Origin of the sequence: Flavobacterium sp. (assembly GCF_044341185.1) — a bacterium.
Taxonomy (GTDB): Bacteria; Bacteroidota; Bacteroidia; order Flavobacteriales; family Flavobacteriaceae; genus Flavobacterium.
In genome coordinates this window covers 1-54,449 of record NZ_JBIISE010000010.1, presented here as the reverse complement: position 1 = coordinate 54,449, position 54,449 = coordinate 1, and the positions used below count along the sequence as shown (strand labels likewise).

41 protein-coding genes are annotated in these 54,449 nt (G+C 31.0%); 20 read left to right on the top strand and 21 right to left on the bottom strand.

Annotated features, from left to right (window positions below; all coding sequences use genetic code 11):
• Positions 1–76: 76 nt before the first annotated feature.
• Together ACIQZ1_RS03720 and ACIQZ1_RS03715 are read left to right on the top strand one after the other, a co-directional pair.
• Positions 77–1,324: a porin gene (locus ACIQZ1_RS03720; RefSeq protein ID WP_396159192.1), complete on the top strand. Its 1,248-nt coding sequence runs from the start codon at positions 77–79 to the stop codon at positions 1,322–1,324.
• 143 nt (positions 1,325–1,467) lie between these two features.
• Positions 1,468–4,011 (top strand): zinc-dependent metalloprotease, encoded by a 2,544-nt coding sequence (locus tag ACIQZ1_RS03715; protein ID WP_396159190.1) that lies wholly within the window; start codon positions 1,468–1,470, stop codon positions 4,009–4,011.
• Positions 4,012–4,110: 99 nt separating this feature from the next.
• Here the strand turns inward: ACIQZ1_RS03715 and prfB are convergent.
• A protein-coding gene (gene prfB, locus ACIQZ1_RS03710; protein WP_396159188.1) for a peptide chain release factor 2 occupies positions 4,111–5,206 on the bottom strand; the annotation gives its coding sequence in 2 pieces (ribosomal slippage) (positions 4,111–5,142 and positions 5,144–5,206; 1,095 coding nt in all).
• Between the two features lie 46 nt (positions 5,207–5,252).
• On the opposite strand from prfB, the gene ACIQZ1_RS03705 reads away from it, so the two are divergent.
• Positions 5,253–6,278, top strand: a complete 1,026-nt coding sequence (locus ACIQZ1_RS03705; RefSeq protein WP_396159186.1) for a threonine aldolase family protein — start codon at positions 5,253–5,255, stop codon at positions 6,276–6,278.
• A 112-nt stretch (positions 6,279–6,390) separates the two neighbouring features.
• On the opposite strand, the gene ACIQZ1_RS03700 is transcribed toward ACIQZ1_RS03705, so the two are convergent.
• Genes ACIQZ1_RS03700 through ACIQZ1_RS03670 form a run of 7 tightly spaced genes read right to left on the bottom strand, consistent with a single transcriptional unit; the run spans position 6,391 to position 11,759 of the window.
• On the bottom strand, positions 6,391–7,113 hold the full coding sequence (locus ACIQZ1_RS03700; protein WP_396159184.1) for an acyl-[acyl-carrier-protein] thioesterase: 723 nt from the start codon (positions 7,111–7,113) through the stop codon (positions 6,391–6,393).
• Positions 7,114–7,115: 2 nt separating this feature from the next.
• Positions 7,116–7,709 (bottom strand): hypothetical protein, encoded by a 594-nt coding sequence (locus ACIQZ1_RS03695; protein ID WP_396159182.1) that lies wholly within the window; start codon positions 7,707–7,709, stop codon positions 7,116–7,118.
• Entirely contained in the window at positions 7,709–8,341 is a 633-nt protein-coding gene (locus tag ACIQZ1_RS03690; protein ID WP_396159180.1) for a hypothetical protein, read from the bottom strand. Before ACIQZ1_RS03690 ends, ACIQZ1_RS03695 begins: the two co-directional genes overlap by 1 nt.
• 43 nt (positions 8,342–8,384) lie before the next feature.
• Complete coding sequence (gene miaA / locus ACIQZ1_RS03685) at positions 8,385–9,308, bottom strand: tRNA (adenosine(37)-N6)-dimethylallyltransferase MiaA (RefSeq protein WP_396159178.1); 924 nt, start codon at positions 9,306–9,308, stop codon at positions 8,385–8,387.
• A gap of 15 nt (positions 9,309–9,323) precedes the next feature.
• Positions 9,324–9,641 carry a YbaB/EbfC family nucleoid-associated protein gene (locus ACIQZ1_RS03680; protein WP_396159176.1) on the bottom strand — a complete coding sequence of 106 codons (318 nt, stop codon included), beginning with the start codon at positions 9,639–9,641 and terminating at the stop codon, positions 9,324–9,326.
• 40 nt (positions 9,642–9,681) lie between these two features.
• Positions 9,682–10,800 carry a GTP cyclohydrolase gene (locus tag ACIQZ1_RS03675; RefSeq protein WP_396159174.1) on the bottom strand — a complete coding sequence of 373 codons (1,119 nt, stop codon included), beginning with the start codon at positions 10,798–10,800 and terminating at the stop codon, positions 9,682–9,684.
• On the bottom strand, positions 10,800–11,759 hold the full coding sequence (locus ACIQZ1_RS03670; protein ID WP_396159172.1) for a transporter: 960 nt from the start codon (positions 11,757–11,759) through the stop codon (positions 10,800–10,802). The genes ACIQZ1_RS03675 and ACIQZ1_RS03670 overlap by 1 nt, the downstream gene beginning before the upstream one ends.
• Positions 11,760–11,853: 94 nt before the next feature.
• Between ACIQZ1_RS03670 and ACIQZ1_RS03665 the strand changes: the two genes are divergently transcribed.
• From ACIQZ1_RS03665 to ACIQZ1_RS03650, 4 genes are all read left to right on the top strand, one after another.
• Entirely contained in the window at positions 11,854–12,111 is a 258-nt protein-coding gene (locus ACIQZ1_RS03665; RefSeq protein ID WP_353148097.1) for a DUF4834 domain-containing protein, read from the top strand.
• 60 nt (positions 12,112–12,171) lie between these two features.
• On the top strand, positions 12,172–14,607 hold the full coding sequence (locus tag ACIQZ1_RS03660; RefSeq protein ID WP_396159170.1) for a YfhO family protein: 2,436 nt from the start codon (positions 12,172–12,174) through the stop codon (positions 14,605–14,607).
• A gap of 37 nt (positions 14,608–14,644) precedes the next feature.
• Positions 14,645–15,946 carry a glycosyltransferase family 4 protein gene (locus ACIQZ1_RS03655; RefSeq protein ID WP_396159168.1) on the top strand — a complete coding sequence of 434 codons (1,302 nt, stop codon included), beginning with the start codon at positions 14,645–14,647 and terminating at the stop codon, positions 15,944–15,946.
• Between the two features lie 116 nt (positions 15,947–16,062).
• Positions 16,063–17,538: an oligosaccharide flippase family protein gene (locus ACIQZ1_RS03650; RefSeq protein WP_396159166.1), complete on the top strand. Its 1,476-nt coding sequence runs from the start codon at positions 16,063–16,065 to the stop codon at positions 17,536–17,538.
• A 50-nt stretch (positions 17,539–17,588) separates the two neighbouring features.
• On the opposite strand, the gene ACIQZ1_RS03645 is transcribed toward ACIQZ1_RS03650, so the two are convergent.
• Positions 17,589–18,266 (bottom strand): hypothetical protein, encoded by a 678-nt coding sequence (locus tag ACIQZ1_RS03645; RefSeq protein ID WP_396159164.1) that lies wholly within the window; start codon positions 18,264–18,266, stop codon positions 17,589–17,591.
• A gap of 265 nt (positions 18,267–18,531) precedes the next feature.
• Between ACIQZ1_RS03645 and ACIQZ1_RS03640 the strand changes: the two genes are divergently transcribed.
• From ACIQZ1_RS03640 to ACIQZ1_RS03630, 3 genes are all read left to right on the top strand, one after another.
• Positions 18,532–20,274 carry a M23 family metallopeptidase gene (locus ACIQZ1_RS03640; protein ID WP_396159162.1) on the top strand — a complete coding sequence of 581 codons (1,743 nt, stop codon included), beginning with the start codon at positions 18,532–18,534 and terminating at the stop codon, positions 20,272–20,274.
• Positions 20,275–20,276: 2 nt separating this feature from the next.
• On the top strand, positions 20,277–22,745 hold the full coding sequence (locus tag ACIQZ1_RS03635) for a TonB-dependent receptor plug domain-containing protein (protein ID WP_396159160.1): 2,469 nt from the start codon (positions 20,277–20,279) through the stop codon (positions 22,743–22,745).
• Between the two features lie 171 nt (positions 22,746–22,916).
• The gene (locus ACIQZ1_RS03630; RefSeq protein WP_396159158.1) at positions 22,917–23,612 is read left to right on the top strand and encodes a hypothetical protein; all 696 of its coding nucleotides are present in this window, start codon (positions 22,917–22,919) and stop codon (positions 23,610–23,612) included.
• Positions 23,613–23,614: 2 nt separating this feature from the next.
• On the opposite strand, the gene ACIQZ1_RS03625 is transcribed toward ACIQZ1_RS03630, so the two are convergent.
• From ACIQZ1_RS03625 to ACIQZ1_RS03605, 5 genes are read right to left on the bottom strand one after another with little or no spacing between them, the layout of a single operon-like run.
• Positions 23,615–25,444: an ABC transporter ATP-binding protein gene (locus tag ACIQZ1_RS03625; protein ID WP_396159156.1), complete on the bottom strand. Its 1,830-nt coding sequence runs from the start codon at positions 25,442–25,444 to the stop codon at positions 23,615–23,617.
• On the bottom strand, positions 25,444–27,171 hold the full coding sequence (locus ACIQZ1_RS03620; RefSeq protein WP_396159154.1) for a phospho-sugar mutase: 1,728 nt from the start codon (positions 27,169–27,171) through the stop codon (positions 25,444–25,446). Before ACIQZ1_RS03620 ends, ACIQZ1_RS03625 begins: the two co-directional genes overlap by 1 nt.
• A 57-nt stretch (positions 27,172–27,228) precedes the next feature.
• The gene (locus ACIQZ1_RS03615; RefSeq protein WP_396159152.1) at positions 27,229–28,170 is read right to left on the bottom strand and encodes a glycosyltransferase family 2 protein; all 942 of its coding nucleotides are present in this window, start codon (positions 28,168–28,170) and stop codon (positions 27,229–27,231) included.
• Positions 28,171–28,704: a DUF4199 domain-containing protein gene (locus tag ACIQZ1_RS03610; protein ID WP_396159150.1), complete on the bottom strand. Its 534-nt coding sequence runs from the start codon at positions 28,702–28,704 to the stop codon at positions 28,171–28,173. It lies immediately after the preceding gene.
• Between the two features lie 53 nt (positions 28,705–28,757).
• Positions 28,758–29,441, bottom strand: a complete 684-nt coding sequence (locus ACIQZ1_RS03605) for a cell division ATP-binding protein FtsE (protein ID WP_396159148.1) — start codon at positions 29,439–29,441, stop codon at positions 28,758–28,760.
• A gap of 149 nt (positions 29,442–29,590) precedes the next feature.
• On the opposite strand from ACIQZ1_RS03605, the gene ACIQZ1_RS03600 reads away from it, so the two are divergent.
• The 6 genes from ACIQZ1_RS03600 to ACIQZ1_RS03575 all read left to right on the top strand — a co-directional run bounded on the left by ACIQZ1_RS03600 (position 29,591) and on the right by ACIQZ1_RS03575 (position 39,365).
• Complete coding sequence (locus tag ACIQZ1_RS03600) at positions 29,591–32,602, top strand: tetratricopeptide repeat protein (RefSeq protein ID WP_396159146.1); 3,012 nt, start codon at positions 29,591–29,593, stop codon at positions 32,600–32,602.
• A 100-nt stretch (positions 32,603–32,702) separates the two neighbouring features.
• Complete coding sequence (locus ACIQZ1_RS03595; protein ID WP_396159145.1) at positions 32,703–34,451, top strand: TonB-dependent receptor; 1,749 nt, start codon at positions 32,703–32,705, stop codon at positions 34,449–34,451.
• A gap of 126 nt (positions 34,452–34,577) precedes the next feature.
• On the top strand, positions 34,578–35,636 hold the full coding sequence (locus ACIQZ1_RS03590) for a carboxypeptidase-like regulatory domain-containing protein (protein WP_396159143.1): 1,059 nt from the start codon (positions 34,578–34,580) through the stop codon (positions 35,634–35,636).
• A 38-nt stretch (positions 35,637–35,674) separates the two neighbouring features.
• Positions 35,675–36,127 carry a hypothetical protein gene (locus tag ACIQZ1_RS03585; protein WP_396159141.1) on the top strand — a complete coding sequence of 151 codons (453 nt, stop codon included), beginning with the start codon at positions 35,675–35,677 and terminating at the stop codon, positions 36,125–36,127.
• A 286-nt stretch (positions 36,128–36,413) separates the two neighbouring features.
• The gene (gyrB, locus tag ACIQZ1_RS03580) at positions 36,414–38,354 is read left to right on the top strand and encodes a DNA topoisomerase (ATP-hydrolyzing) subunit B (RefSeq protein ID WP_396159139.1); all 1,941 of its coding nucleotides are present in this window, start codon (positions 36,414–36,416) and stop codon (positions 38,352–38,354) included.
• Entirely contained in the window at positions 38,355–39,365 is a 1,011-nt protein-coding gene (locus tag ACIQZ1_RS03575; protein ID WP_396159137.1) for a DUF6588 family protein, read from the top strand.
• 69 nt (positions 39,366–39,434) lie between these two features.
• On the opposite strand, the gene ACIQZ1_RS03570 is transcribed toward ACIQZ1_RS03575, so the two are convergent.
• The 6 genes from ACIQZ1_RS03570 to ACIQZ1_RS03545 form a co-directional block, all read right to left on the bottom strand.
• Complete coding sequence (locus ACIQZ1_RS03570; RefSeq protein ID WP_353077452.1) at positions 39,435–40,157, bottom strand: TIGR00730 family Rossman fold protein; 723 nt, start codon at positions 40,155–40,157, stop codon at positions 39,435–39,437.
• Between the two features lie 32 nt (positions 40,158–40,189).
• Positions 40,190–43,021: an excinuclease ABC subunit UvrA gene (gene uvrA, locus ACIQZ1_RS03565; protein WP_396159135.1), complete on the bottom strand. Its 2,832-nt coding sequence runs from the start codon at positions 43,019–43,021 to the stop codon at positions 40,190–40,192.
• A 79-nt stretch (positions 43,022–43,100) separates the two neighbouring features.
• Positions 43,101–43,430 carry a DUF6787 family protein gene (locus tag ACIQZ1_RS03560; protein WP_396159133.1) on the bottom strand — a complete coding sequence of 110 codons (330 nt, stop codon included), beginning with the start codon at positions 43,428–43,430 and terminating at the stop codon, positions 43,101–43,103.
• Between the two features lie 89 nt (positions 43,431–43,519).
• Positions 43,520–44,476 carry a D-2-hydroxyacid dehydrogenase gene (locus ACIQZ1_RS03555; RefSeq protein ID WP_396159131.1) on the bottom strand — a complete coding sequence of 319 codons (957 nt, stop codon included), beginning with the start codon at positions 44,474–44,476 and terminating at the stop codon, positions 43,520–43,522.
• A 63-nt stretch (positions 44,477–44,539) separates the two neighbouring features.
• Positions 44,540–45,607, bottom strand: coding sequence for a 3-phosphoserine/phosphohydroxythreonine transaminase (gene serC, locus ACIQZ1_RS03550; RefSeq protein ID WP_396159129.1), 1,068 nt, complete (start codon positions 45,605–45,607; stop codon positions 44,540–44,542).
• Positions 45,608–45,842: 235 nt separating this feature from the next.
• Positions 45,843–46,901 carry an acyl-CoA reductase gene (locus tag ACIQZ1_RS03545; RefSeq protein WP_396159127.1) on the bottom strand — a complete coding sequence of 353 codons (1,059 nt, stop codon included), beginning with the start codon at positions 46,899–46,901 and terminating at the stop codon, positions 45,843–45,845.
• 107 nt (positions 46,902–47,008) lie between these two features.
• On the opposite strand from ACIQZ1_RS03545, the gene ACIQZ1_RS03540 reads away from it, so the two are divergent.
• The 4 genes from ACIQZ1_RS03540 to ACIQZ1_RS03525 all read left to right on the top strand — a co-directional run bounded on the left by ACIQZ1_RS03540 (position 47,009) and on the right by ACIQZ1_RS03525 (position 53,428).
• Entirely contained in the window at positions 47,009–47,359 is a 351-nt protein-coding gene (locus tag ACIQZ1_RS03540) for a 4Fe-4S dicluster domain-containing protein (protein ID WP_353077466.1), read from the top strand.
• Positions 47,360–47,452: 93 nt separating this feature from the next.
• Positions 47,453–48,547 carry a redox-regulated ATPase YchF gene (ychF, locus tag ACIQZ1_RS03535; RefSeq protein ID WP_396159125.1) on the top strand — a complete coding sequence of 365 codons (1,095 nt, stop codon included), beginning with the start codon at positions 47,453–47,455 and terminating at the stop codon, positions 48,545–48,547.
• Between the two features lie 217 nt (positions 48,548–48,764).
• Positions 48,765–50,627 (top strand): DNA topoisomerase IV subunit B, encoded by a 1,863-nt coding sequence (locus tag ACIQZ1_RS03530; protein WP_396159123.1) that lies wholly within the window; start codon positions 48,765–48,767, stop codon positions 50,625–50,627.
• A 59-nt stretch (positions 50,628–50,686) separates the two neighbouring features.
• Positions 50,687–53,428 carry a DNA gyrase/topoisomerase IV subunit A gene (locus ACIQZ1_RS03525; RefSeq protein ID WP_396159121.1) on the top strand — a complete coding sequence of 914 codons (2,742 nt, stop codon included), beginning with the start codon at positions 50,687–50,689 and terminating at the stop codon, positions 53,426–53,428.
• Positions 53,429–53,482: 54 nt separating this feature from the next.
• Here ACIQZ1_RS03525 and ACIQZ1_RS03520 read toward each other — a convergent pair whose 3' ends face one another.
• On the bottom strand, positions 53,483–54,340 hold the full coding sequence (locus tag ACIQZ1_RS03520) for a TerC family protein (RefSeq protein ID WP_396159119.1): 858 nt from the start codon (positions 54,338–54,340) through the stop codon (positions 53,483–53,485).
• Positions 54,341–54,449 lie beyond the last annotated feature (109 nt).

Here is a 54,449-nt window from a genome sequence, read left to right as displayed (position 1 = left end):
GTTAGGTTCTTAACATTAAATTTGCAATCTAAATACAATTAAACAACTAATTCTTAACATTGTAAAGCAAACACAAATGAAAAAATTATTCTACATTAATCTATTTGTTTTTTTTATTTCTATTACATCATTTTCTCAAAATTCAGTTGAAACGCAATTGAATAATAAAGATTTCGTTGAAATAAAAAAAGAGGAACCATCAAAGAAAAAATGGTTTGATTTAATTAATATTAGAGGTTATGCACAAGTTAGATATAATAAATTATTAGAAACAAATTCTAATTTAGGTTGTGAGCAATGTGATAAATCTTGGGGAGGAAATAATAGTTTTTTTATAAGACGTGGAAGGATTATTTTTTCAGGACAAATACATGATAATGTTTATATATATATTCAACCAGATTTTGCATCATCTGCAAGTACTACAAACCATATTTTTCAAATAAGAGATGCTTATTTTGATTTATCATTAGATAAAGATAGAGAATATCGTTTTAGAATTGGACAAAGTAAAGTTCCATTCGGTTTTGAAAACATGCAATCTTCACAAAATCGATTATCATTAGATAGAAATGATGGATTAAATAGTGCTGTTTCAAATGAAAGGGATTTGGGTGTGTTTTTCTATTGGGCAACCAAACAAAAAAGAGAGCTGTTTAAGAAATTAGTTGATGATGGTTTAAAAGGTAGTGGCGATTATGGTTTACTTGGAATAGGTATTTATAATGGACAAACAGCTAATTCAATTGAGAGAAACAACAATCAACATGTTGTAGCTAGATTTACCTATCCAATTGAGTTTGATAACGGACAAATTTTTGAAGCCGGTATTCAAGCGTACAATGGTAAATATGTTGTAAATACTTTAACTACTGGTACTGCAAAAGCAAAATTAGAAAATAACAATCCTGAATTTTTGGATCAAAGAGCAGCAGCTTCTTTTATTCTCTACCCACAACCTTTTGGGTTTCAAGCAGAGTATAACATTGGTCGTGGTCCAAGATATAACCCAGCTTCCAATACTATTGAAAATAGCCACCTTGAAGGAGGGTATGTATTGTTAAATGCAAAAACAAAAATTAAAAATAATATTGTATTTCCATTTTTGAAATATCATTATTATAATGGAGGTAAAAAGCACGAATTAGACGCAAGAAGTTATAAAGTAAATGATTTAGAGATTGGCATAGAATGGCAACCTTTTAAAAGTTTTGAATTAGTTGCAGATTATACAATCTCTTCTAGAAGGTATGAAGACGCTGTTTTATCGGATAACAAACAAACTGGAAGTTTATTGCGATTGCAAGCACAATTTAATTTTTAATAAAAAACGCCGATTTTCAAAATAGAGAATCGGCTTTTTTTTTGTTTCATCATTTGTTAAAATTAACATAAAATTTTTAGCATTAAAGTAACATAAATGTATATTTAGAGTCTTATAAAATAACTAACCAAAAAAATAGTATTATGATGAAAAAATCAATACAAATTTTATTTTGCTTTTTGCTTTTAAGCACCTTTGAAAGTGTCGCTCAAAAGAAAGACCAGAAAAGCAAAAATGCACCTGCAGCTCCACCAGCAGCAGACGCAAAAAAACCAGATGCAAAAAAAGAACCAAAACCTTACAAAAAAGTAATTGATTCTACAGCGGTTACTCAAAAAGGTTTAATTGACGTTCATAAAGTAGCGGACAAATATTTATTTGAAATTTCTGAATCATTAATCGGAAAAGAAATAATGACGATAACCCGATATTCTAAAACACCAGCTGGTGGTGGAATTTTTGGAGGTGAAGAAATTAATAGACAAGTGGTTCGTTTTGAAAAAGGAATGAACAACACCATTTTATTACGCTCTATTACTTATGTAATTATGACCCCAGATGAGGACAAACCAATTACTAAGTCAGTAAAAAATTCAAGTGCCGATCCAATCATCGGTATTTATGATGTTCTAGCGTATAAAAAAGACGAGTCAGGGAAAAATAATGTTGCTAGCGTTATTGATATGACTCCGGCTTTCGATTCTGATTTACAAACGTTTTCTTTGAATTCAATTAACAAGCAAATGTTAAGCATTCAGGCGTTTCAAAAAGACAAATCGTTTATTCAATTTGTAAAAAGTTTTCCAATCAATACAGAAATTAGAACTACCAAAACGTTTACAACTGTAGCGCCTCAAATTTCAAGAACGCCAATGCCTAAAATTGGTGTTGATTTTCCAGCCGCTCTTGATGCGGGTGTAGTTACTATGGAATTAAATACATCGTTTATTCTATTACCAGAAAACCCAATGCGTAAAAGAACATTCGATAAAAGAGTGGGGTATTTTGCCAATGGATACGATGTTTTTGAAGAAGATTCTCAAAAAGCAGATACAGATGTTTTTGCTGTAAGATGGCGTTTAGAACCAAAAAATGAAGAAGATGCTCAAAAACAAAAAAATGGCGAATTAATTGAACCAAAGAAACCAATTGTTTATTATTTAGATCCTGCAACACCAGATAAATGGAAACCATTCATCAAGCAAGGAATAGATGATTGGCAAGCTGCATTTGAATTTGCAGGTTGGAAAAATGCCATTCGTGGAGAATATTGGCCAGAAAATGATCCAACAATGAGTTTAGAGGATGCCCGTTTTTCTGTATTGAGATATTTTGCAGCCGAAATTCAAAATGCATACGGACCTAATGTACATGACCCAAGAACAGGTGAAATTATGGAAAGTCATATTGGTTGGTACCATAATATTATGAGTTTATTACGTGATTGGTATTTAATTCAAACAGCTGCGGTAGATCCAAATGCAAGACATAAAAAATTAGACGACAAATTAATGGGCGAATTAATTCGTTTTGTGGCAGCTCACGAAGTAGGTCACACACTTGGATTACGTCATAATATGGGAGCAAGTAATGCTACTCCAGTAGAAATGTTAAGAAATCCAGAGTTCCAAAAGAAAAACGGACATACTTCTTCTATTATGGATTATGCACGTTTTAATTATGTAGCACAACCAGAAGATAATGTAAAAGATTTGTTTCCAAGAATTGGAGATTATGACAAATGGGCAATTAAATGGGGTTATTCTTATTTTAAAGATGCTGCCGATGAAAAAGTGGAAAAAGCATTGTTAAATGAAATGACTAAAGACGCTTATAAAAACAGAAGACTATGGTTTGGTACGGAAACCAATCCTTACGATCCACGTTATCAAACAGAAGATTTAGGAGATAATTCTATGAAAGCGTCTGCTTATGGAATTAAAAATTTGAAAAGAATTTTACCTAATCTAACAGAATGGAGCAAAGAAAACGGCGAAGATTATTCAGAATTAGAAGGATTGTATAATTCGTTAGTTGGACAGTTTAGAAGATATATGGGGCACGTAACTAAAAACGTAGGTGGGGTGTATGAAAATCCAAAAACTTATGATATGGCAGGAAATGCATACGAAGTTACACCATCTGCTATTCAAAATGAAGCAGTTGCATTCTTAAACGAGCAATTGTTTAAAACACCAACTTGGTTATTAAATCAAGATATTATTTCTAAAATAAAAGGCGATGTTGGTGTGGATGCCATTAAAAGTATGCAAGATGCAACACTTTCAAGTTTATTATCAAATGATAGATTGGTTCGATTAATTGAAACTTCATCGTTAAACAAAGCTAATTATTCAGTTGATGAATTAATTTCAGATTTAAGAAGAGGTATTTTCTCAGAATTAAAATCGAATGCTGCTATTGATATGTACAGAAGAAATCTTCAAAAAGTATTTGTAAGTAGAGTTATTGATGTTGCCTTAGCTGATAAAACGGCTAATGGAAATTTTGATGGAAAAAGAATTAGTGTTTTAGATACCGATATTCCTTCTATTGCTAAAGGACAATTGGTGGAATTGAAAGCACAATTGAAAAAAGCAAGTGCTGTTTCAACAGATCGTTTAACTAAATTTCACTTAAATGATTTGGTTGCGCGTATTGAAAATGCTATGAAACCAAAGCAATAAATTTCGACCTGTTAAACTTTTAAACTCGACCTGTCGAGTTGTTTAATTCGACCTGTTAAGTTTTACAACTCGACAGGTCGAATTTTTTTATCTAATTTGTTAGTCTTCTTTTTGTCCCATCATCATTAAATAGGCTTTTAAAAACCCATCAATTTCACCGTTTAAGACGGCTTCAGAATCGGAAGTTTCAAATCCGGAACGCACATCTTTAATTAGTTTATACGGATGTAAAACGTAATTTCTAATTTGCGAACCCCATTCAATTTTCATCTTACCGGCTTCAATATCATCACGTTGTGCCAATTGTTTCTTCAACTCAATTTCGTATAATTGCGATTTTAACATTTGTAGCGCACGCGACCTGTTGTCGTGTTGCGAACGCGTTTCGGAACATTGAATCTGAATTCCAGAAGGTTTATGATATAATTGAACTTTGGTCTCTACTTTATTTACATTTTGCCCACCAGCACCACTAGAACGGGCTGTTGTAATTTCAATATCTGCAGGATTGATTTCAATTTCAATGGTATCATCAACCAAAGGATATACATACACCGAAGCAAATGATGTATGTCGCTTAGCATTACTATCAAAAGGTGAAATTCGTACCAAACGATGCACGCCATTTTCTCCTTTTAAATACCCGAAAGCAAAATCACCTTCAATTTCTAATGTTACGGTTTTTATACCGGCAGCATCGCCTTCTTGATAATTTAATTCTTTTACTTTATACCCTTGTTTTTCAGCCCACATTAAGTACATTCGCATCATCATGCTTGCCCAATCGCAACTTTCTGTTCCTCCAGCACCTGCGGTAATTTGAAGTATAGCACTTAAATTATCACCTTCTTCCGAAAGCATATTTCTAAATTCTAAATCTTCAATATGGGTAATTGTTTTTTCAAAAATAGCATCTAATTCTTCTTCCGAAACGGCGTCTTCTTTATAAAAATCATACGTCAGTTGTAATTCTTCAGCTAAATCTTCACAATGCGTATAGTCGTCTACCCATTTCTTCTTCGAACGCAAATTTCGTACTATAATTTCTGCCTGTTTGGCATTGTTCCAAAAGTCGGGAGCAAAGGTTTTTTCTTCTTCGTTAGATATTTCTACAAGCTTGGCATCAACGTCAAAGATACCTCCTTAACGCACCAAGGCGATTAATAATGTCTTTAATTTGTTCGGTATTTACCATTTTATTTGTAATTTTACAGAACAAAAATAGACTATTTATACGATTTATGGAAATTAATTTATTCAGCGATACGGTTACCAAACCCACTCCAGAAATGTTGCAATTTATGTTTAATGCAAAAGTGGGTGATGATGTTTTTAAACAAGATCCGACAGTTAATGAATTGGAAGCGTCTTTAGCTGATTTATTTGGTAAAGAAGCCGCTTTGTTTTTCCCTTCCGGAACGATGGCAAATCAAACTGCTATAAAATTACACACCAATCCGGGTGACGAATTAATTTGCGATAAATGGGGACACGTATTTTTATACGAAGCGGGTGGAGTAGCCTTTAATAGTGGTGTTTCGTGTAATTTAATTGATGGAAATCGAGGTATGATTACGGCGGAGCAAGTAGAAAAAGCAATAAACGATCCTGAGTTTTATCACGCACCAATGACTAAGTTAGTTTGTGTAGAAAACACAACAAATAAAGGCGGCGGCGCTTGTTATGATATAGAAGAATTAAAGAAAATAAAAGAAGTTTGCACGAAACATAATTTGAAATTTCATTTAGATGGCGCCCGACTTTGGAACGCTTTAGTAGCTAAAAAGCAACATCCAAAACTGTATGGCGAATTGTTTGATACCATCTCAGTATGTTTATCTAAAGGATTAGGCGCACCTGTTGGCTCGGTTTTGTTAGGCACAAAAGAAGATATGAAACGCGCGCTTCGAATTCGTAAAATATTTGGAGGCGGTATGCGTCAAGCAGGTTATTTAGCAGCAGCTGGGATGTATGCGTTACAAAATAACATTACTCGCTTAGAAGAAGACCATAAAAAAGCTAAAGAATTAGGAAGTGTTTTAGCAACGCTGCCTTTTATTTATAAAGTAGAACCTATTGAAACCAATATTGTTATTTTTAAACTAAAAAGTGATGTCAATGAAACGCAATTTATTGATAAACTTAAAGAGAAAAACATCAATATCAGCAATATGGGACAGGGTAAATTACGAATGGTTACTCATTTGGATTACAAACAAGTAATGCACGATTATGTGATGGAAACGTTGAGTAAAATTAGTTTTTGATTAAACACATAGGAACATAGTTTTATTCTAAAATCATTTGACTTAGGTTTACATAGCTATGTTTTCTTAATAATAAAACACTAAAAAACATCTATGTTCCTATGTGTTTATTTTATTTCTCAATTTCCAAAGCAAAACAATTTTTTCCCTTTTTTGTTATCAAGAACGAATGTGTAGTATGATGAATTTCAATCGCATCATCATAATTTAATTCTTGTAAGTAATTTAAGTTTAATGCTTTAATTGTATTATTTAATACCATTTCTACGTTTGCAACATCTAAACACCATTCTAAATATTTGACATTGTTGGCGTGATTTACAATATCAATATCCGATAAAAGAATTTTTCTTCCGTTTTTCTGTGTAAATACTTCTGGAATAGTTATTTTCTGAATGGGTTGTGCAATACTATCGGTATCATATTTTTCAAAATGCGTATGGGGTAACGCTAAATTATCTGGTCGTCTGGTAGTAGTATTTATTACCACCCAAAAAGTTTCGCAACCTATTAGTTTTTCTTCATTCAAATACATTTCTAAACAACGAATGGAGCGCGAATTTTCTAATGTTTTAATCCAAGTTTTTATGGTAATAACATCTTTCCATTTTGGTAATTTTGATATTTCAATTCGCATTCTACTTAACACCCAAGCTTGCTGATGTTGTTGCATGTCTAAATAGCTTATTCCACCCAAGTCGGCATGAATACCGGCAACTATTTGAAATAAATTACAAATTTCGGTATGTTTTAAAAATCCGTTAGAGTAGCAATGTTGAAAACCAATTTCAAAATTTTGTTTGTATATAGAAGTAAAGTTAGATGAAATCGGCATAATTAATTAAATTCAAATCCAAGAGTTAGTTGAATAGCATTTGAATTCCCAAAATATTTCTGGTCAGTATCATTTGCATTTAATCTATTAAAATATTTTATGAAGTTAATACCAAAATAGGCTGTATAGGTAGAATTAAAATTATAATCTAAATAGGATCCAATTTTAATTTCATTACCGTTTTGTTTTGCAATAGTTTTTCGTTCTTCATTTTTAAATTTAATATTTGCTGCTGCAAATTGTATAAATGGAACTATTGAAAATTTAGTGTTTAATGTTATATTTTGCGAAGCTTCTACAAAATAGCAATGTTTCTTCATGTATTCAAAATTACCAATTACATCTTTATTTTTTAAGTTGAATTGATTGTATTCATATCCAAATGATAAATTGGTTTGATAAACTTTAATAAATGTGAAATTAGAACTAAAACCTACGCCACCACTAAAATCTTTGGCAAAAAAATTATTTCCAAAATAAATGGGTGAGTTGATACCAAGTCTTAAACTAGGTTCTAAATTAATAATTTTAGTTTCTTTTTTAATTTGTGAAAAGGATGAAACTGAAAATAATACAAGTACAATTATTTTTTTCATTAGTAAGTTATAATATGATTTAATGTATTATTAGCAATACTCAAATTTTCAATAAAATTTTGTTTTGAATTATTATTTAAGTCTTTAATTGTATACTTTAATGTGAAATTTTGATTTTTCTTTAAAGAATAGTTAAAAGTTGGATAATATACTTCAGGTGTTGAAAAGTCAATAACGCTCTTGTATTTTAATGCGACAACTTCAATTTTATCAATAATTTTATTTGAATTTACTTGATTTGGAGTAATATTAAAGTCAGCTAAATCTTCTAATTTAAACATGGTGATTGTACCAAAATCAAAATTATTATTTTGAATTGTATCAGCGGTTATATTAATAATGTCATATGATAGATATGAAGAACTATTTATGTGTATTGCAAAAGTAGAAACTGGTTTAAACATTTTTAATTGCACCCTGCCATTTTCATCTGATTTTTTATTATACACATCATCATCGACATTATACACTACATATGAGTTAAAATCAGAGCTAATACTGGTTTCTATATTTGGTGTGGGTGTCGCGTTTTTATCTTCAAATTTAAAAGAAATATTTATTATGGTTTCTCCATCATAAGGAATTCCGCACGAAGACAACATAAAAACCAATAAGATTACTATTTTTTTCATTTAGTTTTTATTTCAAAATTAAGTAAAATCATATTTCGTTACATTATTCTTTTGTTAATTTTTCAATATACTTTGCAATAGTGTCTTTATTTGTAAGGTAATCAAACCAAACAGCATTTTCAGTACGCTTAAACCAAGTCATTTGACGTTTTGCAAATCGGCGTGTATTTTGTTTGATTTGTGCTGCAGCGAATTCAAGTGTGCATTTCCCTTCAAAATAATCAAATAATTCTCTGTATCCAACGGTTTGTAAGGCATTTCGATTCTTATGAGGAAGTAACTGCTTAACTTCTTCCACCAAACCTGCTTCAAACATTAGTTCGACACGTTGGTTAATTCGGTCGTACATAATTTCTCTATCCGATTCTAAACCAATGATAATAGGAGTGAAGTTACGTTTGCTGTTTCTTTTTCCAATAAAACCAGAATAGGGTAAACCGCTTCCAATACAAACCTCTACAAAACGTTTCATACGTTGCGGATTTTGTAAGGTTTGTGGATTTTCTTTTCCCAGTTTATTATAATAATTGGGATCTAATTCTTGTAATTTATGCTGTAAAAATTCAATACCTAATGCATCAAATTTAGAATTTATTTCTGTACGAACACCATCCTCAATATCTGGAAATTCATCAAAACCTTTTAAAACGGCATCTACATACAAACCAGAACCGCCCACCATAATTTGGATATTATTTTTTGCGAAAAGTTCATCTAATTTTTCAAGCGCTTCTATTTCAAAATCTCCTACGGAATAGTTGTCAAAAATCGATTTATTTTGAATAAAATGATGAGGTGCTGAAGCCAATTCATCTTCTGAAGGAACAGCAGTTCCAATATACATTTCTTTAAAAAATTGCCGACTATCGCACGAAATGATTTCGCAACCAAAATGTTGTGCCAAAGCAATACTCAAGGAAGTCTTTCCTATAGCTGTTGGTCCGATAATAGTAATGAGATAGTTCAATTTTTTAAAAATATTTTATCTAAACATATCCATTCCTGGAATACTTGGCATCCCTGACTGGGCTACAGCTGCCATTTCGGCTTCGTTTACATTAGTAGCTTTTGTAATGGCTTTATTTAAAACGGTAATCAAATAATCTTCTAACATTTCTTTATCTTGAAGTAATTCATCGGAAATTTTGAAGTTTTTAATTTCTCTGTTGGCTGTTAAAGTTACTTGTAATAAACCGTCGTTACTTTGTTCGTCCACTAAAACGCTGTTTAATCGGGTTTTAGTTTCTTCCATTTTTTGTTGGGTTTCTTTTAATTTACCCATCATTCCCATTAAGTCCATTTTGTATTTGTTTAAATTTTAATTTTAATTTCTTCTTTTATTACAATTCCTTTATAAACGTACAACGTTTCTTATGATATTTTGGATCAAAATTTTTCCATAAATTATGAATCGCGTGGTTGTCTTCTAATTCTGGAGTTCGCATACAATTTTCTACACCTATTTTCTTAAAACTGATGTGGTTTTCATTAAACAAAATTGCGGTAACGCCTTTACTTTGGTATTCGGGTAATACACCAATTAAATAAAACACAGCAGTTTTACATTTGTTTTTTGCTTTTAATAAATGTAAGAATCCTGTTGGAAATAGTTTTCCTTTTGATTTTTGTAGTGCTTCAGCAAAATCGGGCATTACTATACTAAATGCTACCATTTTACCTTCTTTGTCCATCACAAATTTTATAAATTCAGGATTAATAAACGAAATGTATTTCTTTTTAAAATAGGCAATTTGAATATCGTTAATGGGTACAAACGATTGCAAAGAGGCATAACTACCATTGAATAATGTAAACATTTTGTCTACATACGGCATAATGTCTTTGGTTTTTGTAAAATTCAGATGGGTTAAATCGTATCTTTTTTCAATCATATCCGCCACGCGTTGAAAATTTGTAGCATCAATGTTTGAAAAAGGAAACTTACTTTCTAAATATACTTTTTCTTTCACAAAGCCCAATTGCTCAAAATGGGTCGCATAATAAGGAAAATTATACCACGTAATCATTAAACCTCTTTCTTCAAAACCATCAATTAAACAGCCTACTTTGTCCAAATTTGAAAACCCCATAGGACCTTCAATATTATCTAAATGATGTTCCTTTCCAAAAGCAATTACTTTATCTAAAAGTGCTTTCGTAACTTCAATATCATCAATAACATCAAACCAACCAAATCGCACTTTCTTTTTGCCTAAAATGTTCACTTCATCCCAATTGATAATCGCAACCACACGACCAACAATTTTATTGTTTTTGTAAGCCAAATAAAAATGAGTATCGGCGGTTTTAAAAACGGGATTTTTGGTTTTATCAAAGCTATCTAATTCTTCTTGAATTATTGGTGGCACCCAATACTTGTTGTCTTTGTACAACTCAAAAGGAAATTTAATAAATTCCTTCAATTCTTTTTTCGAGAAAATTTCTTTTACTTCTATCATTAGTCTACACCGTCTTTTCTTTTGTTTTTGGCTGCCTTTTTATCCATTTTCTTATCCATTTTACTTCTTGTGCCAGGTTTGTCCATTTTTACTTCTTTGTAATTTTTAGTAAAACGCCAAGTGAAACCAACTCCACCATAAAATATTCCTGGCGTGTTTTTTATGCTGGTACCAATGGAAGCATCAAATTGCATATCTTTTTTATGCAAATAAGCAGCGCCTAATCTGAAAATGCCATCACTATAATATTTGCCATTGTATCCTTGATTCTCAAGAAAAACGGACAAATTTTGATTGATTCCGTGCGTTACGGTTAAAATATAATCGATACTGGCAAAATCTGTACCTATTTTGTTGTAAATTAAGTTGGTTACTAAAACCGTTCTGTCCCCAAAATGATTTTGAGCAATAGCCATAACTTTAGGACTAAATTTTGCTTCAACTATTGAAGTATTCGCAAACAAATTATTTTCAGAAAAATTTAAATTGGCACCTGCATAAGCAGAGAACGCAGGAATAAATTGTTTCCATTTGAAACGATGATTGGCTTTCCAACTGTATATACTTGGTTTTTCAGGACCATTTTTAAAAGGGTCATAAATTAAATATTTTGCACCAAAAGTAGTTTGTCGTAACGCACTTCTGCTTGAAGTAACATCGTATTGAACATACGAATCTTTTTGATATTGAAGTTCAGCTATAAGTTCTAATTCTTCTTTAAATAATCCCCAACGTAACGCTAAATCGGCAAAATATCCTTTAGCGCTATAGTTTAATTTATCGTGGTTTTCAGTAATGTAATTTACACCTGTTTCTGTTTGAATGACACTTTTACCAACAGAAAACGCCATCATAGATTTTCCAGGACGGTTAGAGTTTACTTCGTCCGTATATTGTGCATTCGCAATTGACGTTAGCAATATGGTTGCTATACAAACAACTTTTGTAGGAAATTTCATAAAGATATATTTAAAACCCAAATGTAAATATTTTATCATAATTTTAAGTATTAGATTTGATATATTCCTTATTTTTGACAAAAAAAATACAATTATGGATACAGCAAGTGTGCCGGGATTTATTAGAACCATATTCTATATCATTTTGTTTTATTATTTATTTAAGTTCGCCATGCGATTGCTAGCACCCTATTTGATGCAAAAAGTGGCGAAAAAAGCAGAAGAACATATTAAAAAGCAGTTTGAACAACAGCAACAAAACTATCAATCCACATCGGAAAACAAACAAGAAGTTCCCAAAAAAGAAAAAAAAGTAGTTGGTGATTATATCGATTATGAAGAAGTTGAATAATTTTCTCCGTCATGGCGGAGATTTTTTTATTTTTGTAGGATATTAATTTTAAGAAGTAAGATGAAGAAATTAGAAAAATTTGCACCCCATATATATGCCATTTTTGGTTTTATAGTAATTGCTATTATTTATTTTTATCCGGTGTTGGCTGGAAAACAAATAATGCAATCGGATATTGCACAATATACCGGAATGGCAAAGGAACAAAACGACTTTAGAAATGAATTTCATGAAGAGCCGTATTGGACAAATAGTGCTTTTGGTGGTATGCCAACGTATCAATTAGGTGCAAAATATCCTCATAATTACATTAAAAGTTTAGACAGTGCATTACGATTTTTACCTCGCCCTGCCGATTATTTATTTTTATATTTCTTAGGTTTTTATTTGTTATTAATGAGTTTAAAAATCAAACCGTTACAAGCCTTTTTTGGTGCTTTAGCTTTTGGTTTTTCTACGTATTTGATTATTATTTTAGGAGTAGGGCATAATGCAAAAGCGCATGCGATTGCTTATATTCCTATGGTTTTAGCTGGAATTATCTTTGTTTTTAGTAGACGATATTTGATTGGTGGAATTGTAACGATGCTTGCTGCTGGATTAGAAATTCAGGCGAATCACTTCCAAATGACGTATTACTTCTTGTTCTTATTTGCTTTTGTAATTGGATTTTATATTTACGAATTTGTTAAAGAAAAAGATTTCAAACATTTATATAAATCATTCGCAATTTTAGGTTTAGGCGCTATTTTGGCTATTGGTGCCAATGCAACAAATTTATTAGCCACTGCCGAATACGCTAAGTATTCAACCAGAAGTAATAGTAATTTAACGTTTGATGAAAACGGCAAAAAGAAAACCGATACGAATGCCATGAGTTACGACTATATTACGCAATATAGTTACGGTGTGGCCGAAAGTTTAAACTTAATTGCCCCTAAGTTATTTGGGGGATCAAACGCAGAAGATTTGGGCGATACCTCTTCTATGTATCAATTTATTGTAGGACAAAATGTTCCTGAAACGGAAGCTAGAGATTTGGTAAAACATATGCCAACGTATTGGGGCGATCAACCAATTGTTGCTGCACCAGCATATATTGGAATTGTGGTATTTTTCTTAGCTATTTTGGCACTGTTTTTAGAAAAACGAAAAATCAAATATGCTTTAGCTGGTGCTGTCGTACTATCCTTATTGCTTTCATATGGTAAAAATCTTTCTGTAGTTACAGACTTCTTTATTAATTATATCCCAATGTATAATAAATTTAGAGCCGTTTCTTCTATTCAAGTGATTTTAGAATTATGTATGCCTGTGTTAGCTATTTTAGGTTTGTCGGCATTTTTAAATGCTGATGAAGCTGAACGAAAAAAACCTTTATTATATTCAGTAGGGATTGTTGGTGGTATTTTAATCGTATTGTTTTTAGGAAATGGTATGTTTGATTTTACTTGCGAAAACGATAAAATGTACGCCCAACAATACGGTCCTGAATTTATGAAAGTCTTAAAAGAAGACAGAGCGAATATGTATATGTCTACTATATATCGTTCATTAGGATTTTTAGCAGTAGCATTTGGAATATTATTTTTCTATACGAAAAAAACGTTTTCACACTTAACTACAGTTATATTGATTGGATTCGTAATGGTGTTAGATTTATTTGTAGTTGCGAAAAACTACGTTAAAGCCGATGATTTTGTTTCGAAAAGTCAAATAGAACGACCATTTGGCGAACCTACTGAAGCGGATGCAATTATATTAGAAGACACCACTCATTTTAGAGTTTTTGATGTGGATGGAAATATGAACAGTGCAAGAACGTCTTTTTATCATCAATCTATTGGAGGATATCACGCGGCCAAACCAAAGAAAATGCAAGAACTATTCGATTATCAAATTGCAAAAAACAATTTTGAAGTCTTGAATATGTTAAATGTGAAATATATTTTAAAAACCAATGAAGAAGGCAATCAACAATCGTTAGAAAATCCGAATGCGAATGGAAGTGCTTGGTTTGTGTCAAAAGTGAAAGTGGTAAATTCTGCAGATGAAGAAATGAAAGCTTTGGATAAGTTGAAAACGAATGATGAAGCTACTTTTAAGAAACCAGCTTTAACTAAAGGTGTTTTTAATTTTGAAACGGGTAAAGATTCCACTTCAACTATTGAACTGATGTCATACAAACCAAATCATTTAAAATACGTTTCAAATAACTCTAAAAATGGTTTTGGTGTATTTTCTGAAATGTATTACGAAAAAGGATGGAAGGCTACTATAGACGGAAAAGATGCTGAAATTATAAATGTAAATTATGTGTTACGTGGTTTGCAAATTCCAGCAGGAAAACATACCATTGAATTTAAATTTGAACCAGAAGTAGTAAAAACAGGAAGTACAATTGCTTTGATATCCACTCTTTTAATGATTTTCGCTATAGGATTAGGGATTTTTTATTGGAGAAAACAAAATAATAAATTGGCTGAGATAAAATAAATTCATATAAACCTGACAGGTATATAAACATAATATTTTGAGTGCAAATAAAGTTTTAATCATCACGTATTATTGGCCGCCAGCTGGTGGGCCTGGTGTACAGCGTTGGTTAAAGTTTGTAAAATACCTACCGGATTTTGGCATAGAACCCATTGTATATATTCCAGAAAATCCAAGTTATCCGTTACTTGATGAAAAATTACTTTCTGATGTTTCTGATAAAACAGTTATTCTGAAAAACAAAATATTTGAACCGTATGCTTTGGCTTCATTTTTATCGAAAAACAAAACAAAGAAATTAGGTGCTGGTATCATTACTCAAAAGAAAAAGCAATCGTTTATAGAAAAAGCAATGCTTTGGATTCGAGGAAATGTTTTTATCCCAGATGCTCGCGTTTTTTGGGTGAAACATTCAGTGAAATATCTTAAAAAATACATTCAAGAAAACAATATTGAAACCATAATAACTACGGGTCCGCCACATAGTTTGCATTTAATTGGCTTAGATTTGAAAAAGCAACTAAACATAAATTGGATTGCTGATTTTCGGGATCCGTGGACGACTATTGGTTATCATAAAGAACTTAAATTATCAAAGTGGGCGAGTGCCAAGCACAAATCTTTAGAAAAAGAAGTTTTAACAACTTGCGATACGATTTTAGTAACTTCTCCTACAACAAAATCTGAATTTGAACGAATTACAAATCAACCTATTGAAGTCATTACAAATGGATATGATGTAGAGAAAATTGAAAAAAAATCTTTAGATGAAGCGTTTACTTTAGCACATATTGGTTCGTTTTTATCGGAAAGAAATCCACAGATTTTATGGGAGTCTTTATCGGAATTAATTCAAGAAAATGAAGCATTTGCAACTCATTTTAAATTAAAATTAATTGGTGCGGTTAGTAAAGAAGTTATTCAATCAATTTCAGATTTTAATTTAGATAGTTTCGTACAAAATTTAGGTTATGTTTCGCACGAAGAAGCAATAGTACATCAAAGAAGTTCACAAGTTTTATTGTTAATAGAAATTGATTCGGATGACACAAAATGTATCATACCAGGAAAACTTTTTGAATATATGGTTTCAGAAAGACCTATTCTAGCCATCGGACCTATAAACTCCGATTTTGAGAATATCATAAAACAGACAAATACAGGTGTTTTTTATCAATATAACGAGAAAAATGAGCTAAAAAGTCAAATTTTAAACTATTTTAATCAATATTTGGATAAAAACTTAAAAGTTAATGCAGTAGGTTTACAACAATATAGCAGAAAAAGCTTGACTGAAAAGTTGGCTAATACAATTTCAAAATTTAATAGTAAAACGTAAGATTAATAACACAGATTAGAGAAATATTTAAAATCTAAAAAATCTAAAAAAGTTAAAACATCTAAATAATCTAAAGATCTAAAAATCTAACCATCTAACCATCTAACAATCTAAAAATGGGTATCGTAATTAAACAATCTATTAAAAACACCATCATTACTTTTATTGGTTTTGCTATTGGTGCAATTAATGTTTTGTATATGTATCCTGTTTTTTTAGGTAAGGAATATTTAGGTTTAACTAATTATATTTTATCTGCAGCAAGTATTTTATATCCAATAATGTCTTTTGGCATTCAGAATACTTTAATTAAATTTTTCAATGAAAATAATAAAACGGAAGCCGAGTTAAGTAGCTATATTAGTTATATGCTTTTGTTGCCATTGCTAATTGTTATACCGTTTTTTGCTTTGTTTTATCTTTTTTATGATAACATTGCATTGTATGAATCTGCAAAGAATACTATTGTATATGATTATGTGTGGGAAATTCCAATAATTGCTTTATTTATTGGTTATTTTGAGATTTTTTATGCCTGGTTGCGTGCCCATATGAAGTCGGTTTTTGGCTCTTTTGTCAAGGAAGTTTTTGTTAGAATATTAATTACACTTTCGCTTTTTGCTGTTTATTTTAAATGGATAACGTTATCAGAATTTATTCATTCTTTGGTTTTGGTTTATGGGATTAGTTTGTTAGTAATTATTTATTATGCCAATAAAGTGAAACCCATTCAACTTAATAAAAAGTTTCCAAAAAACACAAAGTCTATTTTTGTGTTTACCGTTTTCATTATTTTATCGGCAAGTGTAGCCAATATGCTTTTAGATATTGATAAATATATGATAAATCAGTTTTTAAAAATCGAAAATATTGCATTTTATTCTTTAGCTGTTTATTTGGCAATGGTTATTTCCGTACCCCAACGTGCTATGCATCAAATCACCTATCCAATTACGGCAAAATTAATTAGCGAAAATAAATGGCAGGAACTGAATGAGTTGTATAAAAAATCGTCTGTAACACTTCAAGTAATTGGTGGTTTAATTTATATTGGAATTTTAGTAAACATAAATCAAGTGTATAAGATTCTTCCAAATGAAGGATATAGTCAAGGTTTATTTGTAGTTTTTACAATTGGTTTATCGAAATATTTTGATGTTATTTTAGGTAACAATAATTCTATCATTTTTAATTCAAAATATTATAAAACGGTGTTACTTTTAGGGGTTTTATTGGTTTTTGTAATCGTAGGATTAAATTTGATTTTTATTCCAAAATACGGAATAAATGGTGCGGCTTTGGCAACTTTAATAGCTATTGGAATGTACAGTTTAGCAAAGCTATTATTCGTGGTTTTTAAAATGAAATTATTTCCGTTTACTAAAAACACAATAGTTTCATTTGTTATTACTGTAGTGTTGTTTTTTGCATTTTATTTTTGGGAATTTCCATTTCATCCGATAATTAATATTGGCTTAAAATCGATACTTATTTCAATTTTATATTTGGCTTTACACTATTATTTCAAAGTTTCAAGTGATATCAATTTTGTAATTAGAAATGTATTCAATAAGGTTTTTGTAAAAAAATAAAAAAATCCCGCTTCGTAAATACGTAATGGGACTTTTACATCAGTTATTTTTTAACTTCTTTTTCGTTCTTCGGTATCTTTTTTAATTTCGTCGATGTCTTCTTTTTTCATTTTTTCTTTGCTACCATCTTTTTTGTAGTAGTAAAAATCTCCATCGTTTCCAGCATCATCATTATGATAGCTTCCTCCGTTATAACCAGCTGGACAAGGATTGTATTGGTATCCGTAGTTCATTCCATTTACAAAACCAGTTACGCCAACTAATTGTCCGTGGTAGTTATAAAATAGTCTCATACCACCAATTCTGGTTAAAGCAAAACTATTGTACGTCATATAAACACTACCAATTCTTCTAATTCTTCCATAATAATCGTAATTTACAAAAACACTACCAATTCTTCTGATTCTACCATAATAGTCGAACTCAATTTTAATGCCTCTGTTACCTCTTTCATTACAATTTGAGTTTGTAGGTGTACCACCTCGTCTTGCAATATAATTGTTGTTTCCAATATTGAAATCGAAATCGCCGGTTGGAAAAACATAAAACAAAATGCCTCTTTCTAAAAACACAATTGGTTCTGCATCTCTGTAATCAATAGCATAATAATTAGGGTGCCCATTTTGGTGCCCATTTCTGATACCACGTCTTTCAGTGCTAACTTCTTGAGCATAAACTGCGTTTAACAGGATTAAAAAACTGCCAACTAAAAATGTAATTTTTCTCATGATTTCTAAATTTTAATTGTTAAACATTTTATTAAATTATTTGTTATTTAACTATTTTCAATTGTTGTGCCAAAGCATAATATTTATATGATAACGATATGATAACAACTTGTTAATGATTTCTAATGAATTGATATTTAGTGTTTTAAATTGAATATTTAAAGGAAGTCAACCAATTTATCTTCTGTTATTTACAACACAGATTATACTAATTTTTAAAATTTCAAAAATCTGTATTTCAAAAAAGTAAAAAATTAGACTGAAATTGAATTTAGTTTTTGTTGTTGCCTCTGAATTTACTATTTTAGCACAAATCAGAATCAGTATGCGGAAGTCATTCTATATATTATTTTTTATAAGCCACTTAGTTTTTGCGCAATATCCAACGGATTACTTTCGTTCTCCTTTAGATATTCCAATAAATTTATCTGGGACTTTTGGTGAATTACGTTCCAATCATTTTCATTCAGGGTTAGATATTCGCACCAATAATATAGAAGGACTACCTGTTTACGCCGCTGCAGACGGAATGGTAGTTAGAATTAAAGTATCTCCATTTGGTTATGGAAAAGCGTTATATATTGCACATTCTAATGGATATACAACGGTTTACGGGCATTTACAGAAATTTAGCGATAAAATTGAAGCGTACGTTAAAGAACAACAATATCGTCAGAAAAGTTTTGAAGTGGAATTATATCCAAGCAATATAAAAGTTACACAATCTGAAATTATTGCTTTGTCAGGTAATTCTGGTGGTAGTGGCGGACCCCATTTGCATTTTGAGTTTAGAGATACAGCATCAGAAAAGATTATCAATCCAATGGCTTTTGGAATGAATAAACTGATTAAAGACGAAACAAATCCAGTGATTTCCAGTTTAATGGTGTATCCTGCAAACGATTCAATATCAGTAAATAAAAGCAGAAATCCAGTTAGCTTGTCGTTACAAAAACAAGTGGACGGAACTTTTTTAGCTACAAAAGTCGTAGCCAGTGGAAAAATTGGTTTTGCGCATAATTCGTATGATATATCCACCAATAATTATAATAAAAACGGAGTTTATAAAGTAGAAAGTTATTTGAATGGTTCTCCAAATTTTAAATACGAATTCGAAACGTTTGCTTTTGATGAATCGAAACATATAAATTATTTTATTGATTTTAAAACGTTTAAAAAACTAAAGCAACGCTTTCAAAAATTGTTTGTCAAGGAAAGTTATCCTTTATCTATTGTTAACGGAAATACTAAAAATGGGTTTATCGATATTAAACCAAATGTAAATTATACTTATAAAATTGTAGTTTCTGATTTTCATGGAAATACAACTATTGTAAATGTCCCTATTTCATATGAAAAAGCAGTTCAATTTCCTGAAACTTCAAAACCAGTAGCAAAAGAAAATTATTTTATAAAACACAAATCGGAATATAATTTTGAGTTTGATAAAACGGCAGTATACTTTCCACCGAATGCTTTATATGAAAATGCTACTTTAAATATTGTTGAGAAAGATGGCGTTTTAGATATAGAGAATAATTTTGAAGCCATTCAAAATGGTTTTACTGTAACTATGGATATGTCAGATTTATCCGAAGAAGATAGAAAAAAAGCTTTTATTGGTACCGTTTCGGGGTATAAGTTAGAGTACAATTCATCTTTCATAAAAGGAACAAAAATTTCTGCTAAAGTAAAAGCATTTGGAAAATATAAATTAGGTATTGATAATGTGGCACCTCGCATTTATAATCCTAATTTTATTGAGGGAAGCAATATATCAAAATTAAAAACGTTAAGTGTTTCTATAAGCGATGCGCTTTCGGGTATTGACAGTTATGTTGCTTTTTTAAATGATGAATGGATTTTAATGGAATACGATTATAAAACTAAAAAATTGATTCATAATTTTGAAGATGGGAAAGTAATTTCAGGAACTAATAGTATTAAAATTGTGGTATCAGATAAATTAAACAATACGGCCACTTTTTTATCTAATTTTATTTATTAAGTATGAATTTTAATATAAAGTCAATTCGAATTATCTTATTTTTTGTTTTAATTTCTACCTTTTCTTTTGCGCAAAAAGCCAGAATTAAAGGTGTGGTTTTAAACGAAAATCAATTACCTATTGAAAATGTTTCGGTTAGTTCACCTAAATCAAATACAGTTACTAATAAAAATGGTTTTTACGAATTAGAAATAGCTGCTAATGTAGAAGTTACTATTTCATTTTTCAATTCGTCTTACAAGAAATCCACATATAAAGTGAATTTAAAACCGAATGAAGATTTTGAATGGAATCCGATTTTAGGAACTATTAATGAAGTAATTGAAACCGTTGTAATATCAGGTAAAAACAGAAAAATTAATGGAGCCACAGCGCTTTCTCCTGTTTTATTAAGACGAATCCCTGGAGGAAATGCGGGTGTTGAAAATTTGATTAAAACCCTTCCAGGTGTGTATTCAAATAATGAATTAAGTACTTCCTATGCCGTACGTGGTGGTAATTACGATGAAAACTTAGTGTATGTAAATGAAATTGAAGTCTATCGTCCGTTTTTAGTTCGTTCTGGGCAACAAGAGGGTTTGAGTTTTACCAATACCGATATGGTACAAAATATAGATTTTTATGCAGGTGGATTTCAAGCGAAATATGGCGATAAATTGTCTTCTGTATTAGATATCGCGTATCGAAATCCAAAAACATTTCACGCAGGTTTTGAAGCCAGTTTTCTGGGTGGAAGTATTTTTGCAGAAGGCGTTTCCAAAAATCAAAAGTGGAGTAATATAACTGGAGTTCGCTATAGAAACAACTCACTTTTAGTAAAAAGTCAGGAAACACAAACCAATTATACACCTTCTTTTTTAGATGTGCAATCGCTGTTTAACTTTAACTTAAATACCAAATGGAATTTTAGTTTCTTAGGAAATATTGCACAAAATAATTATAACTATCAACCGACTTCTCGTCAAACGAATTTTGGAACCATCAGCGAACCAATTGCTTTATTAATTCAGTATGAAGGACAAGAAAGAGATACTTATACAACGTTTTTTGGAGCGGTAAAATCTGTTTTTGAACCTAATAAAAACAATAAATACAAACATATTTCATCGGTGTATCACACTGTAGAACAAGAATATTATGACATTTTAGCACAATATCGTTTGGGTGAAGTAGATGCAAATATTGGCTCTGAAACCTTTGGAAACGTAGTGTTTTCTCGCGGAATTGGTTCGCAACTAAATCACGCAAGAAATAATTTAGATGCATTAATTGTAACGAATGAAATAAAGGGAAATCATAAATTAAATGATGACAATGCGATAGAATGGAGTTTTAAACATAATTTCGAAAACATTAGAGATAGGGTAGTAGAATGGGAAGTTATTGATTCCGCTGGATTTTCATTACCAAATCCAGAATTAGAATATATAAATGACCAACCCTATAACCCATATTTTGGACCTTTAGCACCATACCAAAATGTTCGTGCTAAAAACAATACCACAATAAATCGATTCAATTCCTATTTAAATTGGAATTATGAAGGGATGATTGGTTCGCATACTTATTTTGTAAATGCTGGAGTTCGTGGGCAAAGTTGGATGGCTTCAAATAATGGAATTTCTGGAAATAATCAATTTACATTTTCACCGAGAGCGCAATTTATTTTAAAACCAAATTGGGATAAAGAAATGGTTTTTCGCTTTTCGGTCGGTGTTTATAATCAGCCTCCTTTTTATAGAGAATTACGAGCCAGCGATGGCTCTGTAAATGCAAATGTTAAAGATCAAAAATCCATTCATTTTGTTTTTGGACACGATTATAGTTTTCAAATGTGGAACAGACCTTTTAAATTAGTGAGTGAAGCTTATTACAAAACGATGACTGATGTAAATGCGTATACCATAGATAATGTACGAATTAGATATGAAGCAAATAACAACGCCACTGCTTATGTGTATGGAATTGATGGAAGACTTAATGGCGAATTTGTTCCTGGTGTAGAATCTTGGTTTACGTTTGGGTATTTAAAGACAGAAGAAAACCAGGGGGGGAAAGGTTTTATTGCTCGTCCTACAGACCAACGATTGAAATTTGCTATTTTATTTCAAGATTATATGCCAAAAATTCCAAGTTTAAAAATGTATTTAAATTTAGTATATAATACTGGTTTACCTGGAGGTTCGCCTGCTTATGCTGATCCCTATTTATATCAAACACGATTAAACGATTACAGAAGAGCCGATACTGGATTTTCTTATGTTTTTAAAGATGCAAAATTGGGTGGACATAGAAAATGGCTAGCTAATTTTTCTGAATTTAGTGTAGGTTTTGAAATTTATAATATGTTTAATAATCAAAACTCCATAACCAATACTTGGGTGCGAGATGTATATACTAAAACACAATACGGTGTGCCAAACTATTTAACCACACGAACGTTTAATTTGAAAATAAGTATGAGAATTTAATGTTTAGAAAACAGAATTGACATATTTTTAAAACTAATTGATTTAGAAATTAGTATATTTGATATTAAAACAGAAACTATGAAATCGCCATAAACAAACTCGTTTGCTTGCAAACACCAAATGAAAATAAAGCGATACCATATGACCTTTAAATAATAATAAATATTACATATGAAAAATTATATATATGTCCTTTTAGCGTCCAGTGTGATGATTTTTTCTTGTCAAGAAGAAAAAGCCAAACCTAAAGTAAAATATACGGGTAAGGAAGCCAAATCGTTATTAAAAGATACTACCAAGTTAGAAATATCAGATTTACCTATTCAGTTTGAAGGAAGCAATATATTGGTATATGCTATTGGAAATTTAACAGTTGGTGATATCAATAAAAAAGGAAGTTATGAAAGTGCTTCCTCTTATGAAGGTGTTTCTGGTTTTCACGTTTCTAATTCTATGGAAAACGAGATAACGGGTTATTTACAGAATCTAAAATTTCAAGAAATTGGTACCGATTCGTTACAGTTATTAACTGATAAAATAATGCTAATTGAACGTGTTTCTTTTGTAAAGAGTAATAAAATTTTAGTGTATGTTTTGGCTGATGCCGATACCAATCAAGATGGTTTGATTGATTCTAATGATATTAAATCGCTTTATATTAGTACAGAATTAGGAAAAAATTTCTCTAAAATTTCTACAGAATTACAAGAATTGATTGATTGGAAGTATATAGAATCTGCAAATAAAATTTACTTTAGAACTATTGAAGACGCTAACAAAAACGGTGAATTCGATAAAAAAGATAAAATCCACTATCACGTAGTTAATTTAAAAGACAATAAAGTATCAGAATATTTTCCTTTATAAATTTATTCTAAACTTTGTAAGGCTACTAACCTAGCGTACGTTCCGTTTTTCGAAATTAATTCCGCGTGTTTGCCTTGTTCTACAATTTCACCTTTTTGCATTACAATAATGTTGTCTGCTTTTTGAATGGTTGATAATCGGTGTGCAATGACAATAGAAGTTCGGTTTTGCATCATTTTTTCTAACGCATCTTGAACCAATTTTTCACTTTCTGTGTCTAATGCAGAAGTCGCTTCATCTAAAATCATAATAGGTGGGTTTTTCAAAACTGCTCTCGCAATAGACAAGCGTTGTTTTTGTCCACCCGATAATTTTCCACCAGCATCACCAATATTGGTATCAATTCCATTAGGAAGAGAAGCTACAAACTCATAGGCATTAGCAATTTTTAAAGCTTCAATAATTTCTTCATCAGTAGCATTTGGCTTTCCAATAAGTAAATTATTTTTTATAGATTCGTTAAATAAGATGGAATCTTGAGTAACCAATCCGATTAAACCTCGTAAAGCGTGCATATCCCAATCTCTAACTTCTACACCATCCACTTCAATTGAACCTTCATTTATGTCGTAAAAACGTGTTAATAAATTAGCAATAGTACTTTTTCCTGAACCCGATTGTCCTACTAAAGCAATTGTTTTACCTTTTTCCACTTCAAAGGAAAAGTTTTTCAATACATTATCATCTTGGTAGGCAAAGTTGATATTTTTTACAGAAATTTTATTTTCAAAAGTATGTTTTACAAACGCATTTGGCTTGTTAACAACAATATTATCTTGTTCCAATAATGTGAAAACTCGTTCAGCAGCTGCTAAACCACTTTTTACTTGAAAAGTACTCTTTGATATTGCTTTTGCAGGAGTTAAAATTCCATATGCTAGTGCTATGTATCCTATAAAATCTGTACCATCAATACTTTTGTCATGCAATACTAAATAACCACCATAAATCAATAAAGATCCAATTGAAATAATACCAAGAAATTCACTAAAAGGAGAAGCAAGATTGTTTTTTCTAGCAATGCTTAAAGATAAATTTGCTAATCTTTGTAAAGAACTATTAAATTTTTCTATAAAAGAATTTTCGGCATTGTAACTTTTAACTACTTTCAATCCTGTTAATGTTTCATCAAGTGTAGAAATAAATATACCTTGTTCTTGTTGCGCTTTTATTGATTTTCCTTTTAAATTTCTTCCAACCTTTGAAATTAAAAACCCTGTAATTGGAATAAATACAAATACAAAAAGTGTTAATTTCATACTAATAATCATCATAGAAATTAACGCAAAAAGTATACTCAAAGGTTCTCTAATTATTAATTCGAAAATTTGAAAAAAGGAGTTTTGTACTTCTCCAACATCACCCAACATTTTAGTCATCACATCTCCTTTTCTTTGGTCTGAATAATAGGAGATAGGTAAATGTATTATCTTATTATATAAATCTTTTCTAAAATCTGTTAATACATTAACCCTTAATATTGTAGATTGGTTTGAAGCTAAATAATTAAATAAATTTTTAAGAAAAGCTAAAATAATAACGATACTAACTACAAAGTACAACGAATAAAGGATGCCGTTATTTGCTGATAAAGTTGTTACTTTATAATTAAAATAATCACTTAAATAAACTCCAATTTTTGTAATTCCTTCGTAATTTGGTTCTGTATATACTTTTTTAGATAAACCAAATAAAACTTTTAAAGTAGGAATTAAACTTACAAATAAAAGTGTAGAAAAAAGAGCATAAAATACATTATAAATAATGTTTAATATTACATTATTTTTATACTTTTTTATATAAGGAATTATTTTTTTTAAATTTTGATCCATTAGTTTAATTTCATTTCAGTGATTATATTCTGAATTTTGGTATCTAAAAATGTATTGGCTTCATCGAAATCATTTGCTCCTTCTAAAATGGCATTGACGCTAAAATAAAATTTAATTTTAGGTTCGGTTCCACTTGGTCTGGCGCAAATTTTAGTACCATCTTCTAAATAATAAATTAACACATTCGATTTTGGAATATCTAAATCAAACGTTTCATTATTAATTAAATCACGAGCCGTTGTACTTTGGTAATCTTCAATGCAAACCACGCGTTGTCCGTTTATTGTTTCCATTGGATTGTCTCGTAAATCTATCATCATTTGATTGATTTCTACCAAACCTTCTTTACCTTTTTTGGTTAAAGATATTAAATGTTCTTTATAAAAACCGAAATCTAAGTATAAGTTAATCAGTTCTTTATATAAACTACTTCCTGAAGCTTTGGCTTGTGCTGCAATTTCGCATACTAATAAACTTGCTGCAACGGCATCTTTATCTCTAACTGCATCACCTACCATAAATCCGAAACTTTCTTCGCCACCGCCAATAAATTTCTGATTTGGAAAGTCTTTAATAAATTTTGCTATCCATTTAAAACCTGTTAATCCTACTTTACATTCAATTCCGTAAGCACTTGCTAAATCAAGCATCATTGGAGTAGAAACAATTGTTGAACCAATAAATTCAGTTCCCGTAATTTTGTCAGCACGTTTCCATTGTTCCAATAAAAATGCCGTCATCACTACCATGGTTTGATTTCCGTTTAGTAACATCATTTTACCATTCGTATCTCTAACAGCCACGCCCAATCTATCCGAATCAGGATCTGTACCAATAACGATATCAGCATTTACTTGGTCTGCTAACTTTAAAGCCATAGCTAACGCTTCAGGTTCTTCAGGATTTGGTGATTTTACAGTTGGAAAGTTACCATCTGGAATTTCTTGTGCCGCTACGATATTTACATTCGTATAACCCGCTTTTGCTAATACGGCAGGAATTGATTTTACAGAAGTTCCATGTAACGGTGTAAAAACAATATTTAAATTTTCTTTAGCTGATTTTGGCGTATTAAAACTGGCGTTTTCGATTGTCGAATTAATAAAGGCTTCATCAACTGTTTCATCAATATATTCAATTAAACTTTCATTTGCTGAAAACAGAATATCACTATATTTTAATGCTTCAATTTCAGCAATAATTTCGCCATCTTGTGGTGGTACAATTTGTCCGCCATCTTGCCAATATACTTTGTATCCGTTGTATTCTGGTGGATTGTGGGATGCGGTTAATACAATTCCAGCGTGACAATTTAGGTTTTTTAAGGCAAATGATAATTCTGGAGTAGGGCGTAATTCAGAAAACAAATACACTTTTATATTATTTGCTGAAAAAATATCGGCTACTATTTTCGCTAATGTATCGCTGTTTTTTCTACAGTCATAGGCAATTGCGACTTTTAAATCTTCATTTGGAAAACAGTTGCGCAAATAATTAGACAAGCCTTGCGTGTTTTTTCCCAAAGTATATTTGTTTATACGATTGGTTCCAACACCCATGACGCCTCGCATTCCACCTGTACCAAATTCTAAATTTTTATAAAAAGCATCTTCTAAACCTTTTGGATCAGATGTCATTAAGGCTTCAATTTCAGTTTGTGTATTTTGGTCGAAAGTAGGTGTAAGCCATTCGTTTACTTGATTTATTATGTTTTGTTCTATGTGCATTATTTTATCATTAATTATTTACAGTTTATTTTTTGAATTTTTTATTCAGAATTTAAACTATATTAACTCAGCTATTTTGTATCGTTCTTCGTTGCTTTTGGTGCGTAAAATAATTTCACCTAAAAAACCTGCTAAAAATAATTGCGTTCCAATAATCATAGTAGTTAAGGCGATATAAAATTCGGGTCTGTTTGTAATTAAACGTGCTGTTTTATGGATGAATAGCTTATCGATTCCTAAATATATAGTTAAAACAAATCCAATAAAAAACATTAAACATCCAAGCAATCCGAAGAAATGCATAGGACGTTTTCCAAATTTTGAGATAAACCAAATGGTAATTAAATCTAAAAATCCGTTGACAAATCTATCGATACCAAATTTTGAAGTTCCGTATTTTCTAGCTTGATGAATCACTACTTTTTCACCAATTTTTGAAAATCCAGCATTTTTAGCTAAAACAGGAATGTATCGGTGCATTTCACCGGAAACTTCAATGTTTTTAATTACTACATTTTTATAAGCTTTTAAACCGCAATTGAAATCGTTAAGTTTTACTCCCGAAATTCTTCTTGCTGCCCAATTGAATAATTTTGATGGAATATTTTTAAATACTACCGAATCATAGCGTTTTTTCTTCCAACCAGAAATTAAATCAAATCCTTGATTTTGAACTAAATCGTATAATTCTGGAATTTCATCTGGACTATCTTGCAAATCGGCATCCATAGTAATAACTACATCACCTAATGCTTTCGCAAATCCAGCGTGTAGGGCTTGACTTTTACCATAATTACGTAAAAACTTAATTCCTTTGATGTTGGAATTTGATTTTTGCAAGTCTAAAATAGTTTGCCAAGACGTGTCAGTACTACCATCATCTATAAACAATACTTCATAAGAAAAGTTATGACTCGTCATAACTTTCTCAATCCATTTTGATAATTCGGGTAACGATTCTTGTTCGTTTAATAAGGGAATTACTAATGATATATTCATTTATTCGTTTAATGGGTTTGTTTTACTTTTCATTATTGCTGCTGCAATTAATCCTATAATAGATGAAAATACAATTGAAAAAGCACTTCCTTTTATGATATTTGTAATTGAATACTGATCATTTTCTTTAAGAGAAATAATTGTTTCTTTCATAACATCTTTTGGAGTACCAAATTTCTGCATAAATTCGACAGTTTTATTTATTGTAATTTCTAATATTTGTTCTTTTGCTGCAGGATCAATAAAATTAAATAATATATAATTGAATACATTAGCAATTACAATCCCAATAACACTATAAATAAAAAATGAAGTAAAAGCTTCTTTGAAATTTATAATACCACCCATTTCTTTTTTAGTTATTGAAATGACATAAAAACCTAATATTAAGTAGAAAAATACCATTCCAATACCAATATAAGAATTTGCAAATAAATTAATATCTACAGCATACATCAATACTGTCATAACTATAGAAATGATTCCTGAAATCACTCCAAATTTAATTCCGTTACTTTTTAAAACTTCATTCATAGCTTATATTGTTTTAGTTAGTTTATGGATTAGTATCTAAATTTTAAAATTTGTTACACAGCTTTTTGAACGACTTCATATACTTTTCCGTCTTCAAACTTTAATGTTTTTGCAGGATATTTCAATAATAAAGCATAGTCGTGCGTAGCAATTACTACCGTTTTTCCGTTGGCATTAATATTTCTTAAAACTTCCATAATTTCGATACTCGTTTGAGGATCTAAATTACCAGACGGTTCGTCGGCTAAAATTAATTCTGGGTCGTTTAATAAGGCTCTTGCTATGGCAACACGTTGTTGTTCTCCACCAGATAATTGATGTGGCATTTTAGAAGCTAAATTAGCCATTCCAACTTTTTCTAAAACTTCATTAATTTGTGCATCCATTTCAGATTTGTCTTTCCAGCCAGTAGCTTTTAAAACAAACAATAAATTTTCTTTTATACTTCTGTCAGATAATAATTTGAAATCCTGAAATACAATTCCAATTTTTCTTCTTAAAAACGGAATGTCTTTTTCTTTTAAGGTATTTAAATTATAATCAACAATTGTTCCTTCGCCTTCTTTTAAAGGTAAATCGGCGTAAAGCACTTTCATAAAACTACTTTTTCCAGAACCCGTTTTTCCAATAAAATATAAAAATTCACCTTTTTGAACTTCTAAATTAATATCAGATAATATTAAATTGTTTTCTTGGTATATAGAAACGTCTTTTAGAGATAAAATCGTTTGACTCATAATAATATAATTTATTTTGTAAAAATATAAACATTTCATCGCTAAACAAAATTATTCAACTAAATAATTACAATTACAATATTTAAGATAATTTTTGCGTTTATAATCATATCCTTTTGATATATTTGGGACTTAAAACGAATTCAATTATGAACGATATCAAAACGCTTTTTTTAGCATTACTTTTTATTTCGCAAAGCAGTACAGCTCAGCAATCTGCCATATATTTAAATCAAAATCCAGAATATCATAAAGCTATTCAATTATACAAAGAAAAGCAGTTTCAAGCGGCACAAATTTTATTTGAAAGAGTTAAAAATGCCGTTGAATCTGAAGAAATTATTTCTGATTGTGATTATTTTATTGCCAATTGCGCTATAAAAACCAATCAGCAAGATGCGGATGCTTTAATGGAATCTTTTATAGAAAATCATCCAACAAGTACAAAAAGAAATTTGGCTTATTTTGAAGTCGCACAATATTATTTTGCGGAAGGAAATTATACGCAATCTTTAAAATGGTATGAAAATATTTTTGAACCTGAATTAGCGGATTCCGATATAGATAAAGCAAACTTTCAGAGAGGTTTTGCCAATTTTTCAATTAAAAAAAATAAAGACGCATCTAATTATTTAAATAAAGTAATTCAGTCGGCAGAATATGGAAATCAGGCCAAATATTATTTAGGATATTTAGCCTATGAAAGTGATAATTATAAAGAAGCCAACCAATTATTCGGACAAGTTGAAAATCAGGATAAGTACAAAGAAAAAATGGGGTACTTTCAAGCTGATATGAATTTTAAATTAGGGAATTTTCAGAAAGCAATTGATTTGGGTGAGCCGCAATTGAAAAAATCATCGGCAATTGAAAAAAGTGAATTATCGAAAATTATAGGAGAAAGTTATTTTAATTTAAAACAATACGATAAAGCAATCCCTTATTTACAAGCCTATAAAGGAAAAAACGGCAAATGGAATCATACTGATTTTTACCAATTAGGGTATGCTTTTTACCAACAAAAAAATTATGAAAGTGCCATTTTACAATTCAATAAAATTATTGAAGGAAATGATTTTTTAGCACAAAATGCCTATTATCATTTAGCAGAAAGTTATCTAAATACCGATAAAAAACAACAAGCATTAAATGCATTTAAAACGGCTTCGGAAATGAATTTTGATGCTAAAATTCAAGAAGATGCCGCATTAAACTATACCAAGTTGAGTTATGAAATTGGAAATCCATATGTCTCAACTCCCGAAGTTTTAAAATCTTTTTTAGAAAAATATCCTGCTAATCCTAATAATCAAGAGTTAAAAAGTTTATTAATAAATTCATTCATCACTTCTAAAAATTATACAGAAGCTTTAATTTTATTAGAAAAAAATAAAACACCTGAAAATAAATTGGCATACCAAAAAGTTACTTTTTACAGAGGGCTAGAAGTCTATACAGATGGTAAGTATCAAGAGGCTTACATGTTATTTAAAAAATCATTAACTGAAAACAAAGAGGCAAAAATTACAGCTCGTGCTACTTTTTGGAAAGCAGAATGTGAGTATAGTTTAGACCAATTTTCAGAAGCTGTTTTAACCTATAAACAATTTTTAAATGATGCGGCAGCTTCAGAAACTCCAGAAAGTAAAACTGCGGAATATAATTTAGCCTATACTTATTTTAAAATTAAAGAATATGAAAATGCCATTCCGTACTTTAATGCTTTTATTTTAAAAGGAAAGGAAGACAAAGTTAGATTGACGGATGCGTATTTACGTATGGCAGATTGCAATTATATTTCTTCAAAATATTGGCCCGCTATGGATGCTTATAACAAAGCTATTGAACTGAAATGCGTTGATGCTGATTATGCTGCATTTCAAAAAGGTATGAGTTATGGGTTTGTAAATAAAAATGAAAAGAAAATTGAGGATTTAAACAAGTTTGTAACCACATATAAAACATCGCAATTTATGGATGATGCTTTATATGAATTGGCCAATACCTATACAGTTGAAGAACAAAATGATAAAGCCATTGCTACATTTGATGTTTTAATTAATACTCATAAAAATAGCGCCTATATAGCAAAATCAATTTTAAAGCAAGGTTTAATTTTTTATAACACAGATAAAGACGATGCTGCCATTACAAAATTTAAAAAAGTGGTAGCAGAATTTCCAAATTCGCCAGAATCATTAGAAGCTGTTTCAACAGCAAAAAATATTTACAAAGCAAATGGAAATATACCTGAATATGCTGCTTGGGTAAAAACACTTTCTTTTGTAGAAGTTTCCGATGCAGAATTAGATAATGATATGTATGAATCGGCTGAAAAAAAATACTTAACAAATAATGCCAAACAAGCCATATCTGGATTTACAAGTTATTTGGTGCAGTTTCCTAACGGATTACACGCTTTGAAAGTCCATTTTTACTTGGCACAATTGTATTTTGCTGATGCATTAGAAAAAAATGCAATTCCTCATTACGAGTATGTAATTGCACAAGCCAGAAACGAATTTACAGAGCAAGCATTGGTTCGCTTATCTGAGATTCATCTGAAAGATAAAAATTGTGATGCCGCAATTGTAGTTTTAAAACAATTAGAAACAGTTGCAGAATATCCGCAAAACATTACGTTTGCACAAGCTAACTTAATGAAATGTTATTATGAAAAACAAGATTTCACTAATTCGGAATTGTATTCAGACAAAGTGTTAAATAATCAAAAAACAGATGATAAGATTAAAAGTGATGCACAGATTATTATAGCACGTTCAGCTATAAAAACAAATAACGACGTAAAAGCAAAAGATGCTTATGCTAAATTACAAAAAATAGCAAAAGGCGAATTGGCAGCAGAAGCCTTATATTATGACGCTTATTTTAAGAATAAAGAACAAAAATTTGAAGCATCAAATAAATCGGTTGAAAAATATTCGAGTACGTATTCTGGTTATAAATATTTTGGAGCAAAAAGTTTGTTTTTAATGGCAAAAAATTATTATGGGTTAAATGATAGTTTTCAAGCTACTGAAATTTTACAAAGTATCATCGATAATTTTGCTGAATTTCCTGATGTAGTTTCAGAATGTCAATCAGAATTAGAAACCATAAAAGTTGCAGAAGCCAAAACAAATTCGTCAGTAACGAAGTAAATTAAATTACGATTTACGAATTTTGATTTACGAAGTATAAAATTAAAAAAATAAAATCCTTGCGAAAACCTTAGTGTCTTTGCGGTTAAAAAAAACATATATGAAGAAGTTAATTTTTAGTATCATTGTCCTTTCAGCCTTTCAAGTTGGTTTCTCTCAAAAGAAAGATGAAAACATTGGAAGTGAAGTGGTAAATATTGTAAAACCATATACACCAACCATTTCGGATGCGTTTAAAATAAAACAATCACCAGCAGTGGAACAAGAAGTTGTGGAGCCGAAAATTCCTATAAAATTTCAAATTTTTTCATTTCCAGTGGCCTCAACATTTATTCCATCTAAAGGAAAAGCCGCTGACGTGGATAAAGAAACACAAGAAAAAGGTTTTTCTAATTATGTTTCTTTAGGTGCTGGAAATTATGGTACAGCAAATGCGGAAGTATTTTTAACACACCAATTAAGTAAATCCGATTATGTGGGCGGATTGCTACAACATCTATCTTCTCAAGGTGGAATTGGTGGTTTACTTTTAGACGATAATTTTTACACAAATGCATTAGACGTAACTTATGGTAGCAGAAATAGAAAAATAAGTTGGAATGCTGACTTAGGAATTAAAAATCAAGGAATCAATTGGTATGGTTTGCAAAAATATACATTGTTTGATGCTTCGGTGGTGAATAATATTGATGAAAAACAACAATATAATACAATTGCAATTGGTGGAAAAATTACTGCAAAAGACGGTTTTTTCAAACAAGCTTCTTTACAATATAAACGATTTTCGGATGCTTTTGGTTCGGCTGAAAATAGATTTTTTGTGAAACCTAATTTTGATTTTGAAGTAGTAGATCAAAAAGTTAAAACTGATTTTGTAATTGATTATGTAGGTGGAAGTTTTGATAGAAGGTTAATGGCAATGAATTCAGCGTACAGTTATTCTTCATTGAATTTAGGTTTTAGCCCGAGCATTTTATACCAAAAAGAGGATTTATCAGTTGAAATTGGTGCAAAAGTTTTTTATGCGATGTCAAAAATAGATCAAGAAAATAACAACAAAATATTCTTTTATCCTAAAGTAAAAGCATCGTACAAATTAGTAGGTGATATTTTATTGGCTTATGCCGGCGCAGAGGGAAATTTAAAACAAAATTCGTATGCGGATTTGGTTGATGAAAACCCGTTTGTATCACCAACGTTATTTATTGCTCCAACAAATACTAAGTATGACTTGTATGTTGGTTTAAAAGGAAAATTAGCCAATGCAGTAGCATTTAATGTAAAAACCTCTTATTTAAATCAAGATAACAAAGCATTATTTGCAGCAAATTATTTTGACGTGTTATCGACTAATCCTAATGGATATGCTTTCGGCAATTCGTTTAATGTAGTTTATGACGATTTAAAAACCTGGAGTGTATTTGGAGAATTAAAAGCAGATTTTTCAAAAAATATTGCGTTCGGAATTAACGGAACATTTAATACTTATACTACAACTACTCAAAATGAAGCTTGGAATTTACCAAAACTTCAAATGGCAAGTTTTATTGATTTTGAAATAAATGAAAAATGGTATGCCGGTGCCAAATTATTTTTTGTTGGAGAAAGACAAGATATAGATAGCATTAATAATGAATCGATGTTTTCTTCGTTTAATTCAGGTATAAAAACAGTAACATTAGATAGTTACTTTGATTTAAATGCACACTTAGGATATACATTCAGTAAAAGATTAAATTTCTTTTTAAAAGGAAATAATTTAGCCAATCAACAATATAACAGATGGGCAAATTTCCCAGTACAAGGGATACAAATTTTGGGAGGTGCGAGTTATAAATTTGATTTCTAATTTTTTCTTTAACGCAAAGTAGCAAACTATTGCACAAGGCTCGCTAATTTTTTATTCTTAATTTTATCTTTCTTAAAGTATAAAATTATCTTACGAAATAGAAATCATTGAAAAAAAAATATTTAAGTGAATAAAATTTTAATCTTAGTCTTGTTTCCTCTATTTGTTTTTTCGCAAAACATCAAAGGGAAAATTACAGATGCTAATCAACAACCAATTGCAGGCGCTTCTGTTTATCTGGACGGAACAACAATTGGAACGGTTTCTGATTCGGATGGTTTCTTTGAAATTACTTCAAAGAGTAAATATAACACCTTATTAATTGTCAAATTTATGGGTTATGAAGATATTTATGTTTCAAATCCATATGAAAAAGAATTTTTTACCTTCGTTTTAGTTCCAAAGCAAAATGAAATTGAAACGGTCTTAGTTGTTAAAGATGGCTTTACAAGAAAGCAAAAATTACAACTCTTTAGAGAACAATTTTTAGGACTTACAAAGTATGGAAAAGCGTGTAAAATTCTAAACGAAGATGCTATAGACTTTAATTATGATTTGGATACCTTTACATTCACAGCGTCTTGCTCAGAACCCATAAAAGTGGAAAATCCATTATTGGGTTATCTAATCGATTTTGATTTGCAAGATTTTTATGTAAAATTTAATTTTAAAACTATTAAATCGATTAATGCCATTCAAAGTTTATTTTTAGGTACTGTAAAATATACAGAAACTAAGATTGATGAAAAAATAATTAAAAACAGAAACGATGTATATTTTGGTTCAGCGGTTGACTTTTTTAAGGGAATAATTGATAATTCCTGGTCTGAAAAAAAATTCATTTTGTATGAAGGTAGGTTTCCAGTACTTGCTAATGATTATTTTAAAGTATTGAAAAAAGATGATTTATATGAAGTTACGGTTACTTCAACAAATAAAGTTTCCTTATCAATTGGTGGTGTTAAAAAAACTAATTTTTATGCCGATTTTAATCTTTTGTATCGAAAAAAAAGACAATCACGCGTAATATTTAAAACAGAAACCTTTTTTGTAGATACTTTTGGAAATAACTCACATAAAGATCAAATTGTTTTTGGTGGCGATATCGGACAACAAAAAGCAGGAAATACTTTGCCTTTAGATTTTGAACCAGAAATTCTTGAAAAAGAAGTCGAAAAAAAATAAATAAAATTAAATCTACTTTTAATTCAGAATATTCGAAAATGCCAAATTTCAAACAAAAAATACTATCTCATTATCAACTATTACTTCAAGATAAAATAGATATTTATCAAGATTTAATACATTCATTAACTGAAGATGCGCAAAATGATGCTAAATCTTCGGCAGGTGATAAACACGAAACTACGTTATCGAAATTACATATCGAACAAGAAAAAATCGCTAATAAACTTAAAGAAGCAATTGAGCAACAAATCATACTATCAAAATTAGATATTGAACAGATTTCTAATAAAGTCATTTTAGGAAGTGTTGTAGTTACCAATCATTTAACCGTTTTTATTAGTACCGCTTTACCTAAAATCACAATTGATAATCGAATTGTTTTTGCCATTTCTCCGCAATCTCCTTTAGGCATTCAATTGATGCATAAACCTGTGCAAGCCGAATTTTTGGTAAATCAAGTAAATTATAAAATTTTAGAAATTCTGTAAAAAATTACGGTTTTGTATTCAAATTTTACAGAACAAATAAATTTATTGATTTTTAAAAGCCCATTATTTTGCGTTTTAAGACGTTTTTTTATTTTTAACTGTTTTCGTTTGGTACAAAAAATCCCCAAAACAGCATTTTTGACCCTTTTTAGCGCTTTTTAGAAAAGATTTTAGAAATTAACAAATGTTGATAACTTAAGGTGTTTTGCTGTTGTTATATCTTGGCTTTTTTTAATCCATTCGTTATATTTGTTTGTTATAAAAATGTTTATTTAACACAATTATTATGAGTGAAGAAAATAAAAAAGGTAGTTATTCAGCCGATAGTATCCAGGCGTTAGAAGGAATGGAGCACGTAAGAATGCGCCCATCTATGTATATTGGAGATACTGGAGTTAGAGGATTGCATCATTTAGTGTATGAAGTAGTAGATAATTCTATTGATGAAGCATTAGCGGGTCATTGTGATACAATTTATGTAGCTATTAATGAAGATAATTCAATTACTGTTGAAGATAATGGTCGTGGTATTCCTGTAGATATTCACAAAAAAGAAGGAATTTCTGCTTTAGAGGTGGTAATGACTAAGATTGGAGCAGGAGGTAAGTTTGATAAAGATTCGTATAAAGTTTCTGGAGGACTTCACGGAGTAGGTGTATCTTGTGTGAATGCACTTTCAGACCACTTGCGCGCTACAGTTCATAGAGAAGGAAAAGTATATGAACAAGAATACGAAAAAGGAAAAAGTTTATATCCCGTAAAACAAATTGGTACAACAGATAAAAGAGGTACAATTGTAACGTTTAAACCTGATGCTACTATTTTTACACAAACGTTAGAATATTCTTACGATACATTAGCGGCTCGTTTACGTGAGTTGTCTTTCTTAAATAAAGGAATTACAATTACTTTAACAGATAAAAGACACTTAGCAGAAGATGGAAGTCAGCCTGTTGAAACCTTTCATTCTAAAGAAGGTTTAAAAGAATTTATTAAGTTTTTAGACGGCAACAGAGAACCAATTATTTCTCACGTAATTAGTATGGAAAATGAAAAAGGTGAAATTCCTGTGGAAGTAGCCTTAATTTACAATACTTCTTATACAGAAAATATTTTTTCATACGTAAATAACATTAATACTCACGAAGGAGGAACGCATTTACAAGGTTTCCGTATGGGATTAACGCGTACGTTAAAAAAATATGCTGATGCTTCTGGTTTATTAGAAAAATTGAAATTTGAAATTGCTGGTGATGATTTCCGTGAAGGATTAACAGCAATTATTTCTGTGAAAATTCAAGAACCACAATTTGAAGGACAAACCAAAACTAAATTAGGGAATAGAGAAGTAGTTTCACCTGTTTCGCAAGCCGTTGCAGAAATGTTAGAAAACTATTTAGAAGAAAATCCTAATGATGCAAAAACCATTGTTCAGAAAGTAATTTTAGCAGCTCAAGCCCGTCATGCAGCTAAGAAAGCTCGTGAAATGGTACAGCGTAAAACCGTTATGGGTGGCGGTGGATTGCCAGGAAAATTATCAGATTGTTCGGAACAAGATCCTGAAAAATGTGAAATTTACTTAGTAGAGGGAGATTCTGCAGGTGGTACAGCAAAACAAGGTCGTAATAGATATTTTCAAGCAATTTTACCTTTAAGAGGTAAGATTTTGAATGTAGAAAAAGCGATGCAACACAAAGTTTTTGAAAACGAAGAGATTAGAAATATTTTCACTGCTTTAGGAGTAACAGTAGGTACAGAAGAAGATAGTAAAGCATTGAACTTATCGAAATTGCGTTATCATAAAGTAATTATTATGTGTGATGCCGATGTTGATGGTTCTCACATTTCTACGTTAATTCTTACGTTCTTCTTTAGATACATGAAAGAATTAATTGAAGGCGGACACGTGTATATTGCAGCGCCACCTTTATATCAGGTTAAAAAAGGAAACAAAAAACAATATGCTTGGAATGATGACCAACGTGATAGAATTTCTATGGAAATGGGCGGAAGTACAAGTATTCAACGTTATAAAGGTTTAGGAGAGATGAATGCAGAACAATTGTGGGAAACTACAATGAATCCTGATTTCAGAACTTTCCGTCAAGTAACTATTGATAATTTAGGTGAAGCAGATCGTGTGTTCTCTATGTTAATGGGTGATGAAGTACCACCTCGTAGAGAATTTATTGAGAAAAATGCAGCTTACGCTAAAATTGATGCGTAATTGAAAAAGTTAAGTGTTTTAACAAGTCTGTTTGTTTTTGGATTTTCAAATTTTGGATCTGCACAAACAAGTGCACAATTTGAACAAATAGGGTATCTTTTAGAAGATGCCCTATTGTATTCAAAACAATATTTAATTCCAGCAACGGATGCTGCTGTTTATCAAGCATCATCAGCATGGATGAATTCGGCTAAGAAGAAAGAAAATTGGGAAATTAATGTAGGAATTCATGGAAATATGTTTTTTGTTCCAAAATCGGATAGAAGTTTTACAATTTCAAATTCTGATTTTCAATTTTTACAGTTAGAAGGCACTCAAACTACAGCTTCTGTTCCAACTGCGATTGGAAATGATGATACTTATTATTTAGTAGGTGATTTAGACGGGCAACAAGTTCGTTTAAAAACGCCTAAAGGAGTAAACCAAGAAACTATAAACTACCCGTATTTAGATGTATCTCTCGCTTTACCAAGTGGTACAGAACTTATTGGTCGTTTTTCTACTAAAACCAATTTAAAACGTGGGTATTATCAGGTGTATGGTGTTGGTTTAAAACACAATATTAGTCAATATTTTCCGAGTTTAGAACCTAAAAAAATTCATATTTCTGCGATGTCTTTTTATTCTAATGAAGACATTAGTTTTGATTTTTTAGATGTTAATACTTCGTATGGAAATTTAGGTATTAATAATTTAAACGGAATTGTGGATACATTTCATTACCAATTAGCTGTATCTAAAGAAATCAATAAATTTGAAATTTTAGGAAGTTTTATTGTCAACAGCAGTATGTTTAATTATGTAGTTAGTGGCGAAAAAGGCGCTATTGAAGATATAATTCCAGCTCAAAAAATAATAAACCAACTGCTTGATACAATTGAAAAAAGAAAAACCAATTATATTGGTGAAATTGCTGTAAATTATACTTTGAATAAATTTAATTTTCTAAGTGCTTTTGCTTTCGGTAAGTTTTTTAATTATAATTTAGGTGTTTCTTATAAAATAAATTAAAAAAGTCCCGCCTTATAATAAAGACGGGACTTTTTATATTATTTCAATTTATAGCTGAGGTTCTCGAAGCTAGAAGTTTGGTGATAATTCGTATTTTTTATAGAAATTATCTAAAGCTTCCACCACCTCATCTTCGTTATCTACAATTTTAAATAATTTTAAATCTTCTGGTGATGCATTTTTAAATTTGTCTATCATTACAGATTGAATCCAATCCATTAAACCTGACCAAAATTCAGTTCCCACTAAAATAATAGGGAATTTGGCAATTTTTTTAGTTTGGATTAATGTAATCGCTTCAAACATTTCGTCTAATGTTCCGAAACCACCAGGCATTACCACAAAACCTTGAGAATATTTTACAAACATTACTTTTCGTACAAAAAAGTAATCGAAATTTAAGTTTTTATCTCGGTCAATATAGGGATTAAAATGTTGTTCAAAAGGCAATTCAATATTTAAACCTACAGACGTTCCACCGCCGTGATGTGCACCTTTGTTCCCAGCTTCCATAATTCCGGGTCCTCCACCTGTAATGACTCCGTATCCAGCTTTTGAAATTTTGTATGCTATTTTTTCGGCAAGTAAATAATATTTGTCTTCTGGTTTTGTTCTTGCTGAACCAAAAATTGATACGCAAGGACCTATACGTCCCATAGTTTCGTATCCATTTACAAATTCCGACATAATTTTAAAAATAGCCCAAGAATCGTTTGCTCTTACTTCGTTCCAAGTTTTTTGTTTTAATTTATCTTGAATTCTTTCCTCTTCATTTTGGTATATTCCACTCATATTTTCAGTTTTTTTATTTTCAATTAAGTAATCTAAGATAATTCTTTTTTCAAAAACTGTGCCGTATAACTCTTTTTATTTTTTATAATTTCTTCGGGTGTGCCTTTGCATAACACTTCTCCGCCACCTTTTCCGCCTTCTAAACCAATGTCAATTATATAATCGGCCAATTTAATTACGTCTAAATTATGTTCAATAATTAAAACCGTATTTCCTTTATCTACTAATTTATTTATGACATCCATTAAAATGCGAATGTCTTCAAAATGCAAACCGGTAGTCGGTTCATCTAATATATAAAAAGTATTTCCTGTATCTTTTTTTGATAATTCTCCAGCTAATTTTATTCGTTGTGCTTCACCACCAGAAAGCGTGGTACTTTGTTGTCCTAATGTAATATATCCCAAACCAACATCTTGAATGGTTTTTACTTTTCGATATATTTTTGGAATATTTTCAAAGAAATCTACAGCTTCATCAACCGTCATATTTAACACATCTGAAATGGATTTTCCTTTGAAACGAATTTCTAAGGTTTCTCTGTTAAATCGTTTTCCTTGGCAGGTTTCGCATTCTACATACACATCGGGTAAAAAACTCATTTCAATAGTTCTTACTCCAGAACCCTCACAAGTTTCGCAACGGCCACCTTTTACATTAAAGCTAAAACGACCTGGTTTATAACCACGAATTTGTGCTTCAGATGTCATCGTAAACAAACTTCTGATTTCCGAAAAAACATCAGTGTATGTAGCAGGATTGCTTCGGGGTGTTCTACCAATCGGACTTTGATCAATATCAATAACCTTATCTAAATGTTCTAATCCTTCAATTTTTTTATAGGGTTGCGGTTTTTTAACAGCGTTATAAAAGTGTGTATTTAAAATAGGGTAGAGCGTTTCGTTAATTAAGGTTGATTTTCCACTTCCAGAAACCCCTGAAACACAAATTAATTGCCCTAAAGGAATTTCTATTGAAACATTTTTTAGGTTGTTTCCTGTAGCACCTGATAATTTTAAAAATTTTCCATTTCCTTTTCTACGCGTTTTTGGTACTTCAATTTTCATTTTACCATTTAAATATTGCGCAGTAATAGTATTTTCTTTTAATAATGCAGCAGGTGTGCCTTGGCTAATAATTTGTCCTCCATATTTTCCTGCTTTCGGACCAATATCAATAACGTGATCGGCACGAACTATCATATCTTTGTCGTGTTCTACAACTAAAACCGAGTTGCCAATATCGCGTAAGCTTTCTAATGATTTTATTAATCGCTCATTGTCGCGTTGGTGCAATCCGATACTAGGTTCGTCTAAAATGTATAAAACGCCAACCAATTGCGAACCAATTTGTGTCGCCAATCGTATACGTTGTGCTTCTCCACCAGAAAGCGTTTTGGAGCTTCTATTTAAACATAAATAATCTAAGCCAACATCCAGTAAAAAATTAATTCGAGCGTTGATTTCTTTTAAAATTTCGTGAGAAATGTTTTGTTGTTTTTCCGACATGTGATTCGGTAAATCCGAAAACCACTGTTGTAATTCTACAATATCCATTTGCACTAAATCGCCAATACTTTTTTCGTTGATTTTAAAGTACAATACTTCTTTTCGTAAACGTGTTCCGTGGCATTCTGAACATTCGTTTTCGTCCATAAATTCTTTTGCCCAACGTTTAATACTTGCCGATTCGGATTGCTCAAACTGATTTTTAATGAAATTGGATATCCCTTCGAAGTCAATTTTATAATCTTTAGTAATACCCATCACTTTAGAAACTACTGAAAATTTTTCGTTCCCACCATATAAAATCATATCCATTGCTTCAGCAGGAATATTTTCTATATTATCTGTAATCTTAAATCCGTATTTTTCACCAATAAATTCTAATTGCTTAAAAATCCAAGTGCTTTTATATTCGCCCAAAGGCGCAAAACCACCTGATTTTATTGATGCTTTTGGATTAGGAATAATTTTTTGCAGATTAATTTCATTTACAATTCCTAAACCATTACAGTTCGGGCAAGCTCCTTTTGGTGAATTGAATGAGAAATTATTAGGTTCTGGATTGGGATACGAAATACCAGAAGTAGGACACATTAAACTTCTACTATAAAAACGAACTTCTTGAGCATCTTGTTCAATAACCATTAAAACATCATCACCGTGATGCATCGCTACTTTGATGCTTTCGGTTAATCGTTTGTCAGTGTCTTCGTCTTGTTTCACAGCCACTCTATCAATTACAATTTCAATATCGTGTGTTTTATAGCGATCCACTTTCATGCCATATTCCAAATCTTTTATCACTCCGTTTACACGAACTTTTAAAAAACCTTGTTTGGCAATTTGTTCAAACAACTCACGATAATGTCCTTTGCGGGAACGAATTACTGGTGCTAAAATGTTGATTTTTTTCCCATCAAATTCATTGTAAATTAATTCTTTAATTTGATCATCTGAATAAGAAACCATTTTTTCACCCGTATTGTAACTGTATGCATCAGCAGCACGAGCAAATAATAATCTAAGAAAATCGTAAATTTCTGTAATAGTACCAACGGTTGAACGTGGACTTTTATTGGTTGTTTTTTGCTCAATGGCAATCACTGGAGATAATCCATCAATTTTATCTACATCAGGACGTTCTAAACCGCCTAGAAATTGGCGTGCATAGGCAGAAAACGTTTCGATGTATCTACGTTGCCCTTCAGCATAAATAGTATCAAAGGCAAGTGAAGACTTTCCAGAACCTGATAAACCTGTGATAACCACTAATTTTTCACGAGGAATGGTAACGTCTATATTTTTTAAATTATGAGTACGAGCCCCAATAATTTCAATGGAATTTTCTGTGTGTTGCATACAATTTTTATCAAAACGCAAAATTACAATTTTTTAGTTCAATTGTAAGACAGAAAAGGGTTTTGTTTTTATTAAGTTTTTATTTTTTTAGAATTTTTTCATCAACAAAATTCGCAATGAAACCTAGTTTCATTCTGAACAGCATTTTCTTTTCAAAATTCCAGAAGAAAGTAAATTGTCCGAAAATAAAACCTATAAAAACAAGTAAAATTTGATAAATAGGAAAAATTAATACCAATCGTAAAATACGATATAGCCAATGCGGTTGAAAGGTTTCGGGAATTCCAATTAATGATAGGAAAGGTTTAGCTAGTTGCAATGAACTAAAACCGGTAATAGCAAAAACAATTAAAATGCTCGCTAATTGCCAGTTGCTTGAAATATTCCAACGTTTTTTTAACCTATTCATTTTTTAAAAATTATCGGTATAAAGATAAAAAAAAGTCCCGAAAAATCGGAACTAAATTTTATTTTTGGTAAACGTATTTGTTATTTGAATTATTTGTTTTTCAATAAACTAATAATTTGCTCAGCTAATTCTGTACCAATTCTGTCTTGCGCTTCTAAAGTAGCCGCACCAATATGTGGTGTTAACGAAATTTTTGGTTGCATTAATATTTGAATTTCTGGAGTAGGCTCGTTTTCAAAAACATCTAAACCAGCAAATAATACTTTTCCATTATCAATAGCCTCAATTAATGCTACTTCGTTAATTACGCCACCACGAGCACAGTTTACAATTCCCACTTCATTTTTCATCATTTCAAATTCGGCTTTGTCTAAAACATAACCGTCTTGTGCTGGTACGTGTAGTGTAATAAAATCAGCTTGTTTTATAACGTCTTCTAATGGTTCTGTGCTAATATCAACATTAATAAATTGACCGTTATAAAAGTCAACTCTAATTACAGCTTCATTAATATATTTATCGGCAGCAATCACTTTCATTCCAATTCCTAAAGCTAATTTCGCCACTGCCTGACCAATTCTACCAAATCCAATAATACCAATTGTTTTTCCTCTAAGTTCTAATCCGTCAGCGTACGCTTTTTTTAATCCATTGAAGTTGGTATCACCTTCTAAAGGCATATTTCTATTGGCATCATGTAAAAATCGAACGCCCGAAAATAAATGAGCAAAAACCAATTCGGCCACACTTTCAGATGAAGACGCTGGTGTATTAATAACGTGAATTCCTTTTGAACGGGCATATTCTACATCAATATTATCCATTCCAACGCCGCCACGACCAATAATTTTTAATCCTGGACAGGCATCAATAATGTCTTGTTTTACTTTTGTAGCACTTCTTACCAAAATAACTTGTACATCATTTGTATTGATGTAATTTGCTACTTGTTCTTGTGCCACTTTTGTAGTGATGACTTCAAATCCTGCTTTTTCTAATGTAGTGATACCACTTTTTGAAATTCCGTCGTTTGCTAATACTTTCATATTTTTTTTATTAAAAGATTGAAAAATTAAAAGATTCAATCAAGGGATAAATTGTTTTTTATTTTATTGTTTCTCCAATTCTTTCATTACATCTACCAATACTTGAACACTCTCCAATGGTAATGCATTATACATAGAAGCACGATAACCACCAACAGAACGGTGCCCAGTCAATCCTGATATTCCTGCGGCTTTCCACATCGCATCAAATTTTTCAGTTAGGCTTTCGTCTGTTAAAACAAATGTAGCGTTCATATTACTTCTATCTTCAACTTCGGCAGTACCTTTAAATAATGGGTTTCTGTCAATTTCTGAATACAACAAGGCTGCTTTTTGTTCGTTTATTTTTTCAATTGCTGCAATTCCACCTAAATTTTTCAACCATTGTAAGGTTAATAAGGAAGCATAAACAGGAAATACCGGCGGCGTATTGTACATACTTTCTGCCTTAATATGTTTTTCATAATCCAACATACTTGGAATGTAACGTCCTGTTTTGCCTAAGATTTCTTCTTTTATTACTACCAGTGTAGTTCCAGCTGGACCCATATTTTTTTGTGCACCAGCATAAATGATATCAAATTGCGAAAAATCTAATGTTCTTGAAAAAATATCCGAACTCATATCGCAAACCATAGGCACATTTGTTTTCGGAAATGATTTCATTTGAGTTCCGAAGATTGTATTGTTACTGGTACAGTGAAAATAACTTGCATCAGATGGAATTTCTATGTTTTTTGGAATATAATTATAATTGGCTTCTTTTGAAGAACCAACAACTAATGTTTCTCCAAAATGTTTAGCTTCTTTTATAGCGTTGTTTGCCCATGTTCCTGTATCTAAATACGCTGCTTTTCCGTCAGATTTCATTAAGTTGTAAGGCACCATTAAGAATTCTAAGCTTGCACCACCAGCTAGAAATAACGCTTGATATCCTTTATTTTCTAAACCCAAAAGTTCTAAAACTAAAGCTCTTGCATCATCCATAACAGCCACAAAATCTTTACTTCTGTGCGATATTTCTAATAAAGATAAATCGGAATTATTAAAATTTAAAATGGCTTGAGCTGATTTTTCAAATACTTCTTGTGGCAAAATACAAGGTCCTGCGCTATAATTGTGTTTTTTCATAATGTGGTTGTAGTTTGGTGCAAATTTCAGGTTTTTAGAAAATCTGCCCAAAATTAAATTTATGATATAGAAACGACTTATTAACAATATCGTTTTCGAAAACAATTACTTTTCTTTTTTCGAGGCCTTTCTATTTGAATTTACCTTTGCTTCCAAATTAAATTTGGGTTGGTGTTTATTTACCTCTTTTTCTTTTTGAGTTTTAATTATTGTACTAATTTTTGAAATAGCCATTTTATAAATTATTTAGAAAATCTAAAGTATCTACATTGTCGGCGTAGTCCCATAAATTTGGTTTTTGAGTGTTTCCAAAATAGACGGAATTTTCAATAATTCCATTAGAAACTACACATTGAATCATTTCGGCATCTTGTTGTATACGTGCTTTTACTTCGTTTACATCTTCGTAATATTCATAAAACACAGAAGAAATAGGCGAGGCGTGGCTGATGTCTTCCTTTATTGTTAAAAATTCATTGTCTAATAATTGAAAATTACTCATTAAAAAAACCGCTTTATTATAATCGTAATTATTAGCATATTTTTCGTAATAAATCACGTCTTTTTGAGCATACATACCATTAAAAAACGCATCGAAATTATAATTTTTAGGCACAAAGATTTTAGACACATTTCGGCAACCTAATCCAAAATATCTAAAAACATCTTCACTTAACAAAGTCATTTCTTCAGGAGTTTCATTACCAGTCAAAACTGCGACAGAATTTCTACTTTTTCTAATGATAGAAGGTTTGTTTTTAAAATAATATTCAAAGTATCTTGCTGTATTGTTGCTTCCAGTAGCAATAACGGCATCGTAATTTTCTAATTTATCTTCAACAAACGTTATTTTTTCATTAAATCGATTATCCAACGAAATTAAATATTTGGCTAAAAATTTAATTAAATAATCGTCTTTACTTGATGTTTTAACTAATACATTATTTCCTGAAATTAAAACGGATAAAAAATCGTGAAAACCTACTAACGGAATATTTCCTGCTAAAATTAAACCTACGTTTTTGGGTTCTTTTTCAATAAAATTGTAAGCAGAAAGCCACTGATTTAAGTTGTTTTCAGTTAAAGCATCAGACCAACTTGAAATGCTAAAATGTACATTTTCAGGTGTAAACCAATTATTGTGTGATTGCGATAAGGCAATTAAATCTACAAACGAGTTAAAAAACAAATCATTATATTTTACTTGCTCATTTTGTTGATTATTATCTAAAGAAAATTGACTTAAAAACTTTCCCAATTCAACAAAATTATTTTTTATTTCAATTTGTAACATATGTAACTTGTTTATATTTAGTTTACGTTGTATTTTTGCACAAAGTTACGAAGTAAAAAGCAGATTTTATAAACTTCTAAACTTTAAACTTTTAAACAAAAGGAATAATGGCAATTATAATAACAGACGAATGTATTAATTGTGGGGCTTGTGAACCAGAATGTCCAAATACTGCAATATATGAAGGTGCGGATGATTGGCGTTGGAAAGACGGCACCAAACTTTCAGGAAAAATAATTTTACCAGACGGAACAGAAATTGATGCAGATGCGGCACAAACGCCAGTTTCTGATGATTTGTATTACATTGTTCCAGGAAAGTGTACTGAATGTAAAGGGTTTCACGATGAACCTCAATGTGCGGCAGTTTGCCCAGTTGATTGTTGTGTACCAGATGATAATCACGTAGAAAGTGAAGAAACACTTTTAAATAGACAAGCATTTTTGCATAACGAATAATACCTTAAACCCCAAAGTGGCGTTTTTGATAGTAAAATAATAATAAATTGAACCGATGTGAAGTCCCCTTCGGGGATTTAGGGGCTTTAAAATATGAAAGCAGGAATTGTAGGCTTACCAAATGTTGGAAAATCAACGTTATTTAATTGTTTATCAAACGCAAAAGCACAAAGTGCTAATTTTCCGTTTTGTACTATCGAGCCAAATATTGGTGTAGTAAACGTACCAGATCCAAGAATCAATCGTTTAGAAGAATTGGTAAAACCAGAACGTGTGCAAATGGCTACTGTTGATATTGTTGATATTGCAGGTTTAGTTAAAGGTGCGAGTAAAGGAGAAGGATTGGGAAATCAGTTTTTAGGAAATATTAGAGAATGTAACGCCATTATTCACGTGTTACGTTGTTTTGATAATGACAATATTGTTCACGTAGATGGAAATGTAAACCCAATTCGTGATAAAGAAACTATTGACATCGAATTACAATTAAAAGACTTAGAAACGGTTGAAAAACGTTTAGAAAAAGCAAATAAAGGAGCTAAAACCGGTAACGCTGAGGCTAAAATAGAAAAAGGAATTTTAGATAGAATTAAAGAAGCTTTATTACAAGGAAAATCGGCAAGAACGGTTGTGCCAAATGGTAATGAAGAAGAAGTTTTATACGAGGCGTTTCAATTAATTACAGCTAAACCTGTTTTATATGTTTGTAATGTAGATGAAGCGTCTGCCGTAAATGGAAACAAATATGTAGACCAAGTTAAAGAATTAGTAAAAGACGAACAAGCAGAAGTTATAATACTTTCAGTTGGAGCCGAAGCGGATATCACAGAATTAGAAAGTTACGAAGAACGTCAGATTTTTTTAGAAGATATGGGATTATCTGAACCAGGTTCGGCAGTTTTAATTCGTGCAGCTTATAAATTATTGAACTTACAAACGTATTTTACAGCGGGTGTAAAAGAAGTTAGAGCTTGGACCATTCAAGTTGGTGATACAGCTCCGCAAGCAGCAGGAGTAATTCACTCTGATTTTGAAAAGGGATTTATTCGTGCAGAAGTAATTGCTTTTGAAGATTATTCTAATTTTGGTACTGAAGCCAAATGTAAAGAAGCGGGAAAATTAAGAGTAGAAGGAAAAGAATACATTGTAAAAGATGGTGATGTGATGCATTTCCGTTTTAACGTGTAATTTTTGAATATAGAATATTTAGAAAACCGTTGCAGAAATGAAACGGTTTTTTTATTGGCTTGTATTTAAGAAATCAAATTTAATTGCAGTTTTAAGTCTATATTCTGTATTCTATTCTTTATATTCTAAAACTGAAAACTTCTTAATAACTTCTTTAAAAACCATTTTTATTTTTTAATGAAATCCATTATCTTGCAAAAAATCCAAATTCCGATTTATGCAAGAGCAACAAGATCAATATAACGAAGATAATATACGTTCACTCGACTGGAAAGAGCATATTCGTATGCGTCCAGGGATGTATATTGGTAAGTTAGGAGATGGTTCATCACCAGATGATGGTATTTATATTTTATTAAAAGAAGTGCTCGATAACTGTATCGACGAATTTGTAATGGGTGCTGGTAAAACCATTGAAGTTACCTTAAAAGATAAAATGATGACTGTAAGAGATTACGGTCGTGGTATTCCCTTAGGAAAAGTTGTGGATGTTGTTTCTAAAATGAACACAGGAGGAAAATACGATTCCAAAGCGTTTAAAAAATCAGTAGGACTTAATGGGGTAGGAACCAAGGCAGTTAATGCGTTGTCAAATTATTTCCGTGTAGAATCGGTTCGTGATAACCAGCAAAAAGCCGCCGAATTTTCTGCAGGAAATTTAACCCTTGAAGAAGATATTACAGAATCAACAAAACGAAAAGGTACAAAAGTCACTTTTATTGCTGACGAAGCTATTTTTAAAAATTACAAGTATCGTAACGAATATATCATAAAAATGCTTAAAAATTATTGTTACCTAAATACAGGTTTAACAATATATTTTAATGGCGAAAAATATTATTCAGACAATGGTTTAAAAGATTTATTAGAAGAAAACATTGCCGAAGAAGATATGGTGTATCCAATTATTCACCTTTTAGGCGATGATATTGAAGTAGCCATTACGCATAGTAAAACCCAATATTCAGAAGAATATTATTCTTTTGTAAACGGACAAAACACTACACAAGGTGGAACGCATTTAGGGGCATTCAGAGAAGCATTAGTAAAAACCATAAAAGAGTTTTATAACAAACCTTTTGAAGCGTCAGACATTCGTAAATCAATTGTTTCGGCAATTGTGGTTCGTGTAGAAGAACCTGTTTTCGAAAGTCAAACGAAAACCAAATTGGGTTCTACAGATATGGGACCTGACTTGCCATCAGTCCGTACGTTTGTTAACGATTTTATGAAAACGAAGTTAGATAACTTCCTTCATAAAAATCCAGAAGTTGCCGATGCTTTACTTCGTAAAATTTTACAAGCTGAACGCGAGCGTAAAGAATTATCAGGAATTAGAAAATTAGCAAAAGACCGAGCAAAAAAAGCCAATCTTCACAACAAAAAATTACGCGATTGTAGAGTACATTTAACCGATGCTAAAAACCCAAGAAGTTTAGAGAGTACGCTTTTTATTACTGAGGGAGATTCGGCTTCTGGTTCCATTACTAAAAGTCGTGATGTAAACACACAAGCCGTTTTCAGTTTACGTGGTAAACCATTAAACTCGTATGGTATGACCAAAAAAATTGTGTACGAAAACGAAGAATTCAATTTATTACAAGCCGCATTGAATATTGAAGAAAGTATGGAAGATTTACGTTACAACAATATAGTAATTGCTACCGATGCCGATGTCGATGGAATGCACATTCGTTTGTTGTTAATTACCTTCTTCTTGCAGTTTTTTCCTGAAATGATAAAAGAAGGGCATTTGTATATTTTACAAACACCATTATTCAGAATTCGAAATAAGAAAGAAACCATTTATTGCTATTCGGAAGAAGAACGAAAAGCCGCGATGGAAAAACTCAAACCAAAACCAGAAATTACCCGTTTTAAAGGATTAGGAGAAATTTCGCCAGATGAGTTTAAAAATTTCATTGGAGAAACCATACGTCTTGATCCAGTAATGTTGGACAAAGCCACGTCTATTGAGAAATTATTAGAATTCTATATGGGTAAAAACACGCCCGACCGTCAAGACTTTATCATTAACAACTTGAAGGTAGAATTAGATGTGGTGGAAGAGGAAGTTTAGAATAATTAAAAACATACTGAAACTCTGAAATTAATTCAGAGAAAATAAATTCAGCATAAATGAAAGACGAAGAAGAAAACATTCATCCAGAAGAAGAAAATACGGAACATACTGAAAATAATTCAGAGGATAATTTAATTGACGACAATCAAGAGGATGAGCTTTCTGAAGAAATTATTGAAGTAGATGCCAAAAACTTCGAAGGACAACATTTTTACGAAAACGACGAAAATCCAGAAGATACCATTACCAAAGTTACAGGAATGTACAAAGATTGGTTTTTGGACTATGCTTCGTATGTAATTTTAGAACGTGCGGTTCCTGCTATTGAAGACGGTTTTAAACCGGTTCAACGTCGTATTATGCACTCGTTAAAGGAGTTAGATGATGGTCGTTATAACAAAGTGGCCAATGTTGTTGGGCATACTATGCAGTATCATCCTCACGGAGATGCGAGTATTGGTGATGCTATGGTGCAAATTGGTCAGCGTGAATTGCTAATCGATTGTCAAGGAAACTGGGGAAATATTTTAACTGGCGATAGTGCGGCAGCTTCTCGTTACATTGAGGCACGTTTGTCAAAATTTGCTTTGGAAGTATTGTATTCTCCAAAAATTACCGATTGGGGTGTTTCTTATGATGGTCGTAGAGCTGAACCAAACAATTTACCCGTTAAATTTCCATTATTATTAGCTTCAGGAGCCGAAGGAATCGCGGTTGGATTGTCAACAAAAGTGTTGCCTCACAATTTTAATGAATTAATTGACGCTTCGATAAAAATTTTAAAAGGAAAACCATTTACCATTTATCCTGATTTCCAAACAGCTGGTATTGCAGACGTTTCGAATTATAATGATGGAATGCGTGGTGGTAGAGTTCGAGTACGTGCTAAAATTTCGCAATTAGACAAGCAAACTTTAGTCATTACTCAAATTCCGTTTTCAACCAATACGTCAACCTTAATTGATAGTATTTTGAAAGCCAATGAAAAAGGAAAAATAAAAATTAAAAAGATTGAAGATAATACGGCTGCTGAGGTTGAAATATTAATTCATCTTTTCCCTGGCGTTTCGCCAGATAAATCTATTGACGCGTTATATGCTTTCACGGCTTGTGAAACTTCTGTAGCGCCTTTAGGTTGTGTAATTCAAGATAACAAACCGCTTTTTGTTGGCGTGTCTCATATGTTGAAAATTTCTACAGAACGAACCGTAGAATTACTTCGAAAAGAATTAGAAATTCAATTAGAAGAATTAAAAACAAAATGGCATTTTTCTACTTTAGAAAAGATCTTCATTCGTGAAGAAATGTATATCGATTTCAAATTGTATTCGGACAGAGAAACACTTTACGAGTATTTATACAAACAATTTGAACCGTTTAAAAAGTCGTTTGTTCGTGAAATCGTAGATGAAGATTTACAGAAATTAACGCAAATTCCAATGATTCGTATTACGCGATTTGATTCGGATAAAGCGGACGATTTTATTGCGAAGTTAGAAGACGAAATGAAAGAAGTGCAACATCATTTAGATAATTTAATTGATTTTGCTATTGATTATTTCGCCAAATTAAAAGAAAAATACGGAAAAGGAAGAGAGCGTCAAACGGAATTAAGAAGTTTTGATACGATTGAAGCTACGAAAGTAGTTTTACGTAATACCAAATTATATGTGAACAAAGAAGAAGGTTTCTTTGGAACAGGTTTGAAGAAAGACGAATATGTGGCCGATTGTTCCGATATTGATGATGTAATTGTTTTCCTAAGAGATGGAAGAATGATGATTGCCAAAGTAGATGATAAAAAGTTCGTAGGTAAAGATATCATTCATATTGCGGTTTTCGATAAAAACGACAAACGTACCATTTATAATATGATTTATCGTGATGGTAAAAACGGTTCCACATTTATTAAACGATTTAATGTTTCTGGAGTAACTCGTGATAAATTTTACGATTTAACGCAAGAAAAACCAGGTTCGCAAGTCTTATATTTCTCTGCTAATCCAAATGGAGAAGCTGAGGTGGTAACTATTTTACTACGTCAAGTGGGAAGTATTAAGAAACTGAAATGGGATCAAGATTTTTCTGATATTGCCATTAAAGGTCGTGCAAGTAAAGGAAATACGGTTACAAAATATCCAATCAAGAAAATTGAATTAAAAGAAAAAGGAATTTCAACACTTCGACCAAGAAAAATTTGGTTTGATGACACAGTTCATCGTTTAAATGTAGATGGAAGAGGTGAGTTGTTAGGTGAATTTAAACCTAACGATAGATTGCTTATCGCGAATCAATCGGGAAAAATTAAAACCATTATTCCAGAATTGACCACGCATTTTGATGAAGATATGATTGTGATGGAAAAATGGAATCCTAAGAAACCAATTTCTGCAATTTATTACGATGGTGAAAAAGAGCGTTATTTTGTAAAACGTTTCTTAATTGAAAACGAAAATAAAGAAGAAATTTTTATAACAGAACACGAGTCGTCTCAATTAGAAATTATTTCAACAGATTGGTTGCCAATGGCTGAGGTAGTTTATGCGAAAGTGAAAGGCGTACAAAAAGACAATCAGATTGTAAATTTAGATGAGTTTATTGCTGTTAAAGGAATTAAAGCGCTTGGTAATCAATTGACTACAGATAAAATAAAACAGATAAACATATTAGAATCATTACCTTATGAAGAGATTTTAGACGAACCAGAAGCTATGGTTTCTGAAGAGTCTAATTCTGAAGCACAAGATTTTAATATTGAATTAGACGATGACGGACAAATAACGTTGAGTTTAGAGTAAATTTCAAATACAAACCTGACAAGTTTTCGAAACCTGTCAGGTTTTTTTTATAATTTAATTCGTTACATCAGTATCTTTTAATTTTTCATCCATAATTTTATTATTGTATAAAACCACAGGTTTTTTGCTGTTTTTCTTCATTCTTAGATTTAAAAACTCTACAAATAACGAGAAGAAAATAGAGAAGTATAAATATCCTTTTGGAATACTATGAACGGTTTCACCACCAAAGAATTTAAAATTAGCTAAATGTGAACCTTCTGCTAAAAGCATCACTCCAATTAAAATTAAGAACGATAATCCTAAAATTTGTATGGTTGGGTGATTGTTTACGAATTTGCTTACAGGTCCTGCAAAAATCATCATAATTATAATTGAAATAATAATTGCCATAATCATAATTTCAATTGCACCAGCTGCACCAAAACCAACGGGTGGCTCAGCAGCACTTACTAAACCAATTGCCGTTAAAATACTATCAAATGAGAAAACAATATTTAACAAAGCAATTTGTAAAATAGCAGCTCCTAATGAATTACTTGCTTTTCCATTAGTTCCTTCTTCTTCGCCTTCAAGTTTGTGATGTATTTCGGATACGGATTTGTATAATAAAAATAATCCACCACCAAAAATAATTAAACTTTGACCCGAAATTCCACCTGAGAAAAACCCTAAATCGAAATCGAAAAATGATTTTTTTAAGCTCATTACCCAAGAAATTCCAAAAAGTAGTACAATTCGAAACGCCATCGCTAACAGCAATCCAATTCTTCTGGCTTTTGGCTGGTCTTTTTCTTCAAGTTTACCAGACACAATTGATAAAAATACAATATTATCAATTCCAAGAATAATTTCTAAAAAAGTTAAGGTTAATAAGGCAATCCAAGCGTCTGGGTTGGTTAATATTTCCATTTGGTAAGGTTTAGATTTTGTTTTTAGAATTTAGCCTTTTATAAGACACACATATATTTTACGTTGAAAACTATAATTTAGTTACAGAAACAAATTGTTTTTTTGCATC

Bases quoted from the DNA above. Each gene is read 5' to 3' on its own strand.
- ACIQZ1_RS03720 (WP_396159192.1), top strand. From the start codon at position 77: ATGAAAAAATTATTCTACATTAATCTATTTGTTTTTTTTATTTCTATT.
- ACIQZ1_RS03715 (WP_396159190.1), top strand. From the start codon at position 1,468: ATGATGAAAAAATCAATACAAATTTTATTTTGCTTTTTGCTTTTAAGC.
- ACIQZ1_RS03705 (WP_396159186.1), top strand. From the start codon at position 5,253: ATGGAAATTAATTTATTCAGCGATACGGTTACCAAACCCACTCCAGAA.
- ACIQZ1_RS03700 (WP_396159184.1), bottom strand. From the start codon at position 7,113: ATGCCGATTTCATCTAACTTTACTTCTATATACAAACAAAATTTTGAA.
- ACIQZ1_RS03695 (WP_396159182.1), bottom strand. From the start codon at position 7,709: ATGAAAAAAATAATTGTACTTGTATTATTTTCAGTTTCATCCTTTTCA.
- ACIQZ1_RS03690 (WP_396159180.1), bottom strand. From the start codon at position 8,341: ATGAAAAAAATAGTAATCTTATTGGTTTTTATGTTGTCTTCGTGCGGA.
- ACIQZ1_RS03680 (WP_396159176.1), bottom strand. From the start codon at position 9,641: ATGGACTTAATGGGAATGATGGGTAAATTAAAAGAAACCCAACAAAAA.
- ACIQZ1_RS03675 (WP_396159174.1), bottom strand. From the start codon at position 10,800: ATGATAGAAGTAAAAGAAATTTTCTCGAAAAAAGAATTGAAGGAATTT.
- ACIQZ1_RS03670 (WP_396159172.1), bottom strand. From the start codon at position 11,759: ATGAAATTTCCTACAAAAGTTGTTTGTATAGCAACCATATTGCTAACG.
- ACIQZ1_RS03665 (WP_353148097.1), top strand. From the start codon at position 11,854: ATGGATACAGCAAGTGTGCCGGGATTTATTAGAACCATATTCTATATC.
- ACIQZ1_RS03660 (WP_396159170.1), top strand. From the start codon at position 12,172: ATGAAGAAATTAGAAAAATTTGCACCCCATATATATGCCATTTTTGGT.
- ACIQZ1_RS03650 (WP_396159166.1), top strand. From the start codon at position 16,063: ATGGGTATCGTAATTAAACAATCTATTAAAAACACCATCATTACTTTT.
- ACIQZ1_RS03645 (WP_396159164.1), bottom strand. From the start codon at position 18,266: ATGAGAAAAATTACATTTTTAGTTGGCAGTTTTTTAATCCTGTTAAAC.
- ACIQZ1_RS03635 (WP_396159160.1), top strand. From the start codon at position 20,277: ATGAATTTTAATATAAAGTCAATTCGAATTATCTTATTTTTTGTTTTA.
- ACIQZ1_RS03630 (WP_396159158.1), top strand. From the start codon at position 22,917: ATGAAAAATTATATATATGTCCTTTTAGCGTCCAGTGTGATGATTTTT.
- ACIQZ1_RS03625 (WP_396159156.1), bottom strand. From the start codon at position 25,444: ATGGATCAAAATTTAAAAAAAATAATTCCTTATATAAAAAAGTATAAA.
- ACIQZ1_RS03620 (WP_396159154.1), bottom strand. From the start codon at position 27,171: ATGCACATAGAACAAAACATAATAAATCAAGTAAACGAATGGCTTACA.
- ACIQZ1_RS03615 (WP_396159152.1), bottom strand. From the start codon at position 28,170: ATGAATATATCATTAGTAATTCCCTTATTAAACGAACAAGAATCGTTA.
- ACIQZ1_RS03610 (WP_396159150.1), bottom strand. From the start codon at position 28,704: ATGAATGAAGTTTTAAAAAGTAACGGAATTAAATTTGGAGTGATTTCA.
- ACIQZ1_RS03605 (WP_396159148.1), bottom strand. From the start codon at position 29,441: ATGAGTCAAACGATTTTATCTCTAAAAGACGTTTCTATATACCAAGAA.
- ACIQZ1_RS03600 (WP_396159146.1), top strand. From the start codon at position 29,591: ATGAACGATATCAAAACGCTTTTTTTAGCATTACTTTTTATTTCGCAA.
- ACIQZ1_RS03595 (WP_396159145.1), top strand. From the start codon at position 32,703: ATGAAGAAGTTAATTTTTAGTATCATTGTCCTTTCAGCCTTTCAAGTT.
- ACIQZ1_RS03585 (WP_396159141.1), top strand. From the start codon at position 35,675: ATGCCAAATTTCAAACAAAAAATACTATCTCATTATCAACTATTACTT.
- gyrB (WP_396159139.1), top strand. From the start codon at position 36,414: ATGAGTGAAGAAAATAAAAAAGGTAGTTATTCAGCCGATAGTATCCAG.
- ACIQZ1_RS03570 (WP_353077452.1), bottom strand. From the start codon at position 40,157: ATGAGTGGAATATACCAAAATGAAGAGGAAAGAATTCAAGATAAATTA.
- uvrA (WP_396159135.1), bottom strand. From the start codon at position 43,021: ATGCAACACACAGAAAATTCCATTGAAATTATTGGGGCTCGTACTCAT.
- ACIQZ1_RS03560 (WP_396159133.1), bottom strand. From the start codon at position 43,430: ATGAATAGGTTAAAAAAACGTTGGAATATTTCAAGCAACTGGCAATTA.
- ACIQZ1_RS03555 (WP_396159131.1), bottom strand. From the start codon at position 44,476: ATGAAAGTATTAGCAAACGACGGAATTTCAAAAAGTGGTATCACTACA.
- serC (WP_396159129.1), bottom strand. From the start codon at position 45,607: ATGAAAAAACACAATTATAGCGCAGGACCTTGTATTTTGCCACAAGAA.
- ACIQZ1_RS03545 (WP_396159127.1), bottom strand. From the start codon at position 46,901: ATGTTACAAATTGAAATAAAAAATAATTTTGTTGAATTGGGAAAGTTT.
- ACIQZ1_RS03540 (WP_353077466.1), top strand. From the start codon at position 47,009: ATGGCAATTATAATAACAGACGAATGTATTAATTGTGGGGCTTGTGAA.
- ychF (WP_396159125.1), top strand. From the start codon at position 47,453: ATGAAAGCAGGAATTGTAGGCTTACCAAATGTTGGAAAATCAACGTTA.
- ACIQZ1_RS03530 (WP_396159123.1), top strand. From the start codon at position 48,765: ATGCAAGAGCAACAAGATCAATATAACGAAGATAATATACGTTCACTC.
- ACIQZ1_RS03525 (WP_396159121.1), top strand. From the start codon at position 50,687: ATGAAAGACGAAGAAGAAAACATTCATCCAGAAGAAGAAAATACGGAA.
- ACIQZ1_RS03520 (WP_396159119.1), bottom strand. From the start codon at position 54,340: ATGGAAATATTAACCAACCCAGACGCTTGGATTGCCTTATTAACCTTA.